Source organism: Streptomyces sp. RGM 3693 (genome assembly GCF_050471125.1).
Classification (GTDB): Bacteria; Actinomycetota; Actinomycetes; order Streptomycetales; family Streptomycetaceae; genus Streptomyces.
The window spans coordinates 112980-169803 of the sequence record NZ_JBMPPQ010000005.1 but is presented as its reverse complement, the minus strand read 5'-3'; the positions used below and the strand labels follow the sequence as shown (position 1 = coordinate 169803).

The window sequence follows — 56824 nt, the reverse complement described above, 5'->3', positions numbered from 1 at the left end:
GCGCCCTGGTGGGCTCCGTGGTGGGCGTCCTGGTGCGGGGCCGGGACCGGGGCGGCGTAACCGTCCTGCCCGAAGGAGTCCTGGCCGTAGCCGCCGTCCTGCCCGTAGCCGTCCTGCCCGTAGGCGGCGGCGGGCTGGTGCTGCGGCTGCCCGTACGCCTCGTACCCGTAGGGCTGCTGGGGCTGCGCGGGCTGCTGGTGTGGTTGCTGCGTATAGGGGTCGTAGGGCTGCTGCCCGTACGGGGTGCCGTAGGCCGTCTGCGGGTCGTACCCGGGGTGCGGGTCGTACCCGGGGTGCGAGGGGTGGTCGGGTGACGCGGGAGCGTAGCGGGAGGTGTCGCCGTGTAGCGGCGCCGTTGGGGGGTGGTGGTCGGGTGACGGGTGGGCGTACGGGTCGTACGGGTTCTGGTGGGGGTGCTGTGGCTGGTTGTCGCTCATGACCCTCTGCTCATCCTCCGGCGAACGGCGGCAGGACCTCGACGGTGCCGCCCTGGGACAGCGGCACCTGCGCATGATCGCGGGAGCCGACCTGGACGCCGTCCACCAGGAAGGAGCAGCGCAGCAGGACGCGGGCGAACTCCGGGTTCGCGGCGTGCGTGGTGCGCGCCGCGTCCAGCGCCTCGGCGAGCGTGGCCGCCGCGTACGGCTCCTCTGCCGCACCGGCGGCGGCCTTGGCCGCGGCCCAGTAGCGCACGGTGCCAGTTGTTGTCACGGCGGCCTCTTCATGTCGGGGGCTCTTGCCGCCTCCATGATGGCGTACGCGACGGCCGGCCCGAATCCGGGCAAGTTCGGGTAAAGACTTGTGGCGGTCCGGGCCGATTCCTACACGGTTCGGAGAAATTCGATTGCCGAAGGCAAGTGTTCGCATAGGCTCCGGCGTGTGTTGGTCCGACTCGCGCGGGCGCATCTGCGGCCCTATAGGCGCTCCATATCCCTGATCGTCCTGCTCCAGCTGATCCAGACGCTGGCGACGCTCTATCTGCCGAACCTCAACGCGGACATCATCGACGGCGGTGTCGTGCCGGGGGACACGGGCTACATCTTCCGCGTCGGCGGCTTCATGGTCGCGGTGACGCTGTTGCAGATCGTCTGCGCGATCGGCGCGGTCTACTTCGGCGCCCGCACGGCCATGGCGCTCGGCCGGGACGTCCGGGCCGCGGTCTTCGACCGGGTGCAGTCCTTCTCCGCCCGGGAGATGGGCGGCTTCGGCGCGCCCTCGCTGATCACCCGGACCACCAATGACGTCCAGCAGGTCCAGATGCTGGTCCTGATGACGTTCACGATGATGGTCTCGGCGCCGATCATGTGCGTCGGCGGCGTCATCATGGCGCTCAATCAGGACGTGCCGCTGTCGGCGCTCCTCCTGGTCATCGTCCCGGTCCTCGGGATCCTCGTCGCACTGATCGTGCGCCGGATGCGTCCGCTGTTCCGCGGGGTGCAGAAGCGCATCGACACCGTCAACCGCGTGCTGCGCGAGCAGATCACCGGTATCCGCGTCATCCGCGCCTTCGTCCGGGACGGCTACGAGCGCGAGCGGTTCGCCGGGGCCAACACCGATCTGTACGACATCTCGATGCGCGCCGGCCGGCTGATGACGATGATGTTCCCGCTGGTCATGCTGATCGTGAACCTCTCCAGCGTGGCCGTGGTGTGGTTCGGCGGGCTGCGCATCGACAGCGAGCAGATGCAGATCGGGGCGTTGACGGCCTTCCTCAGCTACCTGATGTACATCCTGATGTCGATCATGATGGCGACGTTCATGGTGATGATGCTGCCGCGCGCCGAGGTCTGCGCCGAGCGCATCCAGGAGGTGCTGACGACCGAGTCCAGCGTCACCCCGCCGGCCGAGCCGGTCACCGTGCTGCACCGACACGGTGAACTGGAGCTCCGGAACGTGGAGTTCCGCTTCCCTGGTGCCGAGCAGCCGGTCCTCAAGGACATCTCCCTGCTCGCCCGCCCCGGCGAGACCACCGCCGTCATCGGCTCCACCGGCGCCGGCAAGTCCACCCTCCTCGGGCTGGTGCCACGGCTCTTCGACGCCACCGGCGGCACCGTCCTGGTCAACGGCGTGGACGTGCGCACCCTCGCCCCAAAGACCCTGGCCTCCGTCATCGGCCTGGTGCCGCAGAAGCCGTACCTCTTCTCCGGGACGGTCGCCAGCAACCTGCGCTACGGCAATCCGGACGCCACCGACGAGGAACTGTGGCAGGCGCTGCGGACCGCCCAGGCCCAGGACTTCGTGGCGCGGATGGAGGGCGGCTTGGAGGCGTCGATCGCGCAGGGCGGCGCCAACGTCTCCGGCGGCCAGCGGCAGCGGCTGGCGATCGCCCGCGCCCTGGTCCGCAAACCGGAGATCTACCTCTTCGACGACTCCTTCTCCGCCCTGGACTACGCCACCGACGCGGCCCTGCGCGCCGCGCTGGCCGACGAGACCGACCGGGCCACCGTGGTGATCGTCGCCCAGCGGGTCTCCACGATCCGTGGCGCCGACCGGATTGTGGTCCTCGACGAGGGCCGGATCGTGGGCACCGGCACCCACCACGAGCTGATGGCCGGCAACGAGACCTACCGGGAGATCGTGCTCTCCCAGCTCACCGAGCAGGAGGCGGCATGACCACCGCGGACAAGCAGGGTCCGGCCGCCGACCGGGCCCCGGAGGGGGCGCCCGCCGGCACCGCCGAGAACGCCCCCGCCTCGGCGCCCCGCCGCGGCCCGGCCCCCAGTGCCGGCCCGATGGCCCGCATGATGGGCGGCCCGATCGACAAGTCCCTGAACTTCAAGGGCTCCGGCAAGCGGCTGCTGGCCCAGATGCGGCCGGAGCGCGGCATCATCGCGGCCGCGCTGCTGCTGGGCGTGCTGAGCGTGGCGCTGACCGTCGTCGGACCCAAGGTGCTGGGCCGGGCCACCGACCTGATCATGGCCGGCATCGTCGGCCGCCATCTGCCCGCGGGCCTGACCAAGGCGCAGGCCGCCGAGCAACTGCGGGCGCACGGCCAGGGCGGGCTCGCGGACCTGGTCGCCAGCATGCCGGTGGCCCCCAGCCCCCACATCGACTTCGGCGCGGTCGGCACGGTCCTGCTCTGGGTCACCCTGATCTACGCAGGGTCCGCCGTCTTCGGCTTCGTCCAGGCCCGGATCGCCACCCGGGTGGTCCAGCGCACCGTCTTCCGGCTGCGCGAGCAGGTCGAGGAGAAGCTGGCGCGGCTGCCGCTGAGCTACTTCGACAAGCAGCAGCGCGGTGAGGTGCTCTCCCGCGCCACCAACGACATCGACAACATCCAGCAGACGCTCCAGCAGACCCTCAGCCAGATCGTGTCCTCGCTGCTGACCATCGTCGGCGTGCTGGCCATGATGTTCTGGATCTCGCCGCTGCTGGCGCTGGTCGCGCTGATCACCGTGCCGGTCTCGGTCGTGGTCGCCACCAAGGTCGGCAAGCGCGCCCAGCCGCAGTTCGTCCAGCAGTGGAAGACCACCGGCAAGCTCAACGCGCACATCGAGGAGATGTACACCGGCCACTCCCTGGTCAAGGTCTTCGGCCGGCAGAAGGAGTCCGCCGAGCTCTTCCGCGAGCAGAACGAGGCGCTCTACTCCGCCGGCTTCAAGGCCCAGTTCATCTCCGGCATCATCCAGCCCGCGATGATGTTCATCGGCAACCTCAACTACGTCCTGGTGGCCGTGGTCGGTGGCCTGCGCGTCGCCTCCGGCGCGCTGTCCATCGGCGACGTCCAGGCGTTCATCCAGTACAGCCGCCAGTTCAGCCAGCCGCTGACCCAGGTCGCCTCGATGGCCAACCTCGTCCAGTCCGGCGTCGCCTCCGCCGAGCGGGTCTTCGAACTCCTCGACGCCTCGGAGCAGGACCCGGACCCCGCGCGCCCCGCCCGCCCGGAGCAGGTCACCGGCCGGGTCGCCTTCGAGGACGTCTCCTTCCGCTACGACGAGAACAAGCCGCTCATCGACGGCCTCTCGCTCGCCGTCCGCCCCGGTCAGACCGTCGCCATCGTCGGCCCCACCGGCGCCGGCAAGACCACCCTGGTCAACCTCCTGATGCGGTTCTACGAGGTGCGCGGGGGCCGGATCACCCTCGACGGCGTGGACATCGCCCAGATGTCCCGCGAGGAGCTGCGCGGCAACATCGGCATGGTCCTCCAGGACACCTGGCTCTTCGGCGGCACCATCGCCGAGAACATCGCCTACGGCGCCCCCGAGGGCACCTCCCTCGACAAGGTCGTCGCGGCGGCCAAGGCCACCCACGTCGACCGCTTCGTCCGCACCCTCCCCGACGGCTACGACACCGTCATCGACGAGGAGGGCGACAACGTCTCGGTGGGCGAGAAGCAGCTCATCACCATCGCCCGGGCCTTCCTCGCGGAACCGGCCATCCTGGTCCTGGACGAGGCCACCAGCTCGGTGGACACCCGCACCGAGGTCCTCATCCAGCACGCCATGGCCCAACTCCGCACCGGCCGCACCAGCTTCGTCATCGCTCACCGCCTCTCCACCATCCGCGACGCCGACGTCATCCTGGTGATGGAGAACGGCTCGATCGTCGAACAGGGCACCCACGACACGCTCCTGGCCGCCGATGGCGCCTACGCCCGCCTGTACGCCGCCCAGTTCGCGGAGGCGGTGGTGGAGGCCGAGTAGGGCACGGGCGGCGGGCCGGGCCACAACTCCCGCCGCCCGCCGCCCCGTTGCGGGATTCCCCGCGACGCGGAGAATGCTGTGAAGATCACACCGCCGTGCCACTAGGGTGTGTGGCGCATGTGACGCACGACGGCACCGTGCCCTCCGACGGCACCGTGACGTGGGGGTTTCAGGATCGCCTGGAAGCCGCTGCCCGTAAGGGAGTTGAAGCGGCAGGTCGCTTGCGGTGAGTGTGCGCCTCGTACGAGGGCTGATCCTCCGCAGTGCGGCATTTCCCGTACGACCGCCGGGCGGAGCCTGTGCGTGGTGATGAGAGGGTGCCTGCCACGCCTCGCGGCAGCGGGAGAGGGAGTCCGGACGATGGCGTCCGGACGGCGGTCCCGGCAAGCGCGCCCGTATGGAGTGGGCCTCCATGGCCACCAGCGACTCCGCCGCACCGGTGCGGCTGGTCTACGTCGACGACGGCGGCGACGCCCGCACGCTCACGGCCTTCGCCGCGCTGTCCCTCCGGCTGGACGAGCTCGAAGCCGCCAAGCGCGCACTGATGTCCTTCCGGGCCACCCTGGAGACGGACCTGGGTATTCCGGTCGACGCCTCCCTGCACGCCCAGGACCTCGTCGCCGGACGCGGCCGGCACGTCTACCGCCCCGACCTGCCCGGTCCGGCGGCCCGCGCCGCCCACCTCACGAACTGCCGCGCGGTGATCCACCGTCAACTCCAGGTCATCGCCGAGCTGCCCGGGGCCCAGGTGACCGCCGTCCACCGCGCGACCGACGACTACGGACGCGACCGCCCCGCCCTGTACCGGGCCTGGCTGGCGCGCACCAACGCCCGGCTCGCCGCATCGGGCGAACACGCGGTGGTCGTCCTCGACGGCGACGGCAGCGAGCGCGCCCTGATCCGAGCCCACCGCGAACTGCCGGACGCCGACCGGCGCATCCAGGGCGACCCGGTGTTCCTGTCCGCCCGGCTCAACTACTTCCTCCAGGCCGCCGACGTGCTCGCGTTCGCCGCGTACCAGAGCGTCGCCAAGCGCCCGGAACGCGCCTTCATGCACGACTGGTTCGGCACCGCGCTGCCGACCGCGGACGGGCCCGGCGCGCTGTGACGAGCGGTCCCGTCCCCCGATCACCCCAGAACGCCCGATCAGCCCATCACGACGGAGGGTCCATGCCGAAGTCAGAGGTCCAGCAGCCGATCACGGTGGAGTGGGGCAGGGAGCAGGTCCTGGTCTCCGACGTGGCGGGGGAACTGCCCGAAGGCTCGGACACCGACGCCCGGGCCAAACTCGTCAAACACGGGCGGGAGAGCGGCCTCGCCACGCTCCCCGAGGACGCCTGGTACGCGGTGGCCCGGGCCTCGGTCGCCCCGGAGCTGGTCGCCCTGCAACTCCGCGGCGCCGGCGACTCGGACGGCAGCCTGCTGCTGGAGGAACACGTCGACGGGGCCACGCTCCGGTCCGTGCACACCCGGGTCTGGCTCTCCGAACTGTTCCCCGGCATCCAGCCGCGGACCGGGCAGCAGGTGCTGGACGTGGACGACCCACAGGTCTCCGGCACGGCGGAGGACGGCCGCCCGCAGGCGTTCCTGCGCTACCGCTACCGCGATCTGGACCACCTGCGGAAGCACATCCACCAGACCGTCCACGCCACGCTGCAGATGAACTCCTACGAGGAGTCCATCCTGGCCCGCCGGGTGACCCGGGCGCTGATCGTCCACCCCGTCGTCCTCGACTTCGCGGACGACACGGAGTCGGTGCACGTCCTGGTCGCCCGGGACGGCATCACGCGGCTGGCCAGCGCCTGGAAGGTGCTCGCCGGCCCGGGCGCGGTCAAGGACGAGGCGGCCACGCTGGCCATGGAGACGCTGGTCGCCGAGCTCCCGCAGCCGGCCAACGCGCCGCTGAAGCCGCGCACCCAGCGCTGGGGGCTGGGCCGGGAGCGGAAACGGGAGCTGCTGCGGGAGGAGTTCACGAAGGAGGCGGCCGGCGAGCAGCCCTCGCGGCGGGCGATCCAGATCGCCCAGACCTTCGTCGTGCCGGCGCACATCGCGGTGGGGGTGCGGGCGCACACCAGCGGCGCGCTCCCGGCCGCTGACGTCTTCGACGACGCGCTGCGCTCGATCCTGGCCTCGGTGCACGTGGAGTTCAAACCGTGGGACGCCACGGCGCAGAACCTCGAAGTGGCCAGCCGCGCCCTGAAACTCGTCGTCCAGACCCGGGCCCGCGAGTGGGGCAAGGAGGAGGAGTTGGGCGAGGTCTACGCGCTCGCGGTGGGGCGCCGTCCGGCCGCGGACACCCCCGTGGTCTTCAAGGACCCCCGGATCCCGCAGACCCCCCTGTGGCGGGCCGTCTCCCTGCTGCACGTCCTGACCAGGCCCGATCTCTTCGCCGAACTCCACAGCCGGGCAAAAGAGATCAAGAACGAGCGCCGGATGTCCACGAAGGGCTACGCCGGTCTGCTGGGTCCCGTCGTGGACCAGCCCTGGCGCTCGAAGAAGAAGACCGCGCTCACCCAGGCGCGCAAGGCGTGGACCAACGGCGGTGTGCTGTGTGCCGACGTCCTGAAGGGCAACTGGGTCCCGGTGCCGACCGACGACTTCACCAGTCTGGTCGGGCCCGCGCTCGCCGGCGACCTCGACGCCCGCTGCACGCTGGCCCTGGCGGGCGGCACCGCCCTGATCGCGGACAAGCTGCTGACCAGCAACGTCGGATCGTCCCTGGGGACCGAGCGGGAACCGGGCAAGGTGCCGTTCCGCGCCGATGCCCATGTCGTCGTCGGCGGGCTGGCCAGGGAGGGCAACGAGCTCGGGCTCTGGACGCTGGCGCTCGCCGCCCAGCGGTTCGAGTCAGGGCGGATGCCCCGCAACGCCAGCTCCCGGCACGATCTCGGCCTGCCGGAGGAGGACCCGGGAGCGGCGCGGTACCAGCACGTCAAGGTGGACCTGGGCGCCCCGGACCGGATCAGCCGGGTCGGCGACGACGAGGAGCCCCTGCTGGAGTGGGACGTGGTCCACGCGTCGGACGTGGCGCGGGCCACGCGCACGATCGAGGCGGCCCGGCCGTCCGCTCCGGCGCTCGCGTCCGGCGGGTCGGCGGCGGGGCAGGGGGCGGGGCGGCCGTCCGGAGGTTCGGGCGCCGGCGCCGGGCAGGGCGGCTCGCCGGCGGGCTCCGGATCGGCGGCCGAGGTGCCGCTCGGCACGCGGATCGCCGAGCAGATCCGGGAGCTGGCCCGGGCCCTGGCGGGGGCGGAGAGCGCGCTGATCAAGCTGGACGAGCTGGGCCAGGGCATCACCTCCCCGGTGTTCGACGACCTCGACCAGTGGCAGGAGCTGCGGGAAACCGCCATCCGCGTCCAGAACCGGATCCATGCCCACAAACCGCCGGTGGACGACGAGGAGGACGAGCCCGCCGGGGACGCCGGGGACGCCGAGGCCGGGTGACGTCAGGCCGCCCGCGCCACCACCCACGCCCCGATCCGCCGCAGCAGCTCCGGCCCCGCGGCGTTCTCCGCGTGCCCGAAGCCCGGTTCGATCCAGAGTGCGGTGGTGGCGGGGTCGGCGGCGGACATCAGCATGCGCGGGTGGTCGAGCGGGAAGTAGGGATCGCGGTCGCCGTGGACGAGGAGGAGCGGGGTCGGGGCGATCAGGGGGACCGCCTCGGTGGGGGAGAGGGGCACCGGGTCCCAGTCGTCGGGGTGGATGCGGGTGCGGAGGCCGACGCGGGAGACCAGGCGTCCGGCGGGGCGCGTGACGGCCCAGTGCAGGCGCCGCATCGACGCCGTGCCCCGGTAGTACCACCGGGCGGGCGCACTGACCGCGACGACGACATCGGGGGACGCATCGGTGCGCTCCCCGTGCTCCCCCCGCCCGTGATCCGCCCGCTGCCGGCCGTGCAGGGCGGCCTGGCGGAGGACCACCGAGCCGCCCATGGAGAAGCCGACGGTGGCGATCCGGCGGTGCCCCAGGGAGCGGGCCCAGCGGACGGCGGCGGTCAGGTCGTGGATCTCGCGGTCGCCGACCGTGGAGCGGCCGCCGGAGCCGCCGTGCCCCCGGAAGGAGAACGTGATCACGTCCGCATGCTGGGACAACGCGGCGGCTGCGCGGCGGAGCGCGGGCCGTTCGAGGGAGCCGGTGAAGCCGTGCGCGAGGACGATGGCGAGGTCGGTCGAGGGGGCGGGGAAGGGCCCGGGCGAGGGCGCGGAAAGCGCTTCGGGAAGCGGATTCCGGGGGGTGTGGGCGGCCTCGATACGGACGCCGTCGTCCGTCAACAGGATCGCCCGGTGACCACTCGAAGTGATCGACGGAACACAAGAACGTGCAAAATCGGCCTCGGGTCCGCAACTCATGTGAGCTATTCTGCTGGGCAAGAAGGATCCGGGCAGCGTCGCCCCCGGGTCCTTTTGTGCTTTCACGCACGCAGAGAGTGTGAGCGGAAGCACCCCGTACGAAGCAGTGCCGCAGACTCCCCCGGCCTAGCCGGGTGGTGCCCCCGTCGCAGGGACCGAGGAGGAACCAGACGTCATGGGCAAGCGAAGCGTGCAGGACAGCGAGCCGCACAGGACGAAGCTCGCCGGAAACCGGGTAGGTGGTCGGAAGTGAGTTCACTTCTGCTGCTGACCAATGCTCTCCAGCCATCGACGGAGGTGCTTCCGGCGCTCGGCTTGCTGCTGCACAGTGTCCGGGTGGCCCCCGCCGAGGGCCCGGCCCTGATCGACACCCCCGGGGCCGACGTCATACTGATCGACGGCCGCCGCGACCTTCCGCACGTGCGGTCCTTGTGCCAGCTGCTGCGGTCCACCGGGCCCGGCTGTCCGCTGGTGCTGGTGGTCACCGAGGGCGGGCTGGCCGCGGTCACCGCCGACTGGGGCATCGACGACGTCATGCTGGACACCGCCGGGCCGGCCGAGGTGGAGGCGCGGCTGCGGCTGGCGATGGGCCGCCAGCAGATCACCACCGACAACGGCCCCACGGAGATCCGCACCGGTGATCTCTCGGTGGACGAGGCCACCTACAGCGCCAAGCTGAAGGGCCGGGTCCTGGACCTGACCTTCAAGGAGTTCGAGCTGCTGAAGTACCTGGCGCAGCACCCGGGCCGGGTCTTCACCCGCGCCCAGCTCCTCCAGGAGGTGTGGGGCTACGACTACTTCGGCGGTACGCGGACGGTGGACGTGCACGTCCGGCGGCTGCGCGCCAAGCTCGGCCCCGAGCACGAGTCGCTGATCGGCACGGTCCGGAACGTCGGCTACCGCTTCGTGGTGCCGGAGAAGGTGGAGCGGGCGGCCGCGGAGGCCAAGGTCCAGGGCGGCACCGCGAAGGCGGCGAAGGACGGTGACGGGGGTGAGCCGGCCGACGGGCGGGCGCCCACGCGTTCGTCCTCGTCGGGCGCCGGATCCACCGCTACACAGCCTGCCCGCCGGTAGGACCACCCGCGTAGACTGCCGCGCGTGGCCAAGGTGACGCGGGATGATGTGGCAAAACTGGCGGGGACATCCACCGCCGTCGTCAGTTACGTCATCAACAACGGACCGAGGCCGGTTGCCCCGGCCACGCGCGAGCGGGTGCTCGCCGCTATCAAGGAGCTCGGCTACCGGCCCGACCGGGTCGCGCAGGCGATGGCGTCCCGCCGTACCGACCTCATAGGTCTGATCGTCCCGGACACCCGGCAGCCGTTCTTCGCGGAGATGGCGCACGCCGTCGAACAGGCCGCCTCCGAGCGCGGCAAGATGGTGCTGGTCGGCAACGCCAACTACCTCGACGAGCGCGAGGTCCACTACCTCCGCGCGTTCCTCGGGATGCGGGTGGCCGGGCTGATCCTGATCAGCCAGGGCCCCAGCGAGCACGCCGCCGCGGAGATCGACGCCTGGGACGCCCGGGTGGTGCTGCTGCACCGCCGGCCGGACGCCATCGACGACGTCGCGGTGATGACCGACGACATCTGGGGCGCCCAGCTGGCGACCCGGCACCTCCTTGAGCACGGCCACGAGTACGTCGCCTTCCTGGGCGGCACCGAGGAGACCCCGAAGTCCGGCGACCCGGTCACCGACCACGTGGAGGGCTGGCGGCGGGCCATGCAGGAGTCCGGGCGGTCGCCGGAGGGGCGCTACTTCCAGTCGCCCTACAACCGCTACGACGCCTACCAGGTCGCGCTGGGCGTGCTGGCCGGGCCGGACCGGCCGCCGGCCATCATGTGCGCCACCGACGACCAGGCGATCGGCGTGCTGCGGGCCGCCCGCGAGCTGCGGATCGACGTCCCGGGCGAGCTGGCGGTGGCCGGCTTCGACGACGTGAAGGAGGCCGGGCTCACCGATCCGCCGCTGACGACGGTGGCGTCGGACCGGCAGGCGATGGCCCGGGCGGCGGTCGACCTGGTGTTGGACGACGGGCTGCGGGTGGTCGGCTCGCGCCGTGAGCGGCTGCGGCAGTTCCCGTCGCGGCTGGTGGTGCGGCGGTCGTGCGGGTGCGGGGGCTGAGCGGGCCCAGCCGCTGAACGGCGCCGGACCGGGGGTGGGAACGAGGCCGGACCGGGGGGCGGAACGGGGCGTCCTTATACCGGGCATACCCACTTCTGCCGGGTCTCTCAGGGCGTTCTCAGACGGTTCTCATGCAGGGGCCGCAGAGTCATGGTTATGACCGAGAGCTACCGCCGCAGCGGCGATGACATGCCCCAGGACCGGCCGTACTCCTACGGCACCGGCCACAGCAGCGACCACGGCGCGGACCGGGCGCGCGGCGACGTACCGCCGCCGCCCCCGTACACGCCGGGCATGCCGGACGCGGGCGGAGCCGGCGCGCCGGAGCCGCGGCGCCGGGCCCGGCGGCCGATCGCGCTGATCGCGGCGGTGGCCCTGGCCTCGGGCCTGATCGGCGGCGGCAGCGCGGCGCTGATCGCCAGCGCCACGCAGCAGAACACCACCTCCGGTGGCGTCTCCACTCCGCTGGTCAACGCCGGACAGAACACCGGCGGCGGCACCGGGGTCGCCGGGGTGGCCAAGGCGGTCAGCCCGGCCATCGTGGAGATCCAGGCGCGAACGTCGGGCGGCCAGTCCACCGGCTCGGGTGTGGTGATCACCAGCAGCGGCGAGATCGTCACCAACAACCACGTGGTGGCCGGTGCGCGCAAGGTGAGTGTCACCTTCAGTGACGGCAGCAAGAAGAACGCGACGGTCGTCGGCACCGACCCGGGCAAGGACCTGGCGCTGATCAAGGTCGACGGCGGCAAGGGGCTGACGCACGCGGTGCTCGGTGACTCCAGCAAGCTCGTGGTCGGCGACCCGGTCGTCGCGATCGGCTCGCCGGAGGGTCTCACCGGCTCGGTGACCAGCGGCATCGTCTCGGCGCTCAACCGCGATGTCTCGGTCCCCAAGGAGGACGGTCAGAGCCAGGGGCAGGGCCAGGACCAGGGGCAGGGCCGCGGCCCCTTCGGTGGCGGCGGCTGGCCGTTCGAGTTCGGCGGCAACCAGTACAACGGCGACACCGGCTCGTCCAAGACCACCTACAAGGCGATACAGACCGACGCCGCGCTCAACCCGGGCAACTCCGGCGGCGCCCTGATCAACATGCAGGGACAGATCATCGGCATCAACTCGGCCATGTACTCGCCGAGTTCGTCGGACAGCAGTCAGGCGGGCAGTGTCGGCCTCGGCTTCGCGATACCGATCAACACCGTCAAGGCCGACCTCGACGCGCTGCGCGGCGGGGGCAGCGGCGGCGGGAACAGCGGGGTCTGAGCGGGGTTCGCGCAGGGGCCGAGCGGGGTCCGAGCGGGGTCCGAGCGGAATTCGGCGGGTCTTTGACTGGTCTGCGGCTGGTCTGCGGACGCGGGGCCCCGGGCTGTCTCCCGGGCGGCCTCCGGGCGGGGCCGTCGCCGGGCGGCGGTTGTCCACAGGCGGTTGTCCACAGGGCGTCCGTCGGTGCGGTATCCGTGTCAGTCTGAAGCCAGGAAAGGTCCAGTCGGTCGTTCGTCACGCAATCCGAGGTAGTCACGCACATGAGCCCCGCCGAGCACGGTGATCACCCCGCCCGCATCCTGATCGTCGACGACGAGCCCGCGGTCCGCGAGGCGCTCCAGCGTTCGCTCGCCTTCGAGGGGTACGGGACCGAGCAGGCCGTCGACGGTCTGGACGCGGTGGAGAAGGTCGCCGCCTACGACCCCGAACTGATCGTGCTGGACGTGCTGATGCCCCGGATGGACGGCCTGACCGCCGCCCGCCGACTGCGGGCGGGCGGGGTGACCGTCCCGATCCTGATGCTGACCGCCCGGGACACCGTCGGCGACCGGGTCACCGGCCTGGACGCCGGCGCCGACGACTACCTCGTCAAGCCCTTCGAGCTGGACGAACTGCTGGCCCGGATCCGCGCCCTGCTCCGCCGCAGCTCCTACGCCACGGCGGCCGGCACCCCCCGGCCCGACGAGAGCGAGCTGCTGACCTTCGCCGACCTGCGGATGAATCTCGCCACCCGCGAGGTCACCCGCGGCAACCGCCCCGTCGAGCTGACCCGCACGGAGTTCACGCTCCTGGAGATGTTCCTGGCCCATCCGCGGCAGGTCCTCACCCGCGAGCAGATCCTCAAGGCCGTCTGGGGCTTCGACTTCGAGCCCACCTCCAACTCCCTGGACGTTTACGTGATGTACCTGCGCCGCAAAACCGAGGCGGGCGGCGAACCGCGGCTGGTCCACACCGTGCGCGGGGTGGGCTATGTGCTGCGGCTGGAGGGCGGCGCGGAATGAGCGGCACCGACGACGCCCACGAGACGCACGCCCATGAGACGCACGCCCGTGAGGCGCACGGCGCGGCCGGCCCGCAGGGCGGCGCGGCTCGCTTCGGCGGCGGCCCCGTCGGCGACGGCAGCGCGGACGCCCAGGGCCCGGGCGGAGCAGGCCCGTCCGGCGGCTCCTTCGGCCTGACCAGGTTCCACCAGTTGCCGCTCCGCTCCCGGCTGGCACTGCTCATCGCGGTCGCGGTGGCCGTCGCGGTGGCGCTGTCGGCCGCCGCCTGCTGGCTGATCACCCGGGACCGGCTCACCGAGCAGCTCGACACCAGCCTGAGCACCGTCGAGGTGAACTCCGACTACGTCCAGGCGATCAGCGCCCGTTGCGCCGGCAGCCCGCTGAACGTCCGCTTCCAGCCCACGCCGTACACCATCCAGCTGGTCTCCCCGGGCGGCTACGTCTGCACCTCGCCCAACAAGGCGCCCATCCGCGCGCAGCGCGTGGACCAGGAGGTTGCCGACGGGCGGCTGGCCAGCGCCGTCCACACCGCCAAGGACGAGAACGGCGCCGAGATGCGGGTCTCGACCGTCCCCTACCGCGGTCCGATCGCCGACGCCCAGGGCAACCGCCTGGCGATCTCGGTGGCCGCGCCGATGGACCAGGTCACCGACCCGCTCAACCAGCTCGCGCTGGTGCTGCTGGTCGTCGCCGGGGTCGGGGTGCTGGGCGCGGCGACCGCCGGCCTGTGGGTGGCCCGGGCGGCCCTCAAACCGGTCGACCGGTTGACCGCCGCCGTCGAGCACGTCGCCCGTACCCAGGACCTCACCATCCGGATTCCCACCGACGGCGAGGACGAAATCGCCCGGCTGTCCCGGTCGTTCAACGCGATGACCGCCGCGCTGGCCGCCTCCCGCGACCTCCAGCAGCAGCTGATCGCCGACGCTGGCCACGAGCTCCGCACGCCCCTGACGTCCCTGCGGACCAACATCGACCTCCTGGAGCGCAGCGAGCGCTCCGGCCGGCAGATCCCGCCCGCGGACAAGGAGGCCCTGCTCGTGTCGGTGAAGGCCCAGATGGGAGAGCTGGCGGCGCTGATCGGCGACCTCCAGGTGCTCTCCCGCACACCGGAGACGGGCTCCGGCGGTGCGTCGGCGCTCCGTGTGGTCGCCCTCCACGACATCGTCGGCACCGCACTCGAACGGGCCCGGTTGCGCGGCCCGTCGCTCACCATCACCGCCGACCTCGCCCCCTGGTACGTCCGCGCCGAGCCGGCCACGTTGGAACGCGCGGTGGTCAACCTCTTGGACAACGCGGTGAAGTTCAGCCCGTCCGGCGGCACGGTCGAGGTCCGGCTGGCCGGCGGTGCGCTGACCGTCCGCGACCACGGCCCCGGCATCCCGCCCGACGAACTCCCCCACGTCTTCGAACGCTTCTGGCGCTCCCCCTCCGCCCGCAGCCTCCCCGGCAGCGGTCTGGGCCTGTCCATCGTGGCCCGCACGGCGGAGCAGTCCGGCGGCGGCGTACGCCTGCGGAACGCCCTCGGCGGCGGCACGGAGGCCCTGCTGACCCTGCCGGGCGCGCCCACCCCGCCCCCGGACATACCGGGGGGCACGGGCGCCGCGCCGGGTCGGGCGGCGGCGTCGCGGCAGGAGACCGGCCCGGGGGAGAAGGCCGCCCCCGGGGAGTGGACCGCTCCGCGGGAGCAGGCGGATCCGAGGGAGCAGGCCGCTCCGGGGAAGAAGGGGGCGTCGGAGGCATAGGCCCGGTGCCCCACCCCGGGCGCTACTTCCCTTCCCGGGCCTCCCGGGCGCTGCTTCCCCTCCCGGGCCTCCGGGCCCTGCTGCCCCTCCCCGGGCCCTACTTCCCCTTCGCGGCGTCGCCGAACGGCAGGTTCGAGCCGGTGAGATCGGCGTGGATGCCGTCGCTCTCCACGGTGATGTTGCGCAGCCGCACATCGCCCGGAGTCTTGGGGAGCTGGAAGGAGAGCGACAGACGGTCGGCAAGCTGAGGCTTCGTCAGCTCGGTCAGGGCGCCGAGCATCTTCGCGTCGATGCCGACCTTCTGGAGCAGCCAGGGGTGTTCCATCACCACGTCGACGAGGTTGACGTTCATCAGCTGATGGACGAAGCGCGGCGAGCCGATCAGGTCGTGCAGCTTGTCGTCGCTGCGCAGGGCGGCGTCGATGTACTCGCGGGGAATGCCGATCCGCTCGGCGATGGCCGGAATGCTGAGCATCGCCTTGACCTTGGCGGCCTGCCGGCTGAGTTCGGCGGCGCCCTTCTGGGTCAGCCGCAGGCCCTCCTCCTTGCCGGTGCCCGGGCGGTAGACCGCCATGTCGCCGATGTCCAGCCGCATCTGCCCGATGTCCGTGGAGATCCCCCGCTCGCCGTTGCGCTGGATGCGGGCTTCGGCCTGTACGCGCAAGGTGTGTCCGGCGATCGGAAGTTCGCCGACGGCGCGCACCCCATTGCGCCCCACCCCGCTGAACTTCACCTGGGAGGCGCCCAGTTCGCGGTTCATATCGTCGAAGGCGAGCAGCACGCTGCCGTGCATCTCGCCGATGGTCGCGCCCTTGATGGCGGTCGGCAGATCGCCGTCGAGCCGGATGTTCCGGGCGGTCGCCTCCACCTTCGCCAGCGAGACCCGGTCCGCGGCGACGTCCGGGATCACCACGTCGACCTGTTCGAGCTGCTTGTCGAAGACCTGGGTGAGGAAGGGGAAGCCGTGGATGTCCACCTCGGGCCGGGCGTGCAGGTGCAGGGCGGCCTTCACCTGCTCCTCGGCCTTGTTCTGCGCGTACAGCACGGCGAACCGGTCGGCGAGGGCCAGCGTCCCCGCGCAGGCCGCCAGCGCGACCAGCAGCTTCAGCGTGCGCGGAACGGCCGCGAAGCGGCTGATGCCCCGTTTCAGCTTCCGGTGGTTCGGGGGCGACCAGGCGTCCGCGTCGTCCTCGTCGTCCGAGCGCAGGCCCAGGCCCAGCGGATCGTCGCGGTCGTCGTCCCGCTCGTTGAGGTAGCCGCGCTGCCGGGGCGAGGGGGCGTACTCCGCCCCGAGCTCCAGGCCGTCCCCGTGGCCGCTCGACTGCGCTCCGGACTGTGCTCCGAAGTGCGCTCCGGACTGCGGTCCGAACTGCGCTCCCGACCGGGCTCCGGACGGGGCTCCCGCTTCCGGGCTCGGTTCCGGGTCGGCGAGATCGGCCAGGTCCGCGTACGGATTGACCGGTTGGAGTTCTCTGGTGTCACCCTGCGGATCGTCCGGGCGCCCGGCTATGTGGGGCTGGTCGCCGGCCTCGGAAGCGGAACCGGAAGCGGCGGCCCGGTGGGAAGGTGGGGGCGAGGGTGAAACTATGCGTGTGGGGGTTCGCATCCGCACATCCCACCACGAGCGGGACCCGGGAGCGCAAGTCGTGCTCGCGGAATGTGAGATACGCGAAAGTTGTCCGGCCGTCCTTGGCGAAATCTTGCCGCGTCCGTGGGGCGCTCTGAACTACCGTCATCTTCCCCGGCGCGATTCCGCCGCCGCGTCCCTCGGGAGGAACCCCCATGATCGTGGTAACCGGAGCAACCGGCAATATCGGCCGCCGTCTTGTCGATCGCCTTGTGGAAGAGGGCGTTCCGGTTCGTGCGTTGACCCGTGACCCGGCCCGCGCCGGACTCCCCGCCCAGGTCGAGGTGGTGCGCGCGGACCTCACCGAGGACACCGACCTCGCCCCACTGCTCGCCGAAGCCGACGCCCTCTTCCTCAACCTCGCGGCCGGCGGCGGCGAGTCCGTGGAACGGTTGATCGACGCCGCCGTGAAGGCCAACGTCTCCCGGATCGTCCTCAACTCCTCCCTCGCGGTGACCGGTACGCCCGCCGACGAGACCAACTTCATCGCCCGCTCGCACGCCCTCCTGGAGCGCGCGGTCCGCGACTCCGGCCTGGAGTGGACCTTCCTCCGCGGCGGCAACTACGCCACCAATGCGTTCAATTGGGCCCCGTCGATCCGCGAGAGCGGTGTGGTCCGCGACCCGCACCCGGATGCCCAGGGCGTACCCATCCACGAGGCCGACCTCGCGGACGTCGCCGCTCTCGCGCTCCTGGACCGCACCGGCACCCACGTCGGACAGGTCTACCGACTCACCGGCCCGGAGACGCTGACCAACGCCCAGCAGGTCGCCGCCATCGGCGAGGCCATCGGCCGCCCGGCGCGCATCGAGCAGATCTCGGAGGACGAGGCCGCCGAGGCGATGGCCGGCCCGCACCTCTCCGTTGATGCCGCCCGCCAACTCATCCGCCTCTTCGGCGAGTCGGTGGACGCCCCGATCTTCGCGGGGACGGACACCGTCGAACGCGTCACCGGCCACCCGGCCCGCACCTTCGCCCAGTGGGCCCGGGATCACGCGGGGGACTTCTCCTGACAGCGACGCCCGCGCCCGGTGTCGACTACGACGGCGGCGCCCGCTCCGCCGGTGCGCCACCACAGCGTCGGCACCGGCACGGCGGATACGTCAGGCCGCGGGCGTCGCGGACGGCCATCTCGGCGATCACGACCCGCACTTCGCCGCTCGCCGCCGTGACGACACCACGTCGATCCACCGTGTAGACGCGCAGGGTCATACGGGGCGCGGTAGGCGCGGCCGGCAATGGCGACGCCCCCTGTACGGCCAGTACAGGGGGCGGGCGTGTTCGAGGCGGGGCGTCAGCCGGTCGGTGTCACTTCACCACCGTGATCCGGTCCGCCGTCGGCGGGGTCAGCGGGCTGGTCGGTGACGAGTGTGCCGTCAGGTAGGCGGTGAGGGCGTCCAGGTCCGACGGGCCGACGTACTTGTTGGTGCCCTGCTTGAGGGCGGGGAAGCCGTCGCCGCCGCCGGCCAGGAACTCGTTCATGGCGACGCGGTAGGTCTTGGCGGGGTCGAGCGGGGCGCCGGCCACCTTGATCGAGTCGGTGACGACGCGGGCGGCGCCCTGCTTGGTCATGTCGAGGGTGTAGGTCAGGCCCCGGGAGATCTGGAGGACCTTGGGGGACGCCTCGTTGGGGCCGCTGACCTGCTGTTGGAGGGCGGCCAGGAGCTGGGCGCCGGTCAGGTCCACGACGTTGGTCATGTTGGTGAACGGCTGGACGGTGAACGCCTCGGCGTAGGTGACGACGCCGTCGCCCTCGCTGCCGGACGCCTTGTAGGCGAGGTCGGAGCGGATACCGCCCGGGTTCATCAGCGCGAGCTGGGCGCCGCCCTTGCCGGCATCCTGGGTGGCCGCCAACTGGGCGTCGGCGATCAGATCGCCCAGGGGTTCTTCGGGGGTGCCGGCGCCGCGGCCGTTGATGTCGGCGGAGATGTAGCCGACGGGCTTGTTGGCGACGGGGGCGGCGAGCTTGTTCCAGCGGGCGATCAGGGACGTCATGTCCGGCGCCTTCGGCTGGGTGCGGTTGACGACGTGGTTGGTGGCGTGCGGGCCGTGGACCGCGGTGCGGACGATGTCGTGGGTCCGGCGGTCGTAGGTGAGGGTGGTGTCGGTGTAGAGGCGGCCGTAGGACGCGGCCGAGGTGACCGTGCGGGGGTGGCCGGCCGGGTCGGGGATGGTGCAGGTGTAGGACTGGTGGGTGTGGCCGGTGACCAGGGCGTCCACGGCGGGGCTGACATGCCTGGCGATGTCGACAATCGGGCCGGAGATGCCTCCCCCAGTCTCGGCTTCGCTCGACCGGGGGGACCCCCATCCCGGGCCGGGGCTGTCGCAGTCGTAGTTGTACGAGGTGGAGGCGGGCAGGCCGCCCTCGTGGATGAGCGCGACGATCGCCTTGACGCCCTGGCGGTCGAGGACCTTGGCGTACTTGTTGATCGTGGCGACCTCGTCGTGGAACGTCAGGCCCTTGACGCCGTCGGCGTTGACGATGTCGGGGGTGCCCTTGAGCGTCACACCGATGAAGCCGATCTTGACGCCCTTGTGCTGCCAGACCGTGTACGGCTTGAGGATCGGCTTGCCGGTCTTGTCGTCGGTGACGTTGGCGGCCAGGTAGGGGAAGGCGGCGCCCTGGAAGGTCTTGCCCTTCTCGTAGCAGCCGTCCTTGGGGTGGCAGCCGCCGCGCTGCATCCGCGTCAACTCGGTGCGGCCCTCGTCGAATTCGTGGTTGCCGACGGAGGTGACGTCCAGGCCGAGCTTGTTCATCGCCTCGATGGTCGGCTCGTCGTGGAAGAGGCCGGAGAGCAGCGGGCTGGCGCCGATCATGTCGCCGGCCGCCGCGGTGACGGAGTACGGGTGGCCCTTGCGGGCGGTGCGGAGGGACTGCGCCAGGTACTCGACGCCGCCGGCCGGGACGGTCTTCTTGGTGCCGTCGGCCTGGAGCTCCTCGACGGTGCCGGAGGAGCCCTGCGGCGGTTCGAGGTTGCCGTGGAAGTCGTTGAAGGAGAGCAGCTGGACGTCGACCGTGCCGGCGGGGCGGTGGGCGCGGCCGCTGTCGGCGCCGGCGGGCGGCGCGGTGGCGGTCAGGGTGACGCCCGCGGCGGTGGCGAGCACGGCGGCGCCGGCGGCCAATCTGCGGGCGAGACGGCGCCGTTGAGGTGTCGGTGGCATGGTTCCCCTCCATGGATGGTGCTGAGCGGACGGCAGCATATTGTCGACGCGCGTAGAGGGATAGGGGTCGGCGGCTTACGCGTCGGTGGCCGGTCGATGGCCGGGCGGATCGCGGCGGCGTCCGCGGCACCCGCGTGACGTCGCGGCAGCGTCGTACGCTTCAGACATGACTGACGCTGCACAGGAGATGGGCCGGACCGGCCGCAGGATCCAGGTGGTCGACGAGCTCGCGCCGGAAGGGGCCGCGGCCGTCCTTGAGCTGATCGAACGGGCCGCGCGGACGGACGGGCAGCCGGCCGTGTCCGAGCAGGGGCGGCTCCAGCTGCGGGGCGGCCGACGGGACGGCGTACGGCATGTGCTGGTGTTCGCGCCGGGGGAGGCTGGCGAGGACCTGGTCGGGTACGGGCAACTGGAGGACACCGACCCGGTGGAGGCGCCGGCCGCCGAGCTGGTCGTCCACCCGGGCTACCGCGGGCGTGGCCACGGCCGGGCGCTGGGCGGTGAACTCCTCGTCCAGTCCGGGCGCCGGCTGCGGGTGTGGGCGCACGGCGGGCACCCGGCGGCCCGGCACCTGGCGCAGACGCTGGGGCTGACGATGTTCCGGGAGCTGCGGCAGATGCGGCGGGCGCTGGCCGACCTGGACCTGCCGGAGCCGGTGCTCGCGGACGGGGTGACGGTGCGGACCTTCCAGCCGGACACCGACGACGCGGCCTGGTTGGAGATCAACGCGGCGGCCTTCGCGCACCACCCCGAGCAGGGCTCGCTGACCCAGCGCGACCTGGACGACCGCAAGGGCGAGCCGTGGTTCGACCCCAAGGGCTTCTTCCTCGCGGAGAAGGACGACCGGCTGGTCGGTTTCCACTGGACGAAGGTGCACGCCGAGGAGGGCCTGGGCGAGGTCTACGTCCTCGGGGTGCGGCCGGGCGTACAGGGCGGCGGCCTGGGCAAGGCGCTCACCGCGATCGGGCTGCGGCACCTGGCCGCGCAGGGCCTGGCGACCGCGATGCTCTACGTGGACGCGGACAACGTGGCCGCGGTGACGGTGTACGAGCGGCTGGGCTTCGTCACGCACGAGACGGACCTGATGTACCGGTCGGAGACGTGACCGGTGTGACCGGTGTGACCGTCGTGACGGGAGCGGCCGGCGGCCGGTGAGCGGCGGGTGGCCGGTGAGTGGTGTGCGGCGGGGCGGGCCGGAGTGCCCGCCCCGCCGTCGTCGTCGTCACGCCTTCGGGCGCTGCTCCTGCTGCTCGCGCCACTCGCGCGCCAGGATCGCGTAGATCACCTCGTCGCTCCATTCGCCGTCGAGGAACTCGTTCTCCCGCAGCTGGCCCTCGCGGCGCATGCCCACACGCTCCAGCAGCTTGGCGGAGGCGGTGTTGCGGCCGTCCAACTCGGCCTGGATGCGGTGCAGTCCGAGCTCCTCGAAGCCCAGCTTCAGCAGGGCGCGGGAGGCTTCGGTGGCGTAGCCGTGGCCGGCGTGGTCGGGGTTGAAGACGTAGCCGATGCCGCCCTGGCGGTGCTCGCGGTGGGTGTAGACGAAGGTGACGTCGCCGACCAGGGTGCCGGTCTCGTGGACGACGACGGCGAGCTGGAGGATGTCGCCGGACTCCCGCAGCGTCGTGCGGGTCACCTTGGCGGCGACGGAGGCGCGGGAGCCGGCCTCGTCGTGCGGGCCCCAGTAGAGGTAACGGCAGACCTCCGGGCGACGCTGGTAGGCGTAGACGGCGTCGAAGTCGTCGTGGCGCACCGGGCGGAGGTCCAGCCGCTCGGTCCGCAGCGGGTAGTCGGGGGTGTACGGGAGCGGGGGCAGCGGCGGTATGGGTGGTGCGGAAGGTCTGAGCACGCGCTCAGCGTAGGCAGCGGGGGCGGGCGGCGCCGGGGAGTTTTCCGGATGCGCGTGCGGTGGTGGCCCGGCTTCCGGTGCTTCGCCCGGATTGGCGGGTGTGAAGATCGCGGGGCGGTCGGTCGACCGGGAAATACCCGGGAGTAGTTTCCCGCTTGCCTGGTCGCCATGTCCCCGTTACCGGCGATTCAATATCGCTTGCAAGCATCACTGAATGCAGCCCGCTGTGCCGAACGTCCCGAACCCGCGGCTCGAAGTCGTGCCGCCGCCTTCTGGCGCGCCTGGAAGTGCCCGAGCGCGGAAGAATAAGGACATGAACCAGCAGCGCGGTGCTCAGGCCCCGGCCCAGCCCGAGATGCCGTCCCAGGAATCGCCGAGGGGGGCAGACTCCTCGGTGCAGCAGCCCTCGGTGCAGCCGTCGGTGGGCTCGATCGCTGCGCACCGCCCGAACGCGGTCCGACGTGCCCTTTCCGGGCTGGAGCCCGACCTCGACGCCGATCCGGATGCCTACGAGGACCGCGGCGTCCCGGGTGCGAACGGTGAGGAACTGCCCAGCGGGCGCTTCCTGGACCGGGAGCGCAGCTGGCTGGCGTTCAACGAGCGAGTGCTGGAGCTGGCCGAGGATCCGGCCACCCCGCTCCTCGAACGGGCGAACTTCCTTGCGATTTTCGCCAGCAACCTGGACGAGTTCTTCATGGTCCGGGTCGCCGGCCTCAAGCGGCGGATCGCGACCGGAGTCGCCACCCGCTCCGCCTCCGGGCTCCAGCCCCGGGAGGTGCTGGACCAGATCTGGACCCGGTCCCGGGAGCTGATGGCGCGGCACGCCGCCTGCTTCCAGCAGGACATCGCACCGGAACTCGCTGACCAGGGCATTCACCTGATCCGCTGGCCCGATCTGACCGAGAAGGAGCAAGCCCGGCTGTTCACGCTGTTCCGGCAGCAGATCTTCCCGGTGCTCACGCCGCTGGCGGTCGACCCGGCGCACCCCTTCCCGTACATCTCCGGGCTGTCGCTGAATCTGGCCGTGGTCGTCCGCAATCCGGTCAGCGGGCACGATCACTTTGCGCGAGTGAAGGTTCCGCCGTTGCTCTCGCGCTTCCTGGAGGCGTCGCCGCAGCGGTACGTGCCCATCGAGGACGTGATCGCCGCCCACCTGGAGGAGCTGTTCCCGGGGATGGAGGTGCGGGCGCACCACATGTTCCGGGTGACCCGCAACGAGGACCTGGAGGTGGAGGAGGACGACGCCGAGAACCTCCTCCAGGCCCTGGAGAAGGAGCTGATGCGGCGGCGCTTCGGGCCGCCCGTCCGCCTGGAGGTCGAGGAGTCCATCGACCCGGCCGTCCTGGACCTGCTGGTCCAGGAGCTGAAGGTCTCCGAGGCCGAGGTCTACCCGCTGCCCGGCCCGCTCGACCTGACCGGACTGTTCGGCATCGGGGCGCTGGACCGGCCGGAGCTGAAGTACCCCAAGTTCGTGGCGGGCACCCACCGCGACCTGGCGGAGGTGGAGTCGGCGTCCGCGCCCGACGTCTTCGCCGCGCTGCGCGCCCGCGACGTGCTGCTGCACCACCCCTACGACTCGTTCTCCACCTCCGCGCAGGCGTTCCTGGAGCAGGCCGCGGCCGACCCGAACGTGCTCGCCATCAAGCAGACCCTCTACCGCACCTCCGACCACTCCCCGATCGTGGACGCCCTGATAGACGCCGCCGAGTCCGGCAAGCAGGTGCTGGTCCTCGTGGAGATCAAGGCGCGCTTCGACGAGCAGGCCAACATCAAGTGGGCACGGAAACTGGAGGAGTCCGGCTGCCACGTCGTCTACGGCCTGGTCGGGCTGAAGACGCACTGCAAGCTGTCCCTTGTGGTCCGCCAGGAGGGCGAGACCCTGCGCCGGTACTCCCACGTGGGGACCGGCAACTACCACCCCAAGACGGCCAGGTTGTACGAGGACCTGGGGCTGCTGACCGCGGACCCCCAGGTAGGAGCCGACCTCTCCGACCTCTTCAACCGGCTCAGCGGCTACTCCCGGCGGGAGACCTACCGCCGACTGCTGGTGGCGCCCACCTCGCTGCGCGACGGGCTGATCCAGCGGATCAACAAGGAGGCCGCGCACCACCGGGCGGGCCGTCCCGCCTACGTCCGCATCAAGGTCAACTCGATGGTCGACGAGGCGGTCATCGACGCGCTCTACCGGGCCTCGCAGGCCGGGGTGCCCGTCGAAGTCTGGGTGCGCGGCATCTGTGCGCTGCGCCCCGGGGTCGCCGGGCTGAGCGAGAACATCCGGGTCCGCAGCATCCTCGGCCGCTTCCTGGAGCACTCCCGGGTCTTCGCCTTCGGCAACGGCGGCGAGCCCGAGGTGTGGTTGGGCAGCGCCGACATGATGCACCGCAACCTCGACCGGCGGATCGAGGCACTGGTGCGGGTCGCCGACCCGGCCCACCGGGCGGCCCTGAACCGGCTGCTGGAAACCGGGACGTCGGACTCGACCTCGTCCTGGCACCTGGGCCCGGACGGCAACTGGACCCGGCACGCGGTGGACGCGGACGGCACTCCGCTGCGGAACGTACAGGAAATGCTCATCGACGCCCGGAGGCGCCGGCGTGGCCCAGCGACATGACCAGCCGGCCGGGGGGCCGTGGCCCGGTCTCCTCGGTACCGGCACGGGGACCAGTAACGGAATCGGAAGCGGAATCGGATACGAGCCCGGCCGGACGCCGGGGGCCCGTGCGGCGGTAGTGGACGGGCCGGGGGACGGTGTGTACGGGGACAGGGCGTACGGGGAGATGCTGAGGCACGGGGCGGACGACGGTCCGTACGGGGCGGCGGGCGGCAATTACGCCACGACGGGCGGGAACTACCGGGGGGAAGGCGGGAGCCACGCCGCCGGGGTGCCGTACGGGCCCGATGACGACCCCGGAGCCGGGCCCGGGCTCGCCGGGCGGACGGCCGAGGAGGTGCTGGCCGGCTACCTGCACCGGCACGCCGCGGAATTCCTGCGCAGTCTGCGGCTCCACCGGGAGGCCGGCCCGGACGCGGCGGGCGCCGACGAGGCGGCCCGGCAACTGCGCCGCGCTGCCCGCCGGATCAGCGCCACCCTGCACACCTTCCGACCGCTGACCGAAGAGCTCTGGGCCGATCAACTCCGCGCCGAACTGGGATGGTTGAGCGGCACGCTGGCCCGTGAGCAGGCGTGCACGGCGCGCCGCGACCGGCTCATGGGGGCGTTGCAGCGGCTCACCGGGCGCGCCGAACGGATCGAACGGCCGGCGGAGCGGGGCGGACGGGGGAGCCGGAGCGCCCGGGACGGCCGCCCGGCCGCGTCCGGCAGCGCCGCCACGGCCACCGTCCCGGCCGCCGCCACCGAACCGGACCGGGAGAGCGCGCTCGCCGCCGGGGCCGCCCGGGCCGGGGCACTGCTCGACCGGCAACTCACCCTGGCCCGTACGCGGGCCCACTCCGCGGCCCTCCAGGCGCTCGGCTCGTCCCGCTTCCACGCGGTCGCGGACGCGGTCGCGGTGCTCGCCTCGGAGGCGCCGCTGGCCCGCCGGGCCGGTGAGGTGTCCGCCGCGGAGGCCCTGCCACCGCTCGCCGAGCAGGCACACCGGCGGCTCGCCGAGGCGGTCGCCACCCTGCCGCTGGCCCGCGCCGGCCACCCGTACAACGCCGCCGCGCTCGCCGCCGACCACCACCAGGACGCGCCCTGGCACCAGGTGCGGTTGCTGGTCCGGCTGAGCAACTACGCCCAGGAGGTGGTCGCCCCCGAGACGATCGACCCCCGGCTGACCGAGTCCGGCCGGGCCCTGGAGCACCACCGCGACGCCGCCGAGGCCGCCGGCGCGGCCGCCACCGCGGCCCGTACCCCGCGGATCGCGCCGGCCACCGCGTACGCGCTGGGCGTGCTCCACGCCGCCCAGCGCCACGAGGTCGAGGCGGCGCGGTATGCCTTCGGCCTGGTGTGGCTGCCCGGCCCGACCGTCGAGCGCACCGCCTGAGCGGGCCGGAAACCGGAACCGGAAGAGGGGACCGATGGGCAGGACGGCGGGCCATAAGGGAGGCGGAGCGGCCGGCGCGCGGACACCGGTGGCCGGGCCGATCCGGGCGGCGGGCTGTGTGCTGTGGCGCCGGGCGCCGGGGGGTGACGGGATCGTGCTGGCCCTGGTGCACCGGCCGAAGTGGGACGACTGGTCGTACCCCAAGGGCAAGCTGAAGCCGCGGGAGGACCCGCTGCGGGGCGCGCTGCGCGAGGTGCTGGAGGAGACCGGGGCGACCTGTGCGCCCGGCCCGGAACTCCCCACCGTCCGCTATCGGGTCGGCGGCCGCCCCAAGGAGGTCCGGTACTGGGCGGCCGAGGCCACCGGCGGCGGGTTCATCCCCAACAACGAGGTGGACCGCCTGCTGTGGGTGCCGCCGGACGTGGCCCGTGACGTGCTCACCCAGGACCGCGACAAGGACCTGGTGGCGGCCCTGCTGGCGGCGCTGCACGTGCCGGGTGAGGCACCGGGTGAGGCGCCGGGCGGGAACGGCTGAGCGGCGCCGCGGCGTAAGCCCTCGCGCCGACCGGCGCATACTGGAGTGATGCTGCACGGGGAAATCGAGATCAGCGCCTTCCTCAAGGCGCGCCGTGCCGAGCTCGACCCGGCCGAGGTAGGTCTGCCCGACGGGTTCGGCCGGCGCCGGGTGCGCGGGCTGCGGCGCGAGGAGGTCGCCCAGCTCGCCGGGATCAGCGTGGACTACTACATCCGGATCGAGCAGGGCCGGGCGCCCGCCGTCTCCGACTCCGTCCTGGACGCCATCGCGCGGGCGCTGCGACTCTCGGACGGCGAAGTGACGTATCTGCGGAACGTCGCGATGCCGCGCCGCCGCCCCGCCGACGGGGCCGCCGGCTGCGTGCCCGGACCGGCACAGACCGTGCGGCCGGAGATCCAGCAGCTGCTGGCGGCCATGGACCGCACGGTCGCCGCCGTCGTACTGGGCCGCGGCCTGGACATCCTGGCGTGGAACGAATCCGGCGGCCGGCTCTCCTTCGACCTGGCGAGCCTGGACCCCGACCGGCGGAACACCGCACTGCTGGTCTTCCTCGAACCGGCCGCCCGGGAGCGGTACCCGGACTGGGACAACAAGGCCGAGGAGGTCGTCGGCAATCTGCGCGCCGACAGCGGCCGGTACCCGGACGATCCGCGGATCTGCGAAGTGGTGAGCGAACTCCTCGACCGCAGCCCGGAGTTCCGCCGGATGTGGGCGGCACAAGGGGTGTACGAGTGCCTGCGCGGCACCAAGCGGATCCGGCACCCGGAGGCCGGGGAGCTGACCGTCACCTTCGAGAGCTTCCGGCTGGGCGCGGACCCGGACCAGGTGCTGGTGACGTACACCGCGTCGCCCGGGTCGGAGTCCGAGGCCCGGCTGCGCGGCCTGGCGGCCGGCACGGAGGTCCCGGTGGGGAGCGCGTCCTAGGGCCTGCCCGGTGGGTCATGGCCGGGTCGGCGGCGGTGACTGTGGCGTGCCCTCCGGCCGGCCGCACCGGTCAGCCGCCGCGCGGGGCCAACGCCTCCCACCGCACCGTGATCTCGCCCTGGCGCCGCCGGCGGGGGTCCCCGGCCAGCGGCCAGTCCGTCGCCAGGGAGGCGACCGCGGCGCGCCACCGCTGCCGGGCGCCGAGCGCGCCGAGCGGCGCGGCGCTCGCCCAGGCGCGGTCGAAGTCGCGCAGGAAGGCGTGCACCGGCTCGCCCGGCACATTGCGGTGGATCAGCGCCTTGGGGAGACGTTCGGCCAGGTCGGAGGGGGTGTCGAGGGAGCCGAGCCGGGTGGCGAAGGTGACCGTGCGGGGACCCTCGGGGCCCAGCGAGACCCAGACGTGGCGCCGCCCGATCTCGTCGCAGGTGCCCTCGACCAGGAGCCCGTCGGGCGCCAGCCGGGCGCACAGCCGCGCCCAGACCGCGGCGACCTCGTCCTCGTCGTACTGGCGCAGCACGTTCGCGGCCCGGATGAGGACCGGGGCGCGGCCGGGCCCGCCGGGCAGCGGCACCTCGAAGCCGCCGTGGACGAAGTCCAGCCCGGCGCGGGCGTACGGCAGGGCGGCGGTGACCCGGGCCGGGTCGATCTCGATGCCGACGACCTGGGCGTCCGGCCGGACCGTACGCAACCTCCCGAGCAGCTCCAGCGCGGTCCAAGGGGCGGCGCCGTAGCCTAGGTCGACCGCGACCGGATCGGCGGTGCGGCGCAGTTCCGCGCCGTGCTCGGCGGCGATCCAGCGGTCCATGCGGCGCAGCCGGTTGGGGTTGGTGGTGCCGCGGGTGGCGTTTCCGACCGGCCGGGACGGCGCGGGGGCCGGTACGGCGGCGGTGCGGGAGGCGGAAACGGGGGAGCGGCGGGCCATGCAACGAGGGTATGGGGTCGCGGCGGGACGGCCGGCCAGGTGCCCTGACCAGGGCCGCGTCCCGATCCGCAGTCACGCTTTGGCAAAGTACGAAGAAAGTTCGAAGACGACGGGCCGGACGGAAATGGATGGTGGTCCGGCGTTGTTGCAGGGGGGCGAAGGCGCGCCACCCGCCTCGTCTAGGAGGTAGCTCGCAGTGAGCCAATATGTGTCCAGGCTCCGCAGCCGTCCCCACAGCCAGTTCGCGGGCCCGTCGCGACTGCGCCTGCCCGGAGGGGCCCGGCGCCCCCGCCGAGTGGCGATGCTCAGCGTGCACACCTCCCCGCTCCACCAACCGGGCACCGGCGACGCCGGCGGGATGAACGTCTACATCGTCGAGCTGGCCCGGAAGCTCGCCGCGCACGGCATCGAGGTGGAGATCTTCACCCGGGCCACCACCGCGGCCCTGCCGCCCGCCGTCGAGCTGGCGCCCGGCGTGCTGGTCCGGCACGTCGACGCGGGCCCGTACGAGGGGCTGGCCAAGGAGGAGCTGCCGGCCCAGCTGTGCGCCTTCACGCACGGCGTGATGCAGGCATGGGCGGGCCACCGCCCCGGCTACTACGACCTGGTGCACTCCCACTACTGGCTCTCCGGCCACGTCGGCTGGTTGGCCGCGGACCGCTGGCGGGTCCCCCTCGTGCACGCCATGCACACCATGGCGAAGGTCAAGAACGCCGCGCTGGCCGTCGGCGACGCCCCCGAGCCGCCCGCCCGGGTGATCGGCGAGACCCAGATCGTCGAGGCCGCCGACCGCCTGATAGCCAACACCGCCGAGGAGGCGGCCGAGCTGGTCCGGCACTACGACGCCGATCCCGGCAAGGTCGCGGTGGTCCACCCCGGCGTCAACCTCGACCGCTTCCGGCCACTGGTGGACGGCGGCGTCGGCGGCGTCGGTGACGTCGGTGACGTCGCGGCCAGCCGGGCCGCCGCCCGGGCCCGCCTCGGGCTGCCGCAGGACGCGGTCATCCCGCTCTTCGCCGGCCGCATACAGCCGCTGAAGGCCCCCGACATCCTGCTGCGCGCCGCCGCGGTCCTGGTCGACGAGGACCCCTCGCTGCGTTCCCGGCTGGTGGTCCCGGTGGTCGGCGGGCCCAGCGGCAGCGGCTTGGCCAAGCCCGAGGGCCTGCAGAAGCTGGCGGCCCGGCTGGGCATCGCCGATCTGGTGCGGTTCCGTCCGCCGGTCGGCCAGGAGCAGCTCGCCGACTGGTACCGCGCCGCGTCCGTGCTGGTCATGCCCTCGTACAGCGAATCGTTCGGGCTGGTGGCGATCGAGGCCCAGGCGTGCGGCACCCCGGTGGTGGCGGCCGCGGTCGGCGGGTTGCCGGTGGCGGTGCGGGACGGCGTCAGCGGCTTCCTGGTCGCCGGCCACGACCCGGCGGAGTACGCCCGGGCGCTGCGCCGCTTCCTCGATGACCCGTCGCTGGCCGCCCGGATGGGCAGCGCCGCGGCCCGGCACGCCCAGTCCTTCGGCTGGGACACCGCCGCCGCCGCGACCGCCGACGTCTACACCGCCGCGATGCAGGAGCGCCGCCGTCACCTACGATCGCTGCATGGGTGAGGAACGGGAGCCCTCCGCGGGCCAGCGGCAGATGACGGATGCGGGTGCGGTGATCGAGCGCACCCTCAAGGACGCCGACCTGGAGTGGGATTCGCCCGCCGCGGGCACCTACGTGGTCAAGCTGCCCGGCACCCGCAAGCTCGCCACGACCTGTTCGCTGATCGTGGGCCGCCACTCGCTCTCCCTCAACGCCTTCGTCGTCCGCCGGCCGGACGAGAACCACGAGGCGGTCCACCGCTGGCTCCTCGAACGCAACACCCGCCTCTACGGCGTCAGTTACGCGATCGACCAGCTCGGCGACATCTACCTCGTCGGCAAGTTCCCGCTGGCCGCCGTCACCCCCGCCGAGCTCGACCGGATCCTCGGCACCGTCCTGGAGAACGCCGACGGCAGCTTCAACACCCTCTTGGAGATGGGCTTCGCCTCGGCGATCCGCAAGGAGTACGCCTGGCGGGTGGCGCGCGGCGAGTCCACCCGCAATCTGGCGGCCTTCGAGCGGCTGACGCGGGGCGACGCGGAGGGGTAGCCGCCCCGCCGGCGGTTCACGGCACGAACCGCACCTCCGGGTAGCGGGCGGACGGCCCGTCCAGCAGCGCGCCGTCCCCGCCGCGCAGCCACCGGTCGAAGAACGCGGTGACGTACGCGCGCTCGGCGGCGATCGCGCGCTCCGGCCGGACCGCCCCGATCATCTCCGTCACGTCCTTGTGCGGCAGCCCCAACTGCCGGCCAATCTGCGGAATCAGTGCTTCCGCATCGGTGTAGCTGGCGTGCCGGCCGCCGCGCAGTGTCAGGTCCCGCAGCCAGGTCCCGCGCGCCGCACTGTGTCGCCACACCGCGCCCCAGGACGCGACCGAGTGGTGATCGTCCCCGGCCATGCCCATCAGCAGCAGCGGCCGGTCCACCCCGTCCCGCCCCGCGGTGGACGGATGTGACGGATCGTCATCGCGCTGGGTGTAGCCCATCACCCCGTCCATGTTCACCGCCGCCTTGATCCGCCGGTCGTCGTGCATCGTCTGCACGGCGGTGAACCCGCCCGCCGACTGCCCGAACATCCCCACCGCGTCCAGGTCCAGCACCCCGCGCAGCCCCGGCGGCAGCACCGACCCGCGCCCGGTCCTGGCCAGCTCGTCGAGGACGAACCGGGTGTCGGCCACCCGTACCGCGCTGACCTTCTCCAGTAGTTCGGTGATCCGGCCGGCCCGCTGCGCCTTCGCCAGCTCCGCGCGCAGCACGCTGTGCGCGACCCGGCCGTCCGGGAACTGCACCGCGGGCGCCTCGTAGGTGTGGTCGACGGTCACCACGACATAGCCGCGGGAGGCTAGTTCGTCGCAGAGCGTGCTGCCGAGCGAACGGGGGTCGCCGGCGCCGGGGGAGTAGAGGACCACCGGCAGCCGGTGCCCACGCGGCCGGGCCACCGGGGCGCCCTGGTGGGCGTGGGTGAGGGTGGCACCCCAGGGCACCTGCCCGGCCGGCACGTGGTCGGAGAAGGAGTTCAACGCGTCGAACGCGGCCGCCTCGTCCTTCGTCAGCTGCGGCGCCCGCGGGAACCGCCCGGCGTCCCGCGTGGCCGGGTACCGGACGCTCACCATCAACTCCCGGTGCGACCGCCCCGCGACCCAGGGGTCGCTTCGTTGACGGTCCGTCAGGTGAAGGGTGGCGGTGCCGACGGGATACCGCCCGGTGGGCGCCGGCAGGGCCAGCGGCTGCGCAGTGACCGCGGCCCGCGCGGCCCCGCCCCCGGGCGCCTTCCCCGGCGCCGCCGCTCCTTCCGCCCCGGGCCCGGTCGCCACCGCGACGGCCACCGCGACCGCCACCAGCGCCCCGGCGCCCGCGGCCCTCCCCCACACCGGAACGGCGCGGAGGGACCCCCCTCGCAACCTGCTGCCCATCGCTTCTCCCCGTGCACTCGATCCCCGGGCGCGATGCGCGCCCGACGCGCGGTTCACCGCCCGTGTGCAGCAGAATCCCGTCCCCGGCCGCCCCGATCGACCGTGCCGCCACCCGTCTTCGGGGTGTGGCCACCACGAAGACCCGACGCCGGGCCCCGCCGCCCCGCCGCGCCGCTCGCGGCCGCCCCGGCGGGCTGGCCCCGGCAGCCGCTACGAGGCCCGGCGGGCCCCGCCGCCGGCCCGGTGGATCAGGATCGGATGCGTCCTGGCCGGGCCGGGCTAGGAGTTCGACGGGATGTCGGCCCGCCCGGTCCCGACGCGCTCGTCCCCAGCGCCTCGGTCCGTGACACCGGCCGCCACGGCATCTGCGTCCGCGGCGCCGGCCGTAACGGCACCCGTGTTCGCGGCACCGGCACCGGCCGCCCGCCCCGGCAGATTGCGCAGCAGCAGCCCGTATCCCAGCGCGGCCACCGTGCCGACGACCGCGCAGCCGGCCCAGAGCACGTCGGCGCCGTAGTGGTCGATGACCGTGCCGCCCAGCAGCGGGGCGGTCAGCGAGGCGACGGACCAGGACAGTGAGTACATGCCCTGGTAGCGGCCGCGCCCGTGGAGCGGCGAGAGGCGGACCACCAGGCCCATCTGGGTGGGCGAGTTGATGATCTCGCCGAGGGTCCAGACGGCGACCGCGACCGCGTACATGGCCACCGAGCCGGCCAGCGCCGTCAGTCCGAATCCGTAGCCGGCGAGCAGCGCCGAACCGATGAGCAACATCGCCGGGCTGCGATGCTCGATGAAGCGGGTGACCGGGATCTGCAACAACACGATCAGCACCCCGTTCACCGCGATGACCAGCCCGAAGTCGGAGCTGGAGAAGCCCGCCTGACCCATCGACACCGGCATCGAGACGTACGCCTGCTGGAACAGCAGCGCCAGGAGGAGGTTCAGCCCGACGACGGTCATGAAACGGCCGTCGCGCAGCACGGTCAGCATCGAGACGCGCTCGGCGCCGGCGGCCGACGCCCCGGTGGACGCCGGTGCGCCCGCGGCCCCGCCCACCTCCGGGCGGGACTCCGGCAGCTTGCAGAAGACCACCAGCGCGCAGGCCAGCACGAGGGTGGCCTCGCCCAGGAAGAGGGCCAGGTAGCCGTGTTTGGCGATCAGTCCGGCGGCGGTGGAGGAGACCGCGAAACCGAGGTTGATCGCCCAGTAGTTGAGGGAGAACGCGCGGACCCGGTCCTCCGGGGCGACGATGTCCGCCATCATCGCCTGCACCGCGGGCCGGGAGGCGTTGGACGCCATGCCGACCAGGCCAGCCACCACGGCGATCGCCACCGGATCGGTCATGAACCCCAGCAGCGCCACCGAAGCCGCCGTGGCCACCTGCGCGACCAGCATCGTCGGCCGCCGCCCGAGCCGGTCGGCGAGCACCCCGGCGCCCACCGACGAGATCACCCCACCCAGCCCGTACAGCGCGCCGACCAGCCCCGCGTACGAGGCCGAGTAGCCGCGCTCGACGGTGAGGTAGAGCGCCAAGAACGTGGCGACGAACGAACCCAGCCGGTTGACCAGCGTGCTGGTCCAGAGCCACCAGAACTGCCGGGGCAGGCCGGAGACGCTCTCCACGGCGGCCCGCCGGACCCGGGACAGACCCCGGGGCCGAGGCTCGATGATGGGCGCGGACATGACATTTCCCCCTGGTGCGATGGCCTTCTGGAGGCGATGCGGTAAGTGGCGCAGTCGCCATGCGCACACTACAAACCGGACGGTCAGTCAGCCACTCAATTGACCGGAAGCGTCAAACGTCACCGGGCCCCCGCCCCCCTGTCCGCGCAGGTGACAGCCGCGCGCCGGCCCACCCTCCGGCGTCGATTACGCTCGACCGCATGGCCACCGCACCGTACAAGCTGATCCTGCTCCGCCACGGCGAGAGTGAGTGGAACGCGAAGAACCTGTTCACCGGCTGGGTGGACGTCAACCTCAACGAGAAGGGTGAGAAGGAGGCGGTCCGCGGCGGAGAGCTGCTCAAGGAGGCCGGCCTGCTCCCCGACGTCGTGCACACCTCCCTCCAGAAGCGCGCCATCCGCACCGCGCAGATGGCCCTGGAGTCCGCCGACCGGCACTGGATTCCGGTCCACCGCAGCTGGCGGCTGAACGAGCGCCACTACGGCGCGCTGCAGGGCAAGGACAAGGCGCAGACCCTGGCCGAGTTCGGCGAGGAGCAGTTCATGCTCTGGCGCCGCTCGTACGACACCCCGCCGCCCCCGCTGGCGGACGGCACCGAGTTCTCCCAGTCGGACGACCCGCGCTACGCGTCGATCCCGCCGGAGCTCCGCCCGAAGACGGAGTGCCTCAAGGACGTCGTCACCCGCATGCTGCCGTACTGGTACGACGGCATCGTCCCGGACCTGCTCGCCGGCCGCACGGTGCTGGTCGCCGCCCACGGCAACAGCCTCCGCGCCCTGGTCAAGCACCTCGACCAGGTCTCCGACGCCGACATCGCCGGCCTGAACATCCCCACCGGCATCCCGCTCGCCTACGAGCTCGACGCCGACTTCCGCCCGCTCACCCCCGGCGGCACCTACCTCGACCCGGAGGCCGCCAAGGCCGCCATCGAGGCCGTGAAGAACCAGGGCAAGAAGAAGTAAGCCCTCGCCTGCTCACCCCCGCCCGCGGCCCCGGCCGCCGGCGGGGGTTTTGCGTCCCGCGGCCCGGATGCGGTCCCGAACGGGAGTGGAACCATGAGAGAGGCGCAACCGGCGTCTGTCCGAGGCCCCCTCGGCGGACGCCGTCCAGCGGGTCCACGAACGGGCCGGACACACGGCGGACGAGATCCATCCCGTACCGCTCAGCGTCTGACCCGCCGCCCGGAAACCCAGGAACCCCCCAAACCCAGCCCCACGGCAACGCAGCAGCTCAGCAGTAGCGGGACGCAGCGACGCCGCACCGCAGAAATACGGTCGCGGCCCCGGTCCGCCCGATCGCTCTGATCGGGCGGACCGGGGCCGCGATGTCACCGTGCCGTTGTCGTGCCGTTGTCGTGCCGTGGCGGCAGCCGCTCGTCAGCAGCTGCCACCGCATTGGCACGGCCCGCCGGACTGGCAGCCGCAACTGCAACCGGGGCCGCAACCGCACGCGCCGAGGAGCGGGAGCAGCGGCCGGTCGACGGCCGTCGGCTCGTCCTGGGACGCGGGGGTCGGGGAGTCCGCCGTGAGTGCCATGTATTCGCCTCCTTGGGGTCACCTGGTGCCTATTGCAAGCCCGGGTGCGCAGGCGCGTCAACGGCGCGTGGGCGCACGTTACGCGCCCTCCACCGCCGTCTGCGGGGAGAGCTCGTCGGCGTGCTCGCCGGTCACCAGGTAGACGACGCGCTTGGCCACGGAGACCGCGTGGTCCGCGAAGCGCTCGTAGTAGCGGCCCAGCAGGGTCACGTCCACGGCCGTCTCGATGCCGTGCTTCCAGCGGTCGTCCATCAGGTGCTGGAACAGGGCGCGGTGCAGCAGGTCCATGGCGTCGTCGTCCTGCTCCAGCTGGAGCGCCAGGTCGACGTCCTTGGTGATGATGACCTCGCCGGCCTTGGCCATCAGGCGCTGCGCCAACTGCCCCATCTCCAGGATGGTGGCGTGCAGATCGCGCGGCACGGCCCGCTGCGGGAAGCGCAGCCGGGCCAGCTTGGCGACGTGCTGGGCCAGATCGCCGGAGCGCTCCAGATCGGCGCTCATCCGCAGGGAGGTGACGACGATCCGCAGGTCGGTGGCGACCGGCTGCTGGCGGGCCAGCAGGGCGATGGCCCGCGCCTCCAGGTCGCGCTGGAGGTCGTCGACCTTCTCGTCGGCGGCGATGACGTTTTCGGCCAGCTTCAGGTCCGCATCGAGTATCGCCGTGGTGGCGCGCCCGATCGCGGAGCCGACGAGCCGGGCCATCTCGACCAGGCCCTCGCTGATCGAGTCCAGCTCCTCGTGGTACGCGTCCCGCATCAGTGACCTTCTCTCGCTTCGAGGATTCCGAGTGCTTCGGGGGATTCCGGGGAGTGTGGGGGATGGTGCGTGGTGATGAGTGGGGGGTGGCCGTTGCGCCTACGCTCCCACGGACCGGCCGCCGACGGGTCCCCGCACCTTCAATGTGCGGCCGGATCACGACGTGCGGGGCCATCGGGGGTGAACCACCACCGACCTGAAGGTGAACTCTGGGAGACGCCGCTGCGGCCGCGAGGGCGCCCCGGCGGTCCCGCCGTCGCGGTGGGTGAACCGACCCCGACGCCTCGGTGAACTCTGGGCGAAGGGTGCCCGAGCAGCAGCTCCGAGCGCTGGGGGAGTGTCGGTCCCGGCACATACTCTGGATTCATGAACGTGGACGCGGCCGTCGCCGCGATGGCAGCGATAGCCGGGCTCTGCACCGGCGTCTTCGCCATGCTGGCGTTCCGCTGGAGTGAGCGGGACCAGGCCAAGCCCACCCGTACGTCCCTGCACACCGAGGCGGTCCTGCCGCCCGGTGTCGACACCGTCCTGTCGGTGCTGCGCTCCTCCGCCGTCGTCCTCGACGAGGCCGACACGGTGGTCAAGGCCAGCTCCGCGGCGTACGCGCTCGGGTTGGTCCGCGGTGGTCGGCTCGCCGTCGAGCCGATGCTCCAGATGGCTCGCGACACCCGCCGGGACGGGGAGATACGTCAGGTGGAGCTGGACCTGCCGCGCCGCGGCACCGGCCGCGGGGACGCCCTCGCGGTCTCCGCCCGGGTCGCCCCGCTCGGCTCCCGGCTGGTCCTGCTGCTGGTCGAGGACCTCACGGAGGCCCGCCGCATCGAGGCGGTCCGCCGCGACTTCGTGGCCAACGTCAGCCATGAGCTCAAGACGCCCGTCGGCGCCCTCTCGCTCCTCTCCGAGGCCGTGATGGACGCCAGCGACGACCCGGAGGCGGTCACCCGCTTCGCCGGCCGGATGCAGAACGAGGCCACCCGCCTGACCAACCTCGTCCAGGAACTGATCGACCTCTCCCGGGTGCAGAACGACGACCCGCTGGAGGACTCCGAGTCCGTTCCGGTCGACGAGCTGGTCGCCGAGGCGGTCGACCGCTGCCGCCAGCAGGCCGGCACCAAACAGATCACCATTGCCGCCGGCGGCACCGCCGACCTACAGGTCTGGGGCAGCCGCGGCCAGCTCGCCGCCGCCCTGGGCAACCTCGTAGAGAACGCCGTCAACTACTCCCCGGCGCGCACCCGCGTCGGGATCGCGGGCCGCCGGGTCTCCGCACCCGGTGGCGACCTGATCGAGATCGCGGTGACCGACCAGGGCATCGGGATATCCGAGAAGGACCGGGACCGCATCTTCGAGCGGTTCTACCGCGTGGACCCGGCGCGCTCGCGCGCCACCGGCGGGACCGGCCTCGGCCTCGCCATCGTCAAACACGTGGCCGCCTCGCACGGCGGGGAGGTCACGGTCTGGAGCGCTGAGGGACAGGGCTCCACCTTCACCTTGCGTCTCCCGGAAGCCGGCGCCGTCCGCGATCGCGAACGGCCCTCGGACCTGACTGCGGAGGGCCTCGACGACGAGGACCGCCCGTACGAGACCTTCAACGATCCGCTCCCAGCTCACCCAGCCCCGGAGGTCCTTCCGTGACCCGAGTGCTTGTCGTCGAGGACGAGGAATCGTTCAGCGATGCACTGTCTTACATGCTCCGCAAGGAGGGCTTCGAGGTCGCTGTGGCGGCCACCGGCCCCGACGGCCTGGACGAGTTCGAGCGCAACGGCGCCGATCTCGTCCTGCTGGACCTGATGCTGCCGGGGCTGCCCGGCACCGAGGTCTGCCGCCAGCTGCGCGGCCGCTCCAACGTCCCGGTCATCATGGTGACCGCCAAGGACAGCGAGATCGACAAGGTCGTCGGTCTCGAAATAGGGGCCGACGACTACGTCACCAAGCCGTTCTCGTCCCGCGAACTGGTCGCCCGGATCCGCGCGGTGCTGCGCCGCCGTGGCGAGCCGGAGGAGGTCGCCCCGCAGGCGCTGGAGGCCGGCCCGGTCCGGATGGACGTGGACCGGCACGTCGTCACGGTCTCCGGCGGCAAGGTCGACCTGCCGCTCAAGGAGTTCGACCTCCTGGAGATGCTGCTGCGCAACGCCGGCCGGGTGCTGACCCGGATGCAGTTGATCGACCGCGTCTGGGGCGCCGACTACGTGGGCGACACCAAGACCCTCGACGTCCACGTGAAGCGGCTGCGCGCCAAGATCGAGCCCGACCCGGGGGCCCCGCGCTATCTGGTGACGGTCCGCGGCCTGGGCTACAAGTTCGAGCCGTAAGCCGCACCGGCGATCGACGCACGTGAAGGGGCGCTCCTCCGGACGGGAGGGGCGCCCCTTCACGTGGCTTACGCGGTGCGGGCCTCAGTGACCGGCGTGCGCCGACTCCGAGGGCTTACCGGAGCCGCTTGGGCTGGCCGAGTTGCTCGGCGTGCCCGACTGCGAGGGCTTACCGCTCGCGGAGGTGGACGGCTGCGGCGTCACCGACGGGCCGTAGCTCTCGAAGATGTTCTTCGCCGGGACGACGTAGGCCCCGATCTTCACCTTGCCGGCGGCGCTGAAGCTGAACGTCAGCGGCTGGAGGTTGCCGTCCTGGACGGCCTCCCGGCCGCTCTCCAGTACGGCGCTGGCGTTGCCCTTGCCGCCGATCACGGCGGAGCCACCGGCCGGCACGTCGATCTTGGCGGACGACAGCTTGGCCGACTGGCCGGTGCCGTCGACCACGATCCCGGTCAACTGCTGGTCCTTGGTGCCGCTGTTGAACACCGTGGCGGTGATCGCAGCCGGGCCCGTGGCGTTGACGTCGGGCTGGGTGACGACGCTGACGTTCTGGATCTTGATGTCGCCGACGCTGGTCTCGGCGTTGTCCGGCTTGACCTCCAGCGTCTGGGCGTCGTTCCCGGCACCGCACGCGGAAAGGGTGGCGATGGAGAGCGAGAGGACGGTGGCGGCGAGGACGCCGCGTCGAAGGCTGCGGCTCACGGCGGCGGCATCTCCTTGACGAGCTACGGCGGCCGAACGTTCGTGCCCGGTCGCGGATGGACGGCTGGGGCGACGTTGCGCACGCGTCATGGCGACGGGCACGTAAAGCCGCCCTAAGGGTGGGTCAGCGCCGCTAGGTTACCGAGCCGTCCTCGCGGTGCCGCACCCGACCCGCCTCCTACGCGATCACGCACCTCCCGGCCGGCCCGGTCCGCCCACCGCGGCGGTGCCGACCGAGCGGTCCGAAGACCCCCCGGACGGGATTTCCGTAACGCGATCTCGGGCGGATCTCGGTGGCGATCTCCGGAGAACTGGGTGGCATATTCGGCAGGCGGCTGTTCGAGTGGCGGCCGTGGTGTTTCCCCCGGTGAAAAGCGGTATTCACAAGGAATGCACATGCCGCCAGAAATTGATCACACACCGCCGTGTGGGGCCGTTGATCAATTTCGGGAATCGCGCCCGAGTCGCCGGCAAGCATCCGAACGGAGTAGCGGAACTCGCTCATGTGGATCGGTGCAAATCGGGACGTTCAACCCGTTGATCATTGTGTTTCCGGTGTGCCGTGGGCGGCATTCAGTGCCCCCGGGAAGCCCCTCCGACCTGCGAATACCTGCACCAAGAGCCCCCTCGAAGCACGTTCCGGTCGCTGTTGTCAAGCCCCGAGATATGCCCTGACCTGCGAAAACGCCATTCAGAACGGCCCGTTCCCGTGTTAGCATGGATAGCCACGGAAGGGGTACCTGTCACATGACGTTCAAGGTTGGCGACACCGTGGTCTATCCCCATCACGGGGCCGCGCTGATCGAGGCCATCGAAACTCGCCAGATCAAAGGCGTGGACAAGACCTACTTGGTGCTGAAGGTCGCCCAGGGCGACTTGACTGTTCGTGTGCCAGCGGACAACGCGGAGTTCGTCGGCGTACGCGATGTGGTTGGTCAGGACGGACTGGATCGGGTCTTCGAGGTGCTGCGTGCACCGTATGCCGAAGAGCCGACGAACTGGTCCCGTCGCTACAAGGCAAATCTTGAGAAGCTCGCTTCTGGCGACGTGATCAAGGTCGCCGAGGTCGTCCGTGACCTGTGGCGACGTGAGCGCGAGCGCGGACTCTCCGCCGGTGAGAAGAGGATGCTCGCCAAGGCCCGCCAGATTCTGGTGAGCGAGCTGGCCCTCGCGGAGAACACCAACGAAGACAAGGCCGAGGCCCTGCTCGACGAGGTCCTCGCGTCCTGACGACGCGCACGGCTGACTGTGGCGACGCAGTGTGACGACGACACGATGTGACGACGGCGCAGTGTGACGACACAGCAGCAACGTAGCAATGCCGCGGTGCCCGAGTGACGACCCCCGAACGGAGGGTCTGTTGCCGGGCGCTGCGGCATATCTGCGGGCGGTGCGTGGGAAGGCCGGACGCCGAGCCGGCGGCGGCTTCCTCGGTGAAGCCCGCCGGACCCTCCCCCAAGCTCTGCGAGCAGGGGGTGCGTCCAGTGGCGTGCCGGGCTCGGGCTGCTGCCCCGACCGCTGTCACGGAAGGGTTCCGGTCAAGGCATAACGCCCGGCACTCCCAGGCCATACCCACCTCGCCCGAGGAAACAAACCTGTCTGCCCCAATTCCGGGTTCGCCCGGACTCCGGAGCCATCGATGTCAGATTCCTCCCGCCCGGCCCGTACCGCCGCGGTTATCCCCGCCGCCGGCCGCGGTGTCCGGCTCGGTCCCGGCACCCCCAAGGCGCTGCGCACCCTCGGCGGCACCCCGATGCTGGTCCACGCGGTCCGTGCGATGGCCGCCTCGCGGGCCGTCACGCACATCGTCGTGGTCGCCCCGCCGGACGGCCCCGACGAGGTCCGCCGCCTGCTGGACGCCCATCCGCTCGCCGACCGCACCGAACTGACCGTGGTCCCCGGCGGTGCCACCCGCCAGGAATCCGTCCGGCTCGGGCTGGCCGCGCTGCCGGACGGTATCGACGTGGTGCTGGTCCATGACGCGGCGCGTCCGCTGGTGCCGGTCGAGACCGTGGACGCGGTGATCGAGGCGGTCCGCGCCGGCGCCCCGGCCGTGGTTCCCGCGCTTCCGCTGGCCGACACCGTCAAGCAGGTCGAGCCGCGCCCCCAGGGCACCCCGGAGCCGGTGGTCGGCACCCCGGAGCGGTCGCTGCTGCGCGCCGTGCAGACCCCGCAGGGCTTCGACCTGTCGACGCTGCACAAGGCGCACGAGGCCGTCGTGGAGGGCGAGGGGGCCACCGACGACGCCGGGCTGGTGGAGCGGCTCGGGGAGCCGGTGGTGCTCGTCCCGGGCCACGAGGAAGCGTTCAAGGTGACCCGGCCGCTGGACCTCGTCCTGGCCGAGGCCGTACTCGCCCGGAGGAGGGCCACCGATGGCTACGTCTGATGCGTCAGCTGACACGTCCGCGCAGATTCCCGTACTGCCCGGCCTGCCCCTCGTCGGGGTCGGTACCGATGTGCACGCCTTCGAGCAGGGGCGCCCGCTGTGGTGCGCCGGGCTGCTCTGGGACGCCGCGGAGAGCGACGGCTTCGGCCTGGCCGGGCACAGCGACGGCGACGTGGCCGCGCACGCCGCGTGCGACGCGCTGTTCTCCGCGGCCGGCATCGGTGACCTCGGCGCGCACTTCGGCACCTCCCGCCCGGAGTGGTCCGGTGCCTCCGGGGTGACGCTGCTGGCCGAGGCGGCGCGGATCGTGCGGGCCGAGGGGTTCGCCATCGGCAACGTCGCGGTGCAGGTCATCGGCGTCCGGCCGAAGGTCGGCAAGCGCCGGGACGAGGCGCAGCGGGCGCTGTCGGCGGCGGTCGGGGCACCGGTCTCGATCTCCGGCACCACGACGGACGGGCTGGGGCTGACCGGTCGCGCCGAGGGGCTGGCCGCGATCGCCACCGCCCTGGTGGTGCGCACCGGCTGAGGCTGCCTGTGGGGCGAACCGGGGCGTTCCGCCGATCGGGCCGCACCCTGCGGGAATGTCCGGCGCCGCAAAGGGCGTTGAGGAAGAATCCGGGGTAGTGGTGTCCATCGGAAGCCCATGGTTCGGCCCGCGGGAAGGATCCTTCGTGACTGCAACGCTCTCCGACAACCTCAAGGAGCTGCTCGACTCCCCGGTCTTCGTGACGGTGGGGACGATCCAGCCGGACGGCAGCCCCCAGCTCTCCCCGGTCTGGGTGAAGCGGGACGGCGACGACCTGCTGATCTCGACGACCGTCGGGCGCCGGAAGGAGCGGAACCTCCGCCGCGACCCGCGGGTCTCGGTCGTGCTCCAGCCCTTCGAGGCGCCGTACAGCTACGCCGAGATCCGCGGCGAGGCCAGCCTCAGTACCGAGGGCGGGCAGGAGCTGATCGACGAGCTGTCGTTGAAGTACACCGGCAAGCCGTACGCGGAGTTCAACCCGGCCTCGGCCGACGACGACCAGCGGGTCGTGGTCCGGATCACCCCGCGGAAGGTGGTCGGGCGCATCTGAGCCTTTTCCCCCGGGCGGCGGAGCGTCGCCGCCCGGACGAACTCCGTACGGAATAACCGGCGAATCGGACAGCTGCGATGCTTCCGTGTCCCCGTGCTCAATAGGGCACGGGGCACTCCCGCATTCCGACTACCCTGGTCCCGTGACGATTCGCCTATACGACACCAGCGCCCGGCAGATTCGCGATTTCACCCCGCTTCGGCCGGGCTGTGTCTCGATCTACCTCTGTGGTGCGACCGTGCAGGCTGCACCGCACATCGGGCACATCCGGTCCGGGCTCAACTTCGACATCATGCGCCGCTGGTTCGCCTACCGCGGCTACGACGTGACGTTCGTCCGCAACGTCACGGACATCGACGACAAGATCATCCAGAAGTCGGCCGAGCAGGGCCGCCCGTGGTGGGCGATCGGGTACGAGAACGAGGTCGCCTTCAACACGGCCTACGACACCCTCGGCTGCCTGCGCCCCACCTACGAGCCGCGCGCCACCGGCCACATCCCCGAGATGATCGAGATGATGCGGGGCCTGATCGAACGCGGCCACGCCTACGCCGCCGACGGCAACGTCTACTTCGACGTGCGGTCCTTCCCGGAGTACCTCCAGCTCTCCAACCAGGAGTTGGCCAACCTCCTCCAGCCGTCCGGCGAGGGCGAGACCGGCAAGCGGGATCCGCGCGACTTCGCCATGTGGAAGGCCGCCAAGGAGGGCGAGCCCAGCTGGGACACCCCCTGGGGCCGCGGCCGTCCGGGCTGGCACCTGGAGTGCTCGGCGATGGCCCACAAGTACCTCGGCACGGCCTTCGACATCCACGGCGGCGGCGTCGACCTGGTCTTCCCGCACCACGAGAACGAGATCGCACAGGCCAAGGCGTACGGGGACGACTTCGCCGCGTACTGGTCGCACAACGCCTGGGTGACCATGAGCGGCGAGAAGATGTCCAAGTCGCTGGGCAACTCCGTGCTGGTCTCGGAGATGGTCAAGCGCTGGCGGCCGATCGTGCTGCGCTACTACCTCGGCACCCCGCACTACCGCTCGATGATCGAGTACAGCGAGGAGGCGCTGCGCGAGGCCGAGTCGGCGTTCGCCCGGATCGAGGGGTTCGTCCAGCGCGTCGTGGAGAAGGCCGGGAAGGTCATTGAGCCCGCGGCCGAGGTGCCGCCGGCGTTCGCCGAGGCGATGGACGACGACCTGGGCGTCCCGCAGGCGCTGGCCATCGTGCACACCACCGTCCGGCAGGGCAATTCCGCGCTGACCGCCGACGACAAGGAGTCCGCGGTGGCCCGGCTCGCCGAGGTGCGGGCGATGCTCGGGGTGCTCGGCCTGGACCCGCTCGACGAGCGCTGGTCGGGCGGCGGTGCGGACCGCGGCGAGGACCTGCACGGGGTCGTGGACTCCCTCGTCCGGCTCGTTCTGGAACAGCGGCAGAGCGCCCGGGTCCGCAAGGACTACGCCACCGCCGACGCCATCCGCGACCAGCTCCAGCAGTCCGGTCTGACCATCGAGGACACCCCGTCGGGTCCGCGCTGGTCGCTGTCCTGAGCCGGGCCCCGGGGACCGTCCCGGGGGCCGGCCGCACCCCCGGCCACCAGCCGGATTCGCCCTTCCCGGTGGCTGCGGGCGACACTCAATCCATACGTACGTATCCACTCCACGTCGCGAGACGTCGAGAGCAGTGAAGAAACAGGTGACCCATGGCCGGCAACAGCCAGCGCAGGAACCGCCGCATGTCGAACAAGAAGGGCGCTCAGGTCGGCAGTGGCGGTAAGCGGCGCCGGTCCCTGGAGGGCAAGGGCCCGACCCCGCCCGCGTCCGCCCGCAAGGGGCATGTGAAGAACCGCGTCGCCAACGCCAAGGCGAAGCAGGCCGCGAGCCGCCGCCCGGCCCCGCGGCGTGGTGGCGCCAAGGGCACCGCGGAGCTGGTTGTCGGCCGCAACCCGGTCGTCGAGGCGCTGCGCGAGGGCGTGCCCGCGACCATCCTGTACGTGCAGCAGTTCATCGACAACGACGAGCGGGTGCGCGAGGCGCTCCAGCTCGCCAACGAGCTGGGGCTGAACCTCCTGGAGGCGCCGCGGGCCGAGCTCGACCGGATGACGAACGGCCTCAACCACCAGGGCCTGGTCGCGCAGATCCCGCCGTACGAGTACGCGCACCCCGAGGACCTGTCCGCGGCCGCCTTCGACGAGGGTGCGGACCCGCTGATCGTCGCGCTGGACGGCGTCACCGACCCGCGCAACCTGGGCGCGGTGGTCCGGTCCGTGTCGGCCTTCGGCGGCCACGGCGTGGTCGTCCCGGAGCGTCGGGCGGCCGGGATGACGGCCGGTGCCTGGAAGACGTCGGCGGGCACCGCGGCCCGTACGCCGGTGGCCCGGGCCACCAACCTGACCCGGGCCCTGGAGTCGTACCAGAAGGCCGGACTGACGGTGGTCGGTCTGGCCGCTGACGGGGACGTGGAGCTCCAGGACCTGGAGGTCCTGGACGGCCCGGTCGTCATCGTCGTCGGCAGCGAGGGCAAGGGCCTGTCGCGGCTCGTCAGCGAGACCTGTGACCTGCGCGTGCGGATTCCGATGCCGGGTGGCGCGGAGTCGCTGAACGCCGGTGTCGCGGCCGGTGTGGTGCTCTGGGAGGCGGCGCGCCGCCGCGGCTGACCGTGGCCGTCGCCGGGTGTTCCCGGCCGTGCCCGGGCCGGGTGGCGCCACACCGCCGCCCGGCCCGGGGCACAACATGACGCTCCGTGTGTCCTCGCCGTATCACGTGATCTTTTGACGGGTCTCGGACAGATCGGGCCGGTCAAGGCAGTGTCTTAACCGCGGGTCACTCGGTTAGATGAGCGTGGACACCAGAACACCCCGCACGCCTACGGGGGGACGCTCGTCGAGTTTCGAAGACGAGCCGGTCCTGAGCTCGGTCAAGGTGCCGTGCGATCCCGCGCAGGTCATCGTCAACCACGCCAGCTTCCGCGTACAGCTCGCCGCTCCCGTGGTCGCCGGCGCCCTGGCCGAGACCGCGCGCGTCCCCGCCCTCCGGGGATCGCCGCCCAGACGCCGCACGCCCGTGGTCTGGAGCGGCCGCACCGAACCGGGCAGCGCGGCCGGCGCCACCACCCAGCTCCTGCACGCGGTGCGCGACGCGGGCGTCGGCCTGGACTCCGGCCCGGCCGAGGACATCGGCACGACCCAGGTCCTGCCCCGGGTCCGGCTCGGCGACAGCCCCGCCTCCACCGTCATCGGCCAGCGCGGCCCCGTCGACGGCGAGGACACCCTGCCGCGCGGCACCCGCGCCCTGCCCGGACCGTTCCCCGGCCCGCGGTACGACGACGGCGCGGACGGTGCCGACGACGAGCGGTTCGAGGCGCGCGAGCTCCATGACACCGGGGCCAGACGGCGCGGCGGCGACAGCGTGCGGCACGCGTACTACCCCGGCCGCCGGATGAACCTCGGCGTCGTCCTGCTGCCGCTGCGGATCTTCCTCGGCCTGATCTCCGTCTACGCCGGCATGGGCAAGCTCTGCGACCCCGTCTACTTCGACGGCGGCCAGCGCGGCTCGATGGTCACCTGGCTGCTCTCCCTCCACCCCTGGGAACTGGCCGTTCCGCTGCGGGACTTCGCGGTCGCGCACCCGATCGGCGCCGGGCTGACGGTGGCCTTCCTCCAGGTCGTGGTGGGCGTGCTGACCATCTGCGGACTGTGGCAGCGGGTCGCCGCCTCGTTCGGCGCGCTGCTCTCCGCGGCGTTGCTGATGACCGTCAGCTGGCGCACCCTCCCCGCCTACGACGCCCCCGACATCATTTACCTCGCCGCCTGGAGCCCGCTGATCATCGCGGGTGCCCCGGTCTACTCCATGGACGCCCGGCTCGCCGGTGAGGCGTGGCGGCGGCTCGGCCCGCGCGTCGAGGTCGGGGCGCTGCGCCGCCGGGTGCTGCGCCGCGGCGCCGTGATGACCGCGGTGGTGGCCGGCCTGACCCTGCTCATCGGCTCCCTGTTGGGCGGTGCCGTACGGACCGCGCGGGTCCCGACCGTGCCGCGGCCCGGCGAGCCCGCGATCAACAACCTTCCCGGCTCGCCCCTGCCCAGCCCCGGCCACGGCGCCTCCCGCCCAGGCCACCACACCCCCCACCACCCCGGCACGCCCGCCACCGGCGCCTCCCACCAGACCCACCAGCCGGGCCTGCCGTCGGCCTCGGCCCCCGGCACCCCCTCGGCCGGTGGCCGCACCAGCGGCTCGGCCCGCCGGCCCGGCGCGACCACCAGTGCCCCGCAGCACTCGGCCCCGGCCCACGCCCCGGCCCGCACCCAGACGCCGGGCACCGGCGGCGGTACGACGGGCAGCTCCAGCAGCGGCACCCCCGGCGGCGACTCCGGCCGCGGCGGCACCCTCGGCGGACTGCTGGGCTGACCCCTTACGGGACCGGCACCCGGTCCGTACGACCCGTCCCCGATCGCTCCGATCCCTCACGGCCCCAGGGCCGGGGGTGGTGGGCGGTCGGGGACGACTGCGTTGATCGGGAGGACTGCGTGGCGCCTGCGTCGAGCGGCCGCTGGCGGCGGTGCGGCGCGTCGCGTTGGGGGCGCGTCCGGGTGGGGGTGCGGCGCGTTGGGGAGAGGTGCGGCGTCGGTGGGTGCCCGGGAGCGTCGCGGGCGCAGGGGGCGGCTCAAGGGCCGCGGGGAGCGTGCGCGGCCCTGGGGCTCAACGGGCCTGTGCGGCGAACTCCCTGGCGGCCTCGGTGAGGTCCTTGGCGGTGTCGATGGCGCGCCAGTAGGCGCCCTGGGGGAGCGGATAGCCGGCCAGTCGGCGTTCCCGGGCGAGGCGCGGGAAGGTGGTGCGCTCGTGGTCGCCCTGGGTGGGCAGCAACTCGGAGAAGACCGAGGAGAAGACGTAGACGCCCGCGTTGATCAGATACGGGGAGGGCGGGGCCTCGATGAAGTCCAGGACGTGCCCGAAGGCGTCCGTCTCGACGGCGCCCCAGGGGATGCGCGGGCGGGCCAGCGCCAGGGTGGCCGCGGCGTCGCGCTCGTGGTGGAAGGCGGCCATCTCGCGGAGCGGGAAGCGGGTCCAGACGTCGCCGTTGGTGGCGTACCAGGGCTCGTCCGGGCAGGGCAGGGAACCGGCGGCGTGCTTCAGACCGCCGCCGCGGCCCAGCGGCTCGGGCTCCACAACGGTCGTGACGCGCAAGGGGAGTTGGGTCCGGTCCAGCCAGTCCTGGAGGACCTCGGCGAGGTGCCCGCAGGAGATGACGGCGTCGGTGACGCCCTCCTCGGCGAGCCAGTTCAGCTGATGGCCGATGATCGGGGTCCCGGTGCCGGGAATCTCGACCATCGGCTTGGGTCGGTCGTCGGTGTACGGGCGGAGACGGGAGCCCTGGCCGCCGGCCAGGACCACGGCCTGCGTGGGGTACGAATGCGGGGCGCCGGTCATGGTTCGCACCCTATGCGGTGCGAGCGACGGTCACTGGGCGGCGGCCACGCCGGTGGCGAAGGAGGTGTCGCAGACCGGGCGGGAGAACGCCTGGGCGCGGTGTGCGGCGCCGTACTTGGCGACCGCGGCGCGGCCGAGGGCACGGGCGATGGAGGCGCAGTGCTTGGCCAGCGAGGGCCGGGCGGTGGTGGCCTCCTGGAGGTGCGTCAGGGCGACGCCGGGGTCCTTCTCCTGGAGTTCCACCAGGAGGCGGTCCCGGAGGACGTCCTGGGCGGCGCGGGGGCCGGCCTGGGTGGAGACCTTCCCGGAGGAGGCGGCGAGTACCTGCGACTCGGAGGTCTTCGACGCCCACGGGACGCGGGTGACCGCGAGGGTCCCGGAGAGCACGAGGACGACGGGCAGGACGAGGGCGAGAGTTCGGCCGATACGGCGGGCTGCGGAGTTCACGGTCGCGATGGTAGCGAGAGGTGATGATTTGGCGACATTCGGTCACCTTATTGGGGGACGGAATGGCTCGTCGGTGCGGTTGTTGGGTTGACGCACTGGTACGAAAAACCGCCTCCGGGGCGGATTTTGCGGGGTGTGGCGGGGTCTGCGGCATGACCCTCCGGGCTTGCTGGCGCGGGTCCGCCGTGGTCCGGACGCGCCGCGGCGGCGATGTGGGGGCGCGCAATACCCCACACCGCCGCCGCGGTAAACCCGCCCGGGGCGGGGCCCGGTGGCCCCGCCCGGCCCGTCGACCGTCAGCCGGCCGGCAGGGTCAGCCGGTCAGTCGCTTTCCCGTCGAGGTGGAGAAGACGTGGGTCTCGCCCGGCTGCGGGACCACGTGCAGCCGGGCGCCCTTGGCCGGGACCTGGCGGCCGTTGACCCGTACGACCAGGTCCTTGACCGTCCCGCCGACCTCGGCCGTTCCGTAGACGTAGCCGTCGGCGCCTAGTTCCTCGACGACGTTGACCGTCACTGGCAGGCCGGCCGGGGCGTCCGTGGCCTCCTTGGACAGCGACTTGGCGGCCGCGCCGTTCTGCTCGACGACGTCGAAGTGCTCGGGCCGGATGCCGACCGTCACGGTCTGGTCGCCCTCGGCGCCGGCCAGTGCGTCCCGGCTGACCGGCACCACGCTGTTGCCGAACTTCACCCCGCCGTCGGTGATCGGCACCTCGATGAGGTTCATGGCGGGCGAGCCGATGAAGCCGGCCACGAAGAGGTTGGCCGGGCGGTCGTACATGTTGCGCGGCGAGTCGACCTGCTGGAGCAGCCCGTCCTTGAGGACCGCGACCCGGTCGCCCATGGTCATGGCCTCTACCTGGTCGTGGGTGACGTAGACGGTGGTGATGCCGAGGCGGCGCTGGAGCCCGGCGATCTGCGTACGGGTCTGCACCCGCAGTTTGGCGTCCAGGTTGGACAGCGGCTCGTCCATGAGGAACACCTGGGGCTCGCGGACGATGGCGCGGCCCATCGCGACCCGCTGCCGCTGGCCGCCGGAGAGCGCCTTCGGCTTGCGCCCCAGGTATTCCGTCAGGTCCAGGATCCTCGCCGCGTCCTCGACCTTCTGCCGGATCTCGGCCTTCGGCACGCCGGCGATCTTGAGGGCGAAGCCCATGTTGTCGGCGACCGACATGTGCGGGTACAGCGCGTAGTTCTGGAACACCATGGCGATGTCCCGGTCCTTGGGCGGCAGGTGGGTGACGTCCCGGTCACCGATGCGGATGGCGCCCTCGTCGACGTCCTCCAGCCCCGCGAGCATCCGCAGCGAGGTGGATTTGCCGCATCCGGAGGGCCCGACGAGAACGAGGAACTCGCCGTCCTCGATGGTGATGTCGAGCTTGTCGACGGCGGGCTTGTCGGAACCCGGGTAGATCCGGGTTGCCTGGTCGTACGTGACCGTTGCCATGGTGTGTCCCTTCACCGGCAGGAACGTGCCGGACGATCCGAGTAAAGGAGTGGGCGGCCCGCCGCCGGGGAGGCGCACCACGCGAAGTGGTGTAGTCCACAGCGGCAAACCGCTGGTGACGCTACCTGCGCCGGAGCCGGGTGTCAGTAGGCGCGCGGTCACGAAATGCGGTCGTTCGGCGGGGCGCGGCGCGATGCCGGGGCTGTGGGATGGCTATGGCGTGTCTGCGGCGTACCTGCGGCGGGGAGGGTGAGGCGAGGGGCTTACGGGGGGGCGACGACGGAGCGGTCGCCGAATAAGGCAACGGGCATCGGGCGCGCCTAGGTACACTTCATCCGGCACGCCTCCTTAGCTCAGCTGGCCAGAGCACCGCTCTTGTAAAGCGAAGGTCGTCGGTTCGAATCCGACAGGGGGCTCTGCGTACGGGGCGCTGACCTGGGAGTTCTCTCCCGGGAGGCGTCTTATTCGGCCTCGGACTCCTTGTCCGGGGCCGTTTGCGTGTGTGGTGCGTGGGCGGATGAGACACCAGGGCCGGGCTCGGCTGCGGATTTTCCGGCACCGTCCGCTACGGCTACGGCTACGGCTACGGCTTCGGCTCCGGGCGGCTCGCAGTGTGGAGCGGATGCGCTGGCGCGTGGCCGGGGTGACGACGCGGCGGAAGGGGGCCGGCTCGGCGGTGGCGGCCTTCAACACCTTGCGGTGGGAGCGGTGTTCGCGCCCCTTCCAGGGGGGCCTGGGCAAGGTTCCTCGGTCTACCTCAGCGGACAGAACTCCACGGCTACGTCGTACCGCCGGCAGCCCGCGGTCACGCAGTGCGTAGGCAGACCGCCTGTCGCGCGGATCCTGCCCGCTTGCTCCTCGCCCGTGTCCAGGCGAGCGAGAGGTGCTCGTTGCCGATCATTCAGGGGGGACCAGCGATGCATGGCATCAGCTCACCCGGCTCGACTCGGACAGGCGATCAGAGGGACCGGGGTCTGGGGCGGAGCCGCCGAGAGGCGCAGTCGGGAGAGGGCGGCCCCCGCCTCACACCCCCGTATGCCGGGACTCCTTCACGCCGTCCGAGGACACGGACCCCCCGACGACCACCGATCCCCCGCCCCGCCGCCCCCGCGGCGCGATCAGGAACGACAGCGCCACCATCGCCGCGGCCGCCACCGGCACCCATCGCACGTCGGCCAGCCCGATGATCGCGCCCCCGATCGCTCCCGCTGCCCCGGTACCGAGGTAGAGCCCGGAGATGTTGAGCGCGAGCGCGGTCATGCCGACCTGGGGGCCGACCGTCGCCAGGATGCTGCCCTGGATGGGCGGCGGGAAGCCCCACGCGAAGACCGAGTACAGGGCGACCACGACCCCCAGCGCGACGGACCCGCCGGCACCGCTGAACGCGAGCGTCGCCGCCAGGACCAGTGCGACCGCATGGCCTCCGGCCACGATCCGCAGGCTGCGCCGCGGCCCGATGACATCGGCCACCCGGCCCGCCATCAGCGCGCCCACAAGCCCCGTCACACCGACGATGAGCAGCATCACGGAGAGCAGCGCGTAGGAGCCGCCGGCGATCTCGGCGGTGAACTCGCCGAGGTACGTGTAGAACATCAGGCCGCCGCCCGCGAGCAGGAAGGTGACCGTGATCAGGCGGAGCACGGCGGGGTCGCGCAGCGGGCCGAGCCGTTCCCGCAGCGGCGCGGGCGCGCTACCGACGAGCTTCGGCGCGGAGCACAGCAGCCCGAGCGCGGCGACCGCGCCCACCGCGGCGATCAGCCAGAACGTCGCGCGCCAGCCGAGTTCGCCGCCGAGCCACGAGCCGAGCGGCACGCTGGTGAACAGCGCGGTCGTCATACCGGCCGTGACGATGCCGATGTACCGCCCCCGCTTACCCTCGGGCGCGCCCATCGCCGCCATGGTGAAAGCGACCGAGGTCACGATGGCCGCGGCGAGGGCGGCGACGATACGGGCCGCCATCAGGGCCCAGTAGTTGGGTGAGACGGCAGCACCGACGTTACCGAGGACGAAGACCAGCAGGCCCAGGACCATCACGATCCGCTTGGGGAAACGTTCGAAGACGACCGCGAGGGTGGGTGCGCCGAGCGCGTAGACGACGGCGAAGACGGTCACCAGCTGACCGGCGGCCGAGACGCTGACATCCAGGTCGGCGGCGATCGCCTTGAGTACACCGGCGATGATGAATTCATCGGTGGCGGTGGCCAGGAGTGTGAGGAACAGCAGGAACAGCCAGCCGGGAAGGCTGCGTTTCATGGTGGATGGCCCTTCGACTTGCATGGGGAATTACACGGGATGCGGCAGGCAATTAGTGGCACTCGCGCACTCCTGCAATTCCCGCATTCGTCGTGCTCGTCACGCACGTGTAGGACCATAGACCTTGACATCAATGTCAAGGTCAACTCGCGGCCGTGCACCCGCCGTCGGACGCGGCCCCGGGCATCGCCGCCGCCTCGAAGTACGAGCGAATGGCATCGCGTTTATCCGTCAACGCGTCGATACGGCGCTGGATATCGGTGAGTTCATGTGCCAGATTCGCGGCCAGGACAGGGTCGGCGATCGGGCGGAGCGTTTCGCCCGAGCCCGTGAAACAGGGCACGATGTCGCGGATGATCTGGGTGGAGAGCCCCGCCTTGAGCAGATCGCGCACCTGCTCGACCCGCTCGACGGAGCCCTCGGGGTAGCTGCGGTAACCATTGGCTTCCCGGTGCGGGTGGAGCAGGCCCTGCTGTTCGTAGTAGCGCAGCAGCCGGGTGCTGACGCCGGTGCGGAGGGAAAGCGTTCCGATCTTCATGGGGCAGAGAGCTTAACGGCCGGGACCGAACCGGCTCGGGCCCCCCTCACCTCCCCTTCGCGATGTCCCTGATCGCCGCAACCGTACGGTCGATCTCCTCGGGGAATTTCACGATCCCGGCCCCGACGGGCAGGTGCGTGATCGCGTCTATCCCCGCGAAGCACTTGGCGCTCTCAGGTTTTGGCCCGTGGGAAGCGGAGACCACATTCTTTATCCGCTGGCCTGTCCGGCATTTCCACGGTGTCGTTCCGGTCGGCCCTGATGGGCGGGGTGGATGGGGTGGACGGGGTGGATGGGGGCTTCAGGGCGTCGTACGGACACCGGCTTCGGCCAGTGCCGGGTAGTCCGTGTAGCCGCGGTGGTCGCCACCGTAGAAGGTCTCGTGGTCGGCGGGGGCGACGGCGCTGCCGCTCCGGAGTCGTGCCACCAGGTCGGGGTTGGAGATGTACAGGGTGCCGAAGGCCAGGATGTCGGCCAGGCCGTCGTCGATCAGGTGCAGGTCGTCCGGCCCCGAGGGCCAGGAGTCCGGTGTCTCGTGCGGGTTGAGCATGAAGGTGGAGGGCCAGGCGGTGCGCAGGCGGCTGGTGAGCGCGCGGTGACCGGGGAACTCGAAGACGTGGAGGTAGGCCAGGTCGCCCCGCAGTTCGGACACCAGGGCCGTGTACAGGTCGTCGACGTCGGTCTCGGTGAGACCGAAGGCGGGGCAGCCGGGCGAGATCCGCAGGGCCAGGCGCTGCGGGCCGATCCGGGCAGCCACGGCGTCCACCAGTTCCAGCACGAAGCGGATGCGGCCCGTGAGGGAGCCGCCGTAGCGGTCGGTGCGGCGGTTGGCGTTGTCGGACAGGAACTGCTGGATCAAGTAACCGTAGGCGCCGTGCAGTTCGACGCCGTCGAAGCCGGCTCGTATGGCGTTGTGCGCGGCCTGCGCGAAGTCTTCGATCGTCTCCTGGATCCCGGTGACGCTCAGTTCGTGTGGCACGGGGTAGGGCTTGCGGACGGCGGGCTCGGCGCCGCTGACGCGCACGACACCCTCGGCTTCCACGGGTGAGGGAGCGACGGGGTGCAGCCCGTCGCCGAGGAGTTGGGGGTGACTGTTGCGCCCGGCGTGCATGAGCTGGGCGTAAATCCGGCCGCCCGCCGCGTGCACCGCGTCGGTGACCGGGCGCCAGGACCGCACCTGTCGCTCGTCGTGCAGGCCGGGGGCGTCGGTGTATCCCTGGCCCACACGGCTGGGCTGTAGCGCTTCGGCGACGATCAGGCCCGCCGTGCTGCGCTGCGCGTAGTACTCGGCCATCAACGCCGTGGCGGACAGGCCCTCGCCGTAGGCGCGGCGACGGGTCAGTGGTGCCATGGCGATGCGGTTGGGCAGTGTCAACGAGCCCACGGTGATGGGGTCAAAGGCGGTCGTCATAGCGCGGGTTCCTTCCCTGGTGAGAGTCGGTGTGGCAGTCGCCAACCCTGACGACTGCCCCTTTCCGTAGCCAGCTGACCTGGTACTTCTGGCGATATTCGACGGCGTGCCCGGCACCCCTGGCGTTTTCTTCCGCACCTCGTGAAACGGGTGTCCATCAGGCAGGCAAGGAGGGAGCGGCCGGGACGCCCTCCAGGCGATCCGAGGCCGCCCCGCGGCGCACTGCGCGACGGTGAGCGGACCGTGCTTCACCAGCGGACTGCACGCGACGGGCGCGGGCGGCCGGTCGGCACCGGCACACGCCTGGTGGCCGACGAGCCGAACGTCTGATCTGCGCAGCGGCGGCGGTAGGCGATCGCGTTCCTTATGGTGGACACGAAGGCGTCCACGCCGCCGGCACCGAGGCATGCGCCGTCCAGACCATGGTCTGGCAGGGCAGTGGCAGGAAAGAGCCGCACATGGAGCAGGGAGAGGACCCGCTGCCGCCCGCGCTGCGGCTGCGCCTGGACGCCGAGTGGGACCGCGTCACCGGACAGCTCCGCACCCTGGCCGACGCCCAGGAAGAGTTCCAGGGGCTGCTGGACGCCGCGCTCACCATCAGCCGGGAGCTGGAGCTGCCCGTGGTGTTGCGCCGCATCGTCACCACCGCGATGGACCTGGTCGGCACACGCTACGGCGCCCTGGGCGTACTGAATGAGCAGCACACGGGCTTGTCGGAGTTCGTCCCGGTCGGCCTCACCGACCGCGAGGTGGCCGGCCTGGCCGGTGTCGGGCAGCCACAGGGCCGGGGGCTGCTGGGCCATCTGATCCACCACCCCGAACCGCTGCGGACCGACAACATCCCCGCCCACCCCCACGCCGCCGGCTTCCCGCCCGGACATCCGCAGATGCGCACCCTGCTAGGTGTGCCGATCACCGTGCGCGGCGAGATCTACGGGGACCTGTACCTGGCCGAGAGGCTGGACGAGCAACCCTTCGACGTCCACGACGAGAGTGTGCTGCTCGCCCTGGCCGGCGCCGCGGGCGTGGCCATCGACAACGCCCGCCTCTTCGAGCAGGTCCGCGCCGGAGCCGAACAGTTCCAGCGCCTGCTCCTACCCCACCTGCCCGACCTGCGGCCCTTCACGGCGTCCGCGATCTACCGACCGGCCACCGCCCCCGGGCTCCTGGGCGGGGACTGGTACGACGCCGTCCTGCTGCCCGACCACGCCTGCGCGGCCGTCATCGGCGACGTCGTCGGCCACGACATGCACGCTGCTGCCGCCATGGCACAGACCCGCAACATGCTGCGCGCCCTGCTCTATGAGCGGTGCACCCCGCCCAGCGTCGTCCTCGCCCAGCTCGACCGCACCCTGTGCGCGATCACCGACAACCCCGTCACCACCGCCTGCCTGGCCCGCATCGAACCCGAGGAGGACGACTGGACGCTGCGCTGGAGCACCGCGGGTCACCTCCCCCCACTGTTGATCACCCCCGACGCCCGGACCCAGTACCTGCACGCCGACCCCGGCGTCCCCCTCGGCGTCGACATCGCCCAGCCCCGCCCCGACCACACCCACCCGCTGCCCGCCGGCGCCACCGTGATCCTCTTCACGGACGGGCTGGTCGAACATCCCCAGCACTCCCTCGACGCCGGTCTGAACGTCCTCGCCCGCATCGCCACCGCTCACGCCGAGCTGCCCCTGGACGAGCTCTGTCAGACCCTGGCCGACCAACACCCCGGCGATGGCCACGACGATATGGCCATCCTCGCCCTGCGCACCCCAACCCGTGCGTGACCGCACCTCAGCCGACGTCCTGGTGGTGGTCGCCGGGTGAACTGAGGGTGGCTCAGGTGGTCTTGTCCGGAGTCGTTTCGGGTTTGGTGTGGAGGATCTCGCGGGCCTGGTCCGCGGCGCGGGCGATGCTCTCGGAGACGAAGTCGACGAAGCGGGCGATGTTCTCCAGGCGGGCGGCGGCCGGGGTGTCGGGGCCGAGGACGCCCACGCCCTGCCGGGCGATCTCGCCGAGGTGGGCGGTGCCGCGGGCGCTGGCCATCGTGGACTGGTACATGACGTCGTCGTCGACGACGTAGCGTTCGCGGCGGCGTTCGTCGCGTTCCCGGCGGATGAGGCCCTGGCTATCGAGGAACGTGACCGCCTTGGAGACGGACGCCGGGCTGACCTGGAGGCGCTGGGCGAGTTCGGAGGCGGTGAGGCTGCCGGCGTCGGTGGTGTAGAGGGCGACCAGCACCCGGGCCGTCATCTTGGGCAGGCCCGATTGCATGAAGACGTCCGTGAACGTCTCCTCGTACTCGCGCACCGCCTCCACGTCGCGTCCGTGGGCCTGCGGGGGCGCCTGCGGTCCTCGGGGCGCGGTCTGCCTGCGCCGGCGGGCGCGGCGTTCGGTGGCGCGGTGGGCGAGCTCGGCGCGGTAGGCGGTGGGGCCGCCGTTGCGCATGACCTCGCGCGTGATGGTCGAGGTCGGGCGGTCGAGACGCCGGGCGATCTCCGCGTAGGTGAGGCTGTCGGCCAGTCCCAGCGCGATCTGCTGACGTTCGGGCTGGGTGAGTCTGCCTCCCGGCATCGCGGTCTCCTTCGTGGTCCTTAGGTGCCCCCAAGCGTAGCGTTCATTCTCAATCTAGTGCAACGAATGGGTTCGGAGTTGTTGCGTTAGATTTAAGGTCGTTGCAATGATTTACGGGCATCGACCTGCGACAATGCCGATTGTGCGCAACGATGTCGTTGCCAGCTTCATGAACGCAACGTAGCGTTTCTATTGTCGGAAACAACGGACACGAGGAGCGCACGATGCAGAAGAACCAGAGCACGACGCAGAAGTTCGACACCCCCGCCCCGGTCTCGGCCGTCCTCGACATCCCCGCGGGACACATCCGGTTCATCGCCGCCGACCGGGCCGACACCACGGTCGAGATCCGGCCCGCGGACCCCTCCAAGAGCCGCGACGTGAAGGCGGCGGAGCAGACCGAGGTCGCATACGGCGACGGCGTCCTGCGGATCGAGAACCCGGCGGCGACCAACCGGGCCCTCAGCCCGTCCGGATCCATCGAGGTGACCGTCCAACTGCCCGCCGGCTCCCGGATCGAGGCGAAGGCGGCTCTCGCCGAACTGCGGGGCGTCGGACAGCTCGGCGACGTCTCGTTCGAGGGCGCACAGGGCTCGATCAAGCTCGACGAGACCGCAAGCGCCCACCTGACCCTCCAGGCCGGCGACGTCTCGGTCGGCCGCCTGGGCGGCCCCGGCGAGATCCGCACCCAAAAGGGCGACC

General features: G+C 72.0%; 48 protein-coding genes, 1 tRNA gene and 1 pseudogene (2 of these 50 only partly in view). 31 read left to right on the top strand and 19 right to left on the bottom strand.

What is annotated here, in order from left to right; translation table 11 throughout:
• Both ACO0M4_RS40165 and ACO0M4_RS40160 read right to left on the bottom strand, forming a co-directional pair.
• A protein-coding gene (locus tag ACO0M4_RS40165; RefSeq protein WP_430376224.1) for a hypothetical protein crosses the window boundary here: on the bottom strand, positions 1 to 437 show its 5' end (the start). The gene continues 886 nt to the left of window position 1, outside the view; the window shows 437 of its 1323 coding nt (coding positions 1-437); its start codon is at positions 435 to 437; its stop codon lies off the left edge, out of view.
• Positions 438 to 447: 10 nt separating this feature from the next.
• A complete protein-coding gene (locus ACO0M4_RS40160; protein WP_430376377.1) occupies positions 448 to 693 on the bottom strand; it encodes a MoaD/ThiS family protein in 246 nt (81 codons plus the stop codon).
• A 186-nt stretch (positions 694 to 879) separates the two neighbouring features.
• Between ACO0M4_RS40160 and ACO0M4_RS40155 the strand changes: the two genes are divergently transcribed.
• From ACO0M4_RS40155 to ACO0M4_RS40140, 4 genes are all read left to right on the top strand, one after another.
• Positions 880 to 2613, top strand: a complete 1734-nt coding sequence (locus tag ACO0M4_RS40155) for an ABC transporter ATP-binding protein (protein WP_430376223.1) — start codon at positions 880 to 882, stop codon at positions 2611 to 2613.
• Positions 2610 to 4643, top strand: a complete 2034-nt coding sequence (locus ACO0M4_RS40150) for an ABC transporter ATP-binding protein (RefSeq protein WP_430376222.1) — start codon at positions 2610 to 2612, stop codon at positions 4641 to 4643. The genes ACO0M4_RS40155 and ACO0M4_RS40150 overlap by 4 nt, the downstream gene beginning before the upstream one ends.
• A 412-nt stretch (positions 4644 to 5055) precedes the next feature.
• Entirely contained in the window at positions 5056 to 5751 is a 696-nt protein-coding gene (locus tag ACO0M4_RS40145; RefSeq protein WP_430376221.1) for a DUF3800 domain-containing protein, read from the top strand.
• Between the two features lie 62 nt (positions 5752 to 5813).
• A complete protein-coding gene (locus tag ACO0M4_RS40140) occupies positions 5814 to 8084 on the top strand; it encodes a hypothetical protein (RefSeq protein WP_430376220.1) in 2271 nt (756 codons plus the stop codon).
• 2 nt (positions 8085 to 8086) lie between these two features.
• Here ACO0M4_RS40140 and ACO0M4_RS40135 read toward each other — a convergent pair whose 3' ends face one another.
• Positions 8087 to 8989, bottom strand: a complete 903-nt coding sequence (locus ACO0M4_RS40135) for an alpha/beta hydrolase family protein (protein ID WP_430376219.1) — start codon at positions 8987 to 8989, stop codon at positions 8087 to 8089.
• 249 nt (positions 8990 to 9238) lie between these two features.
• Between ACO0M4_RS40135 and ACO0M4_RS40130 the strand changes: the two genes are divergently transcribed.
• The 5 genes from ACO0M4_RS40130 (at position 9239) to ACO0M4_RS40110 (ending at position 15113) form a co-directional block, all read left to right on the top strand.
• Positions 9239 to 10063, top strand: coding sequence for a response regulator transcription factor (locus ACO0M4_RS40130; protein ID WP_430376218.1), 825 nt, complete (start codon positions 9239 to 9241; stop codon positions 10061 to 10063).
• A gap of 24 nt (positions 10064 to 10087) precedes the next feature.
• Entirely contained in the window at positions 10088 to 11113 is a 1026-nt protein-coding gene (locus tag ACO0M4_RS40125) for a LacI family DNA-binding transcriptional regulator (RefSeq protein ID WP_430376217.1), read from the top strand.
• A 156-nt stretch (positions 11114 to 11269) separates the two neighbouring features.
• Positions 11270 to 12370 carry a S1C family serine protease gene (locus ACO0M4_RS40120; protein WP_430376216.1) on the top strand — a complete coding sequence of 367 codons (1101 nt, stop codon included), beginning with the start codon at positions 11270 to 11272 and terminating at the stop codon, positions 12368 to 12370.
• Positions 12371 to 12630: 260 nt separating this feature from the next.
• On the top strand, positions 12631 to 13371 hold the full coding sequence (locus tag ACO0M4_RS40115) for a response regulator transcription factor (protein ID WP_430376215.1): 741 nt from the start codon (positions 12631 to 12633) through the stop codon (positions 13369 to 13371).
• Positions 13368 to 15113, top strand: a complete 1746-nt coding sequence (locus ACO0M4_RS40110) for an ATP-binding protein (protein WP_430376214.1) — start codon at positions 13368 to 13370, stop codon at positions 15111 to 15113. Before ACO0M4_RS40115 ends, ACO0M4_RS40110 begins: the two co-directional genes overlap by 4 nt.
• 97 nt (positions 15114 to 15210) lie before the next feature.
• On the opposite strand, the gene ACO0M4_RS40105 is transcribed toward ACO0M4_RS40110, so the two are convergent.
• Positions 15211 to 16719 carry an LmeA family phospholipid-binding protein gene (locus ACO0M4_RS40105; protein ID WP_430376213.1) on the bottom strand — a complete coding sequence of 503 codons (1509 nt, stop codon included), beginning with the start codon at positions 16717 to 16719 and terminating at the stop codon, positions 15211 to 15213.
• 176 nt (positions 16720 to 16895) lie between these two features.
• On the opposite strand from ACO0M4_RS40105, the gene ACO0M4_RS40100 reads away from it, so the two are divergent.
• Complete coding sequence (locus ACO0M4_RS40100) at positions 16896 to 17753, top strand: SDR family oxidoreductase (protein WP_430376212.1); 858 nt, start codon at positions 16896 to 16898, stop codon at positions 17751 to 17753.
• Between the two features lie 25 nt (positions 17754 to 17778).
• Here the strand turns inward: ACO0M4_RS40100 and ACO0M4_RS40095 are convergent, their stop codons facing one another.
• The gene (locus ACO0M4_RS40095) at positions 17779 to 17952 is read right to left on the bottom strand and encodes a hypothetical protein (protein WP_430376211.1); all 174 of its coding nucleotides are present in this window, start codon (positions 17950 to 17952) and stop codon (positions 17779 to 17781) included.
• 96 nt (positions 17953 to 18048) lie between these two features.
• Positions 18049 to 19902 (bottom strand): bifunctional metallophosphatase/5'-nucleotidase, encoded by a 1854-nt coding sequence (locus tag ACO0M4_RS40090; protein ID WP_430376210.1) that lies wholly within the window; start codon positions 19900 to 19902, stop codon positions 18049 to 18051.
• 187 nt (positions 19903 to 20089) lie between these two features.
• Between ACO0M4_RS40090 and mshD the strand changes: the two genes are divergently transcribed.
• A complete protein-coding gene (gene mshD, locus ACO0M4_RS40085) occupies positions 20090 to 21007 on the top strand; it encodes a mycothiol synthase (RefSeq protein WP_430376376.1) in 918 nt (305 codons plus the stop codon).
• 117 nt (positions 21008 to 21124) lie between these two features.
• Here the strand turns inward: mshD and ACO0M4_RS40080 are convergent, their stop codons facing one another.
• Positions 21125 to 21748, bottom strand: a complete 624-nt coding sequence (locus ACO0M4_RS40080) for a GNAT family N-acetyltransferase (RefSeq protein WP_430376209.1) — start codon at positions 21746 to 21748, stop codon at positions 21125 to 21127.
• Positions 21749 to 22061: 313 nt separating this feature from the next.
• Between ACO0M4_RS40080 and ACO0M4_RS40075 the strand changes: the two genes are divergently transcribed.
• The 4 genes from ACO0M4_RS40075 to ACO0M4_RS40060 all read left to right on the top strand — a co-directional run bounded on the left by ACO0M4_RS40075 (position 22062) and on the right by ACO0M4_RS40060 (position 27193).
• Positions 22062 to 24359: an RNA degradosome polyphosphate kinase gene (locus tag ACO0M4_RS40075; RefSeq protein WP_430376208.1), complete on the top strand. Its 2298-nt coding sequence runs from the start codon at positions 22062 to 22064 to the stop codon at positions 24357 to 24359.
• Positions 24360 to 24525: 166 nt separating this feature from the next.
• On the top strand, positions 24526 to 25734 hold the full coding sequence (locus tag ACO0M4_RS40070) for a CHAD domain-containing protein (protein WP_430376207.1): 1209 nt from the start codon (positions 24526 to 24528) through the stop codon (positions 25732 to 25734).
• Positions 25735 to 25768: 34 nt separating this feature from the next.
• Positions 25769 to 26269, top strand: a complete 501-nt coding sequence (locus tag ACO0M4_RS40065) for an NUDIX hydrolase (protein WP_430376206.1) — start codon at positions 25769 to 25771, stop codon at positions 26267 to 26269.
• Positions 26270 to 26317: 48 nt separating this feature from the next.
• Complete coding sequence (locus tag ACO0M4_RS40060) at positions 26318 to 27193, top strand: helix-turn-helix transcriptional regulator (protein ID WP_430376205.1); 876 nt, start codon at positions 26318 to 26320, stop codon at positions 27191 to 27193.
• A 70-nt stretch (positions 27194 to 27263) separates the two neighbouring features.
• On the opposite strand, the gene ACO0M4_RS40055 is transcribed toward ACO0M4_RS40060, so the two are convergent.
• On the bottom strand, positions 27264 to 28115 hold the full coding sequence (locus ACO0M4_RS40055; protein ID WP_430376204.1) for a class I SAM-dependent methyltransferase: 852 nt from the start codon (positions 28113 to 28115) through the stop codon (positions 27264 to 27266).
• Between the two features lie 196 nt (positions 28116 to 28311).
• On the opposite strand from ACO0M4_RS40055, the gene mshA reads away from it, so the two are divergent.
• Both mshA and ACO0M4_RS40045 read left to right on the top strand, forming a co-directional pair.
• Positions 28312 to 29712, top strand: coding sequence for a D-inositol-3-phosphate glycosyltransferase (mshA, locus tag ACO0M4_RS40050; protein ID WP_430376203.1), 1401 nt, complete (start codon positions 28312 to 28314; stop codon positions 29710 to 29712).
• Entirely contained in the window at positions 29705 to 30238 is a 534-nt protein-coding gene (locus ACO0M4_RS40045; RefSeq protein WP_430376202.1) for a YbjN domain-containing protein, read from the top strand. The genes mshA and ACO0M4_RS40045 overlap by 8 nt, the downstream gene beginning before the upstream one ends.
• Positions 30239 to 30254: 16 nt before the next feature.
• Here ACO0M4_RS40045 and ACO0M4_RS40040 read toward each other — a convergent pair whose 3' ends face one another.
• A complete protein-coding gene (locus tag ACO0M4_RS40040; protein WP_430376201.1) occupies positions 30255 to 31601 on the bottom strand; it encodes an alpha/beta hydrolase family protein in 1347 nt (448 codons plus the stop codon).
• A 279-nt stretch (positions 31602 to 31880) separates the two neighbouring features.
• Positions 31881 to 33284, bottom strand: a complete 1404-nt coding sequence (locus tag ACO0M4_RS40035) for an MDR family MFS transporter (RefSeq protein ID WP_430376200.1) — start codon at positions 33282 to 33284, stop codon at positions 31881 to 31883.
• A 200-nt stretch (positions 33285 to 33484) separates the two neighbouring features.
• Here ACO0M4_RS40035 and ACO0M4_RS40030 point away from each other — a divergent pair, with 200 nt between their 5' ends.
• Together ACO0M4_RS40030 and ACO0M4_RS40025 are read left to right on the top strand one after the other, a co-directional pair.
• Positions 33485 to 34246 carry a phosphoglyceromutase gene (locus ACO0M4_RS40030; RefSeq protein WP_430376199.1) on the top strand — a complete coding sequence of 254 codons (762 nt, stop codon included), beginning with the start codon at positions 33485 to 33487 and terminating at the stop codon, positions 34244 to 34246.
• 115 nt (positions 34247 to 34361) lie between these two features.
• Positions 34362 to 34457: pseudogene (locus ACO0M4_RS40025) on the top strand (nickel-binding protein); the annotation flags it as partial.
• A gap of 440 nt (positions 34458 to 34897) precedes the next feature.
• On the opposite strand, the gene phoU reads toward ACO0M4_RS40025, so the two are convergent.
• A complete protein-coding gene (phoU, locus tag ACO0M4_RS40020; RefSeq protein WP_430376198.1) occupies positions 34898 to 35575 on the bottom strand; it encodes a phosphate signaling complex protein PhoU in 678 nt (225 codons plus the stop codon).
• Between the two features lie 366 nt (positions 35576 to 35941).
• Here phoU and ACO0M4_RS40015 point away from each other — a divergent pair, with 366 nt between their 5' ends.
• Together ACO0M4_RS40015 and ACO0M4_RS40010 are read left to right on the top strand one after the other, a co-directional pair.
• Positions 35942 to 37210, top strand: a complete 1269-nt coding sequence (locus tag ACO0M4_RS40015) for a sensor histidine kinase (RefSeq protein ID WP_430376197.1) — start codon at positions 35942 to 35944, stop codon at positions 37208 to 37210.
• The gene (locus ACO0M4_RS40010; RefSeq protein ID WP_016572018.1) at positions 37207 to 37887 is read left to right on the top strand and encodes a response regulator transcription factor; all 681 of its coding nucleotides are present in this window, start codon (positions 37207 to 37209) and stop codon (positions 37885 to 37887) included. The genes ACO0M4_RS40015 and ACO0M4_RS40010 overlap by 4 nt, the downstream gene beginning before the upstream one ends.
• An 84-nt stretch (positions 37888 to 37971) precedes the next feature.
• Here the strand turns inward: ACO0M4_RS40010 and ACO0M4_RS40005 are convergent, their stop codons facing one another.
• Positions 37972 to 38589: a DUF461 domain-containing protein gene (locus tag ACO0M4_RS40005; protein ID WP_430376196.1), complete on the bottom strand. Its 618-nt coding sequence runs from the start codon at positions 38587 to 38589 to the stop codon at positions 37972 to 37974.
• Between the two features lie 747 nt (positions 38590 to 39336).
• On the opposite strand from ACO0M4_RS40005, the gene ACO0M4_RS40000 reads away from it, so the two are divergent.
• The 7 genes from ACO0M4_RS40000 to ACO0M4_RS39970 all read left to right on the top strand — a co-directional run bounded on the left by ACO0M4_RS40000 (position 39337) and on the right by ACO0M4_RS39970 (position 46444).
• Complete coding sequence (locus ACO0M4_RS40000) at positions 39337 to 39819, top strand: CarD family transcriptional regulator (protein ID WP_003953493.1); 483 nt, start codon at positions 39337 to 39339, stop codon at positions 39817 to 39819.
• A gap of 409 nt (positions 39820 to 40228) precedes the next feature.
• Positions 40229 to 40975 (top strand): 2-C-methyl-D-erythritol 4-phosphate cytidylyltransferase, encoded by a 747-nt coding sequence (gene ispD, locus ACO0M4_RS39995; protein WP_430376195.1) that lies wholly within the window; start codon positions 40229 to 40231, stop codon positions 40973 to 40975.
• Positions 40962 to 41501 carry a 2-C-methyl-D-erythritol 2,4-cyclodiphosphate synthase gene (ispF, locus tag ACO0M4_RS39990; RefSeq protein WP_430376194.1) on the top strand — a complete coding sequence of 180 codons (540 nt, stop codon included), beginning with the start codon at positions 40962 to 40964 and terminating at the stop codon, positions 41499 to 41501. Before ispD ends, ispF begins: the two co-directional genes overlap by 14 nt.
• Positions 41502 to 41646: 145 nt before the next feature.
• Complete coding sequence (locus ACO0M4_RS39985) at positions 41647 to 42051, top strand: PPOX class F420-dependent oxidoreductase (RefSeq protein ID WP_430376193.1); 405 nt, start codon at positions 41647 to 41649, stop codon at positions 42049 to 42051.
• A 142-nt stretch (positions 42052 to 42193) separates the two neighbouring features.
• Positions 42194 to 43591, top strand: coding sequence for a cysteine--tRNA ligase (cysS, locus tag ACO0M4_RS39980; protein ID WP_430376192.1), 1398 nt, complete (start codon positions 42194 to 42196; stop codon positions 43589 to 43591).
• A 152-nt stretch (positions 43592 to 43743) separates the two neighbouring features.
• Positions 43744 to 44697: a 23S rRNA (guanosine(2251)-2'-O)-methyltransferase RlmB gene (rlmB, locus tag ACO0M4_RS39975; protein ID WP_430376191.1), complete on the top strand. Its 954-nt coding sequence runs from the start codon at positions 43744 to 43746 to the stop codon at positions 44695 to 44697.
• A gap of 178 nt (positions 44698 to 44875) precedes the next feature.
• Positions 44876 to 46444 carry a hypothetical protein gene (locus tag ACO0M4_RS39970; RefSeq protein WP_430376190.1) on the top strand — a complete coding sequence of 523 codons (1569 nt, stop codon included), beginning with the start codon at positions 44876 to 44878 and terminating at the stop codon, positions 46442 to 46444.
• A 291-nt stretch (positions 46445 to 46735) separates the two neighbouring features.
• Here ACO0M4_RS39970 and ACO0M4_RS39965 read toward each other — a convergent pair whose 3' ends face one another.
• From ACO0M4_RS39965 to ACO0M4_RS39955, 3 genes are all read right to left on the bottom strand, one after another.
• Entirely contained in the window at positions 46736 to 47464 is a 729-nt protein-coding gene (locus tag ACO0M4_RS39965; RefSeq protein ID WP_430376189.1) for a nucleotidyltransferase family protein, read from the bottom strand.
• A gap of 30 nt (positions 47465 to 47494) precedes the next feature.
• Positions 47495 to 47911 (bottom strand): hypothetical protein, encoded by a 417-nt coding sequence (locus ACO0M4_RS39960; RefSeq protein ID WP_344582961.1) that lies wholly within the window; start codon positions 47909 to 47911, stop codon positions 47495 to 47497.
• A 313-nt stretch (positions 47912 to 48224) separates the two neighbouring features.
• Entirely contained in the window at positions 48225 to 49355 is a 1131-nt protein-coding gene (locus ACO0M4_RS39955; protein ID WP_430376188.1) for an ABC transporter ATP-binding protein, read from the bottom strand.
• Positions 49356 to 49697: 342 nt separating this feature from the next.
• On the opposite strand from ACO0M4_RS39955, the gene ACO0M4_RS39950 reads away from it, so the two are divergent.
• Positions 49698 to 49771: transfer RNA gene (locus tag ACO0M4_RS39950), tRNA-Thr, on the top strand.
• A gap of 607 nt (positions 49772 to 50378) precedes the next feature.
• On the opposite strand, the gene ACO0M4_RS39945 is transcribed toward ACO0M4_RS39950, so the two are convergent.
• The 3 genes from ACO0M4_RS39945 to ACO0M4_RS39935 all read right to left on the bottom strand — a co-directional run bounded on the left by ACO0M4_RS39945 (position 50379) and on the right by ACO0M4_RS39935 (position 53557).
• Positions 50379 to 51608 (bottom strand): MFS transporter, encoded by a 1230-nt coding sequence (locus tag ACO0M4_RS39945; protein WP_430376187.1) that lies wholly within the window; start codon positions 51606 to 51608, stop codon positions 50379 to 50381.
• 142 nt (positions 51609 to 51750) lie between these two features.
• Positions 51751 to 52146 carry a MerR family transcriptional regulator gene (locus tag ACO0M4_RS39940; RefSeq protein WP_430376186.1) on the bottom strand — a complete coding sequence of 132 codons (396 nt, stop codon included), beginning with the start codon at positions 52144 to 52146 and terminating at the stop codon, positions 51751 to 51753.
• A 301-nt stretch (positions 52147 to 52447) separates the two neighbouring features.
• Complete coding sequence (locus ACO0M4_RS39935; protein ID WP_430376185.1) at positions 52448 to 53557, bottom strand: alkene reductase; 1110 nt, start codon at positions 53555 to 53557, stop codon at positions 52448 to 52450.
• Between the two features lie 458 nt (positions 53558 to 54015).
• Between ACO0M4_RS39935 and ACO0M4_RS39930 the strand changes: the two genes are divergently transcribed.
• Positions 54016 to 55335 carry a PP2C family protein-serine/threonine phosphatase gene (locus ACO0M4_RS39930; RefSeq protein WP_430376184.1) on the top strand — a complete coding sequence of 440 codons (1320 nt, stop codon included), beginning with the start codon at positions 54016 to 54018 and terminating at the stop codon, positions 55333 to 55335.
• A 52-nt stretch (positions 55336 to 55387) separates the two neighbouring features.
• Here the strand turns inward: ACO0M4_RS39930 and ACO0M4_RS39925 are convergent, their stop codons facing one another.
• Positions 55388 to 56122, bottom strand: coding sequence for a helix-turn-helix domain-containing protein (locus ACO0M4_RS39925; protein ID WP_430376183.1), 735 nt, complete (start codon positions 56120 to 56122; stop codon positions 55388 to 55390).
• Positions 56123 to 56346: 224 nt separating this feature from the next.
• On the opposite strand from ACO0M4_RS39925, the gene ACO0M4_RS39920 reads away from it, so the two are divergent.
• Positions 56347 to 56824: the 5' portion of a DUF4097 family beta strand repeat-containing protein gene (locus ACO0M4_RS39920; protein WP_430376182.1), read on the top strand. The gene runs 215 nt beyond the window's last position; only the first 478 of its 693 coding nucleotides appear in the window; its start codon is at positions 56347 to 56349; the stop codon falls past the right edge of the window.

Bases quoted from the DNA above. Each gene is read 5' to 3' on its own strand.
- ACO0M4_RS40120 (WP_430376216.1), top strand. From the start codon at position 11,270: ATGACCGAGAGCTACCGCCGCAGCGGCGATGACATGCCCCAGGACCGG.
- rlmB (WP_430376191.1), top strand. From the start codon at position 43,744: ATGGCCGGCAACAGCCAGCGCAGGAACCGCCGCATGTCGAACAAGAAG.
- ACO0M4_RS40140 (WP_430376220.1), top strand. From the start codon at position 5,814: ATGCCGAAGTCAGAGGTCCAGCAGCCGATCACGGTGGAGTGGGGCAGG.
- ispF (WP_430376194.1), top strand. From the start codon at position 40,962: ATGGCTACGTCTGATGCGTCAGCTGACACGTCCGCGCAGATTCCCGTA.
- ACO0M4_RS40070 (WP_430376207.1), top strand. From the start codon at position 24,526: ATGCTGAGGCACGGGGCGGACGACGGTCCGTACGGGGCGGCGGGCGGC.
- ACO0M4_RS39940 (WP_430376186.1), bottom strand. From the start codon at position 52,146: ATGAAGATCGGAACGCTTTCCCTCCGCACCGGCGTCAGCACCCGGCTG.
- ACO0M4_RS39970 (WP_430376190.1), top strand. From the start codon at position 44,876: ATGAGCGTGGACACCAGAACACCCCGCACGCCTACGGGGGGACGCTCG.
- ACO0M4_RS39955 (WP_430376188.1), bottom strand. From the start codon at position 49,355: ATGGCAACGGTCACGTACGACCAGGCAACCCGGATCTACCCGGGTTCC.
- ACO0M4_RS40110 (WP_430376214.1), top strand. From the start codon at position 13,368: ATGAGCGGCACCGACGACGCCCACGAGACGCACGCCCATGAGACGCAC.
- ACO0M4_RS40035 (WP_430376200.1), bottom strand. From the start codon at position 33,284: ATGTCCGCGCCCATCATCGAGCCTCGGCCCCGGGGTCTGTCCCGGGTC.
- ACO0M4_RS40075 (WP_430376208.1), top strand. From the start codon at position 22,062: ATGAACCAGCAGCGCGGTGCTCAGGCCCCGGCCCAGCCCGAGATGCCG.
- ACO0M4_RS40060 (WP_430376205.1), top strand. From the start codon at position 26,318: ATGCTGCACGGGGAAATCGAGATCAGCGCCTTCCTCAAGGCGCGCCGT.
- ACO0M4_RS40100 (WP_430376212.1), top strand. From the start codon at position 16,896: ATGATCGTGGTAACCGGAGCAACCGGCAATATCGGCCGCCGTCTTGTC.
- ACO0M4_RS39925 (WP_430376183.1), bottom strand. From the start codon at position 56,122: ATGCCGGGAGGCAGACTCACCCAGCCCGAACGTCAGCAGATCGCGCTG.
- ACO0M4_RS40000 (WP_003953493.1), top strand. From the start codon at position 39,337: ATGACGTTCAAGGTTGGCGACACCGTGGTCTATCCCCATCACGGGGCC.
- ACO0M4_RS40030 (WP_430376199.1), top strand. From the start codon at position 33,485: ATGGCCACCGCACCGTACAAGCTGATCCTGCTCCGCCACGGCGAGAGT.
- phoU (WP_430376198.1), bottom strand. From the start codon at position 35,575: ATGCGGGACGCGTACCACGAGGAGCTGGACTCGATCAGCGAGGGCCTG.
- ACO0M4_RS39945 (WP_430376187.1), bottom strand. From the start codon at position 51,608: ATGAAACGCAGCCTTCCCGGCTGGCTGTTCCTGCTGTTCCTCACACTC.
- ACO0M4_RS40055 (WP_430376204.1), bottom strand. From the start codon at position 28,115: ATGGCCCGCCGCTCCCCCGTTTCCGCCTCCCGCACCGCCGCCGTACCG.
- ACO0M4_RS40095 (WP_430376211.1), bottom strand. From the start codon at position 17,952: ATGACCCTGCGCGTCTACACGGTGGATCGACGTGGTGTCGTCACGGCG.
- ACO0M4_RS40105 (WP_430376213.1), bottom strand. From the start codon at position 16,719: ATGCGAACCCCCACACGCATAGTTTCACCCTCGCCCCCACCTTCCCAC.
- ACO0M4_RS40115 (WP_430376215.1), top strand. From the start codon at position 12,631: ATGAGCCCCGCCGAGCACGGTGATCACCCCGCCCGCATCCTGATCGTC.
- ACO0M4_RS40145 (WP_430376221.1), top strand. From the start codon at position 5,056: ATGGCCACCAGCGACTCCGCCGCACCGGTGCGGCTGGTCTACGTCGAC.
- ACO0M4_RS39935 (WP_430376185.1), bottom strand. From the start codon at position 53,557: ATGACGACCGCCTTTGACCCCATCACCGTGGGCTCGTTGACACTGCCC.
- ACO0M4_RS40090 (WP_430376210.1), bottom strand. From the start codon at position 19,902: ATGCCACCGACACCTCAACGGCGCCGTCTCGCCCGCAGATTGGCCGCC.
- ACO0M4_RS39965 (WP_430376189.1), bottom strand. From the start codon at position 47,464: ATGACCGGCGCCCCGCATTCGTACCCCACGCAGGCCGTGGTCCTGGCC.
- ACO0M4_RS40015 (WP_430376197.1), top strand. From the start codon at position 35,942: ATGAACGTGGACGCGGCCGTCGCCGCGATGGCAGCGATAGCCGGGCTC.
- ACO0M4_RS40150 (WP_430376222.1), top strand. From the start codon at position 2,610: ATGACCACCGCGGACAAGCAGGGTCCGGCCGCCGACCGGGCCCCGGAG.
- ispD (WP_430376195.1), top strand. From the start codon at position 40,229: ATGTCAGATTCCTCCCGCCCGGCCCGTACCGCCGCGGTTATCCCCGCC.
- ACO0M4_RS39930 (WP_430376184.1), top strand. From the start codon at position 54,016: ATGGAGCAGGGAGAGGACCCGCTGCCGCCCGCGCTGCGGCTGCGCCTG.
- ACO0M4_RS40040 (WP_430376201.1), bottom strand. From the start codon at position 31,601: ATGGGCAGCAGGTTGCGAGGGGGGTCCCTCCGCGCCGTTCCGGTGTGG.
- ACO0M4_RS40045 (WP_430376202.1), top strand. From the start codon at position 29,705: ATGGGTGAGGAACGGGAGCCCTCCGCGGGCCAGCGGCAGATGACGGAT.
- ACO0M4_RS40135 (WP_430376219.1), bottom strand. From the start codon at position 8,989: ATGAGTTGCGGACCCGAGGCCGATTTTGCACGTTCTTGTGTTCCGTCG.
- mshD (WP_430376376.1), top strand. From the start codon at position 20,090: ATGGGCCGGACCGGCCGCAGGATCCAGGTGGTCGACGAGCTCGCGCCG.
- ACO0M4_RS40065 (WP_430376206.1), top strand. From the start codon at position 25,769: ATGGGCAGGACGGCGGGCCATAAGGGAGGCGGAGCGGCCGGCGCGCGG.